Source organism: Moryella indoligenes, assembly GCF_030812885.1.
GTDB classification, from domain to species: domain Bacteria; phylum Bacillota; class Clostridia; order Lachnospirales; family Lachnospiraceae; genus Moryella; species Moryella indoligenes.
The window spans coordinates 1-51,930 of record NZ_JAUSTO010000015.1; the positions used below are offsets into that span (position 1 = coordinate 1).

At 54.2% G+C, this 51,930-nt stretch carries 47 protein-coding genes and 3 tRNA genes; 18 read left to right on the plus strand and 32 right to left on the minus strand.

The window, feature by feature from the left end:
* Positions 1-152 precede the first annotated feature (152 nt).
* A complete protein-coding gene (locus J2S20_RS09715; protein WP_307255225.1) occupies positions 153-1,463 on the plus strand; it encodes a Na+/H+ antiporter NhaC family protein in 1,311 nt (436 codons plus the stop codon).
* 72 nt (positions 1,464-1,535) lie between these two features.
* On the opposite strand, the gene J2S20_RS09720 is transcribed toward J2S20_RS09715, so the two are convergent.
* Positions 1,536-2,903 (minus strand): MATE family efflux transporter, encoded by a 1,368-nt coding sequence (locus J2S20_RS09720; RefSeq protein ID WP_307255226.1) that lies wholly within the window; start codon positions 2,901-2,903, stop codon positions 1,536-1,538.
* Positions 2,904-2,922: 19 nt separating this feature from the next.
* Entirely contained in the window at positions 2,923-4,299 is a 1,377-nt protein-coding gene (locus J2S20_RS09725) for an NAD(P)/FAD-dependent oxidoreductase (protein WP_307255227.1), read from the minus strand.
* Positions 4,300-4,497: 198 nt separating this feature from the next.
* On the opposite strand from J2S20_RS09725, the gene J2S20_RS09730 reads away from it, so the two are divergent.
* Positions 4,498-5,337 carry a DegV family protein gene (locus tag J2S20_RS09730; RefSeq protein WP_307255228.1) on the plus strand — a complete coding sequence of 280 codons (840 nt, stop codon included), beginning with the start codon at positions 4,498-4,500 and terminating at the stop codon, positions 5,335-5,337.
* A gap of 192 nt (positions 5,338-5,529) precedes the next feature.
* On the opposite strand, the gene J2S20_RS09735 is transcribed toward J2S20_RS09730, so the two are convergent.
* The 5 genes from J2S20_RS09735 to J2S20_RS09755 all read right to left on the minus strand — a co-directional run bounded on the left by J2S20_RS09735 (position 5,530) and on the right by J2S20_RS09755 (position 10,999).
* Positions 5,530-6,534 carry a molybdopterin-binding protein gene (locus tag J2S20_RS09735; RefSeq protein ID WP_106611499.1) on the minus strand — a complete coding sequence of 335 codons (1,005 nt, stop codon included), beginning with the start codon at positions 6,532-6,534 and terminating at the stop codon, positions 5,530-5,532.
* 81 nt (positions 6,535-6,615) lie between these two features.
* The gene (locus J2S20_RS09740) at positions 6,616-7,275 is read right to left on the minus strand and encodes a metallophosphoesterase family protein (protein ID WP_106611498.1); all 660 of its coding nucleotides are present in this window, start codon (positions 7,273-7,275) and stop codon (positions 6,616-6,618) included.
* Positions 7,276-7,438: 163 nt separating this feature from the next.
* Positions 7,439-8,233, minus strand: coding sequence for a hypothetical protein (locus tag J2S20_RS09745; protein WP_307255229.1), 795 nt, complete (start codon positions 8,231-8,233; stop codon positions 7,439-7,441).
* The gene (locus tag J2S20_RS09750; RefSeq protein WP_307255230.1) at positions 8,230-8,802 is read right to left on the minus strand and encodes a 50S ribosomal protein L25; all 573 of its coding nucleotides are present in this window, start codon (positions 8,800-8,802) and stop codon (positions 8,230-8,232) included. The genes J2S20_RS09745 and J2S20_RS09750 overlap by 4 nt, the downstream gene beginning before the upstream one ends.
* Positions 8,803-9,118: 316 nt before the next feature.
* Positions 9,119-10,999, minus strand: coding sequence for an ABC-F family ATP-binding cassette domain-containing protein (locus J2S20_RS09755; protein ID WP_307255231.1), 1,881 nt, complete (start codon positions 10,997-10,999; stop codon positions 9,119-9,121).
* 277 nt (positions 11,000-11,276) lie between these two features.
* On the opposite strand from J2S20_RS09755, the gene J2S20_RS09760 reads away from it, so the two are divergent.
* On the plus strand, positions 11,277-11,864 hold the full coding sequence (locus J2S20_RS09760; RefSeq protein WP_106611494.1) for a manganese efflux pump MntP: 588 nt from the start codon (positions 11,277-11,279) through the stop codon (positions 11,862-11,864).
* Here the strand turns inward: J2S20_RS09760 and J2S20_RS09765 are convergent.
* The 3 genes from J2S20_RS09765 to J2S20_RS09775 all read right to left on the minus strand — a co-directional run bounded on the left by J2S20_RS09765 (position 11,861) and on the right by J2S20_RS09775 (position 14,076).
* Positions 11,861-12,406 carry a glutathione peroxidase gene (locus J2S20_RS09765; protein ID WP_106611493.1) on the minus strand — a complete coding sequence of 182 codons (546 nt, stop codon included), beginning with the start codon at positions 12,404-12,406 and terminating at the stop codon, positions 11,861-11,863. The two genes, J2S20_RS09760 and J2S20_RS09765, sit on opposite strands and share 4 nt — an antisense overlap.
* A 222-nt stretch (positions 12,407-12,628) precedes the next feature.
* On the minus strand, positions 12,629-13,222 hold the full coding sequence (locus J2S20_RS09770) for a GNAT family N-acetyltransferase (RefSeq protein WP_106611491.1): 594 nt from the start codon (positions 13,220-13,222) through the stop codon (positions 12,629-12,631).
* Positions 13,219-14,076: a DNA-3-methyladenine glycosylase family protein gene (locus J2S20_RS09775; RefSeq protein WP_106611490.1), complete on the minus strand. Its 858-nt coding sequence runs from the start codon at positions 14,074-14,076 to the stop codon at positions 13,219-13,221. The genes J2S20_RS09770 and J2S20_RS09775 overlap by 4 nt, the downstream gene beginning before the upstream one ends.
* 101 nt (positions 14,077-14,177) lie before the next feature.
* Here J2S20_RS09775 and J2S20_RS09780 point away from each other — a divergent pair, with 101 nt between their 5' ends.
* Complete coding sequence (locus J2S20_RS09780; protein ID WP_307255232.1) at positions 14,178-14,540, plus strand: sensor histidine kinase; 363 nt, start codon at positions 14,178-14,180, stop codon at positions 14,538-14,540.
* Positions 14,541-14,561: 21 nt separating this feature from the next.
* Here the strand turns inward: J2S20_RS09780 and hemW are convergent, their stop codons facing one another.
* Together hemW and lepA are read right to left on the minus strand one after the other, a co-directional pair.
* On the minus strand, positions 14,562-15,755 hold the full coding sequence (gene hemW, locus J2S20_RS09785; RefSeq protein WP_307255233.1) for a radical SAM family heme chaperone HemW: 1,194 nt from the start codon (positions 15,753-15,755) through the stop codon (positions 14,562-14,564).
* The gene (lepA, locus tag J2S20_RS09790; RefSeq protein WP_106611487.1) at positions 15,748-17,562 is read right to left on the minus strand and encodes a translation elongation factor 4; all 1,815 of its coding nucleotides are present in this window, start codon (positions 17,560-17,562) and stop codon (positions 15,748-15,750) included. Before lepA ends, hemW begins: the two co-directional genes overlap by 8 nt.
* Before the next feature lie 241 nt (positions 17,563-17,803).
* Here lepA and rpsT point away from each other — a divergent pair, with 241 nt between their 5' ends.
* The 5 genes from rpsT (at position 17,804) to J2S20_RS09815 (ending at position 23,607) form a co-directional block, all read left to right on the plus strand.
* Complete coding sequence (gene rpsT / locus J2S20_RS09795) at positions 17,804-18,067, plus strand: 30S ribosomal protein S20 (protein WP_106611486.1); 264 nt, start codon at positions 17,804-17,806, stop codon at positions 18,065-18,067.
* A gap of 403 nt (positions 18,068-18,470) precedes the next feature.
* Positions 18,471-19,643, plus strand: coding sequence for an alanine dehydrogenase (locus J2S20_RS09800; RefSeq protein WP_307255234.1), 1,173 nt, complete (start codon positions 18,471-18,473; stop codon positions 19,641-19,643).
* A 176-nt stretch (positions 19,644-19,819) separates the two neighbouring features.
* Positions 19,820-21,190: a sodium/glutamate symporter gene (locus J2S20_RS09805; protein WP_307255235.1), complete on the plus strand. Its 1,371-nt coding sequence runs from the start codon at positions 19,820-19,822 to the stop codon at positions 21,188-21,190.
* A gap of 102 nt (positions 21,191-21,292) precedes the next feature.
* Complete coding sequence (locus tag J2S20_RS09810) at positions 21,293-22,717, plus strand: sigma-54 interaction domain-containing protein (protein ID WP_307255236.1); 1,425 nt, start codon at positions 21,293-21,295, stop codon at positions 22,715-22,717.
* Between the two features lie 17 nt (positions 22,718-22,734).
* Positions 22,735-23,607: a YitT family protein gene (locus tag J2S20_RS09815; RefSeq protein WP_307255237.1), complete on the plus strand. Its 873-nt coding sequence runs from the start codon at positions 22,735-22,737 to the stop codon at positions 23,605-23,607.
* Positions 23,608-23,636: 29 nt separating this feature from the next.
* Here J2S20_RS09815 and holA read toward each other — a convergent pair whose 3' ends face one another.
* Together holA and J2S20_RS09825 are read right to left on the minus strand one after the other, a co-directional pair.
* A complete protein-coding gene (holA, locus tag J2S20_RS09820; protein WP_307255253.1) occupies positions 23,637-24,614 on the minus strand; it encodes a DNA polymerase III subunit delta in 978 nt (325 codons plus the stop codon).
* Between the two features lie 42 nt (positions 24,615-24,656).
* Positions 24,657-25,907 (minus strand): polysaccharide deacetylase family protein, encoded by a 1,251-nt coding sequence (locus tag J2S20_RS09825; protein WP_106611744.1) that lies wholly within the window; start codon positions 25,905-25,907, stop codon positions 24,657-24,659.
* A 287-nt stretch (positions 25,908-26,194) separates the two neighbouring features.
* On the opposite strand from J2S20_RS09825, the gene J2S20_RS09830 reads away from it, so the two are divergent.
* Positions 26,195-27,406, plus strand: coding sequence for a hypothetical protein (locus J2S20_RS09830; protein WP_106611484.1), 1,212 nt, complete (start codon positions 26,195-26,197; stop codon positions 27,404-27,406).
* A gap of 121 nt (positions 27,407-27,527) precedes the next feature.
* On the opposite strand, the gene malQ is transcribed toward J2S20_RS09830, so the two are convergent.
* Positions 27,528-29,087: a 4-alpha-glucanotransferase gene (gene malQ / locus J2S20_RS09835; protein ID WP_307255238.1), complete on the minus strand. Its 1,560-nt coding sequence runs from the start codon at positions 29,085-29,087 to the stop codon at positions 27,528-27,530.
* Entirely contained in the window at positions 29,084-31,603 is a 2,520-nt protein-coding gene (gene glgB, locus J2S20_RS09840) for a 1,4-alpha-glucan branching enzyme (protein ID WP_307255239.1), read from the minus strand. Before glgB ends, malQ begins: the two co-directional genes overlap by 4 nt.
* A 229-nt stretch (positions 31,604-31,832) precedes the next feature.
* Here glgB and lepB point away from each other — a divergent pair, with 229 nt between their 5' ends.
* Both lepB and J2S20_RS09850 read left to right on the plus strand, forming a co-directional pair.
* Positions 31,833-32,402, plus strand: a complete 570-nt coding sequence (gene lepB / locus J2S20_RS09845) for a signal peptidase I (protein ID WP_307255240.1) — start codon at positions 31,833-31,835, stop codon at positions 32,400-32,402.
* Between the two features lie 4 nt (positions 32,403-32,406).
* Positions 32,407-33,237: a CorA family divalent cation transporter gene (locus J2S20_RS09850; RefSeq protein ID WP_307255241.1), complete on the plus strand. Its 831-nt coding sequence runs from the start codon at positions 32,407-32,409 to the stop codon at positions 33,235-33,237.
* A 29-nt stretch (positions 33,238-33,266) separates the two neighbouring features.
* Here J2S20_RS09850 and aroC read toward each other — a convergent pair whose 3' ends face one another.
* Together aroC and J2S20_RS09860 are read right to left on the minus strand one after the other, a co-directional pair.
* Positions 33,267-34,442 carry a chorismate synthase gene (aroC, locus tag J2S20_RS09855; protein WP_106611479.1) on the minus strand — a complete coding sequence of 392 codons (1,176 nt, stop codon included), beginning with the start codon at positions 34,440-34,442 and terminating at the stop codon, positions 33,267-33,269.
* Between the two features lie 10 nt (positions 34,443-34,452).
* The gene (locus J2S20_RS09860; RefSeq protein WP_106611478.1) at positions 34,453-35,514 is read right to left on the minus strand and encodes a lactonase family protein; all 1,062 of its coding nucleotides are present in this window, start codon (positions 35,512-35,514) and stop codon (positions 34,453-34,455) included.
* Between the two features lie 170 nt (positions 35,515-35,684).
* Between J2S20_RS09860 and J2S20_RS09865 the strand changes: the two genes are divergently transcribed.
* From J2S20_RS09865 to J2S20_RS09885, 5 genes are all read left to right on the plus strand, one after another.
* Positions 35,685-36,218 (plus strand): helix-turn-helix domain-containing protein, encoded by a 534-nt coding sequence (locus J2S20_RS09865; RefSeq protein WP_106611477.1) that lies wholly within the window; start codon positions 35,685-35,687, stop codon positions 36,216-36,218.
* A gap of 12 nt (positions 36,219-36,230) precedes the next feature.
* Complete coding sequence (locus J2S20_RS09870) at positions 36,231-37,301, plus strand: ABC transporter ATP-binding protein (protein ID WP_106611476.1); 1,071 nt, start codon at positions 36,231-36,233, stop codon at positions 37,299-37,301.
* Entirely contained in the window at positions 37,294-38,121 is an 828-nt protein-coding gene (locus tag J2S20_RS09875) for an ABC transporter permease (RefSeq protein ID WP_106611475.1), read from the plus strand. The genes J2S20_RS09870 and J2S20_RS09875 overlap by 8 nt, the downstream gene beginning before the upstream one ends.
* Before the next feature lie 92 nt (positions 38,122-38,213).
* Complete coding sequence (locus J2S20_RS09880) at positions 38,214-38,948, plus strand: ABC transporter permease (RefSeq protein ID WP_416389007.1); 735 nt, start codon at positions 38,214-38,216, stop codon at positions 38,946-38,948.
* 105 nt (positions 38,949-39,053) lie between these two features.
* Positions 39,054-40,163: an ABC transporter substrate-binding protein gene (locus J2S20_RS09885; RefSeq protein ID WP_307255242.1), complete on the plus strand. Its 1,110-nt coding sequence runs from the start codon at positions 39,054-39,056 to the stop codon at positions 40,161-40,163.
* On the opposite strand, the gene J2S20_RS09890 is transcribed toward J2S20_RS09885, so the two are convergent.
* The 3 genes from J2S20_RS09890 to J2S20_RS09900 all read right to left on the minus strand — a co-directional run bounded on the left by J2S20_RS09890 (position 40,164) and on the right by J2S20_RS09900 (position 43,828).
* Positions 40,164-41,120: a LysR family transcriptional regulator gene (locus J2S20_RS09890; protein WP_307255243.1), complete on the minus strand. Its 957-nt coding sequence runs from the start codon at positions 41,118-41,120 to the stop codon at positions 40,164-40,166.
* 115 nt (positions 41,121-41,235) lie between these two features.
* Positions 41,236-42,408: a M20 family metallopeptidase gene (locus tag J2S20_RS09895; protein ID WP_307255244.1), complete on the minus strand. Its 1,173-nt coding sequence runs from the start codon at positions 42,406-42,408 to the stop codon at positions 41,236-41,238.
* 19 nt (positions 42,409-42,427) lie between these two features.
* Positions 42,428-43,828, minus strand: a complete 1,401-nt coding sequence (locus J2S20_RS09900; RefSeq protein WP_106611473.1) for a YfcC family protein — start codon at positions 43,826-43,828, stop codon at positions 42,428-42,430.
* 199 nt (positions 43,829-44,027) lie between these two features.
* Here J2S20_RS09900 and J2S20_RS09905 point away from each other — a divergent pair, with 199 nt between their 5' ends.
* On the plus strand, positions 44,028-44,264 hold the full coding sequence (locus J2S20_RS09905) for a hypothetical protein (RefSeq protein ID WP_307255246.1): 237 nt from the start codon (positions 44,028-44,030) through the stop codon (positions 44,262-44,264).
* A 165-nt stretch (positions 44,265-44,429) separates the two neighbouring features.
* Here J2S20_RS09905 and J2S20_RS09910 read toward each other — a convergent pair.
* From J2S20_RS09910 to rfbF, 11 genes are all read right to left on the minus strand, one after another.
* Positions 44,430-44,503: transfer RNA gene (locus tag J2S20_RS09910), tRNA-His, on the minus strand.
* Between the two features lie 71 nt (positions 44,504-44,574).
* Positions 44,575-44,648: transfer RNA gene (locus J2S20_RS09915), tRNA-Arg, on the minus strand.
* Positions 44,649-44,671: 23 nt separating this feature from the next.
* A tRNA-Gly gene (locus tag J2S20_RS09920) sits at positions 44,672-44,742 on the minus strand.
* A gap of 68 nt (positions 44,743-44,810) precedes the next feature.
* Entirely contained in the window at positions 44,811-45,335 is a 525-nt protein-coding gene (locus J2S20_RS09925; RefSeq protein WP_465223532.1) for a dehydroquinate synthase/iron-containing alcohol dehydrogenase family protein, read from the minus strand.
* Positions 45,336-45,365: 30 nt separating this feature from the next.
* Positions 45,366-46,358: a GHMP family kinase ATP-binding protein gene (locus J2S20_RS09930; protein ID WP_307255247.1), complete on the minus strand. Its 993-nt coding sequence runs from the start codon at positions 46,356-46,358 to the stop codon at positions 45,366-45,368.
* Complete coding sequence (gene glf, locus J2S20_RS09935) at positions 46,355-47,452, minus strand: UDP-galactopyranose mutase (protein ID WP_307255248.1); 1,098 nt, start codon at positions 47,450-47,452, stop codon at positions 46,355-46,357. The genes J2S20_RS09930 and glf overlap by 4 nt, the downstream gene beginning before the upstream one ends.
* Before the next feature lie 14 nt (positions 47,453-47,466).
* Entirely contained in the window at positions 47,467-47,817 is a 351-nt protein-coding gene (locus J2S20_RS09940; RefSeq protein WP_307255249.1) for a multidrug ABC transporter, read from the minus strand.
* On the minus strand, positions 47,814-48,170 hold the full coding sequence (locus tag J2S20_RS09945; protein WP_106611467.1) for a DMT family transporter: 357 nt from the start codon (positions 48,168-48,170) through the stop codon (positions 47,814-47,816). The genes J2S20_RS09940 and J2S20_RS09945 overlap by 4 nt, the downstream gene beginning before the upstream one ends.
* Positions 48,167-49,507: a lipopolysaccharide biosynthesis protein RfbH gene (gene rfbH, locus J2S20_RS09950; RefSeq protein WP_307255250.1), complete on the minus strand. Its 1,341-nt coding sequence runs from the start codon at positions 49,505-49,507 to the stop codon at positions 48,167-48,169. The genes J2S20_RS09945 and rfbH overlap by 4 nt, the downstream gene beginning before the upstream one ends.
* A gap of 93 nt (positions 49,508-49,600) precedes the next feature.
* Complete coding sequence (gene rfbG, locus J2S20_RS09955; RefSeq protein WP_330692810.1) at positions 49,601-50,647, minus strand: CDP-glucose 4,6-dehydratase; 1,047 nt, start codon at positions 50,645-50,647, stop codon at positions 49,601-49,603.
* Positions 50,640-51,428, minus strand: coding sequence for a glucose-1-phosphate cytidylyltransferase (gene rfbF, locus J2S20_RS09960; protein ID WP_307255252.1), 789 nt, complete (start codon positions 51,426-51,428; stop codon positions 50,640-50,642). Before rfbF ends, rfbG begins: the two co-directional genes overlap by 8 nt.
* Between the last annotated feature and the right edge of the window lie 502 nt (positions 51,429-51,930).

The window sequence follows — 51,930 nt, forward strand, 5'->3', positions numbered from 1 at the left end:
GCTTCGCGTCCCTTCGTGCTCCATGCGGGGCGGGTCATAAAGCCTCTGGCTCTCTGGCGGGCAAGCCCGCCGCGCGCCCGGGCTTTTGACCCTGATATCATTTTCATATATAATAAGCGGCGTGTCAAACTTTTTTCTGTACAGGAGTTCCTATGGAGATCATCACACTCACTCTGTTCTGCCTGCTTCTGCTGCTCAGCGTTATATTGAAATTTTCCGTCATTCTGGCACTGCTCGGCGGGCTCTGTATCTTCTCCGCTTACGCGCTCCGTTCCGGACACCGTCCCCGCGCCGTGCTGAGTATGTGGCTCTCCGGCATACTGACAATCCGGAACATTATCCTTGCCATGTTCCTCATCGGCGCCATGACAGCACTCTGGCGCGCCTCGGGAACCATCGCAGAGATCATCTGTCTCGCCTCCCCCTTTCTGAAGCCCGGCGTATTTCTCCTGATGTGCTTTGTCCTGAACTGCGTCGTCTCTTTCCTCACCGGAACCTCCTTTGGGACTGCGGCCACCATGGGGGTGATCTGTGCCGCCATGGGCAATACGCTCCAGCTCCCCATCCTGCTCACCGGCGGCGCGGTACTCTCCGGCGTCTTCTTCGGCGATCGCTGTTCTCCGGTCTCAACAAGTCTGCTGCTGGTCTCGGAGCTCACAGACTGCTCCCCCTACGACATCATTCCAAAAATTGTGCGTCCTTCTCTTCTGCCCTTCTTTCTGAGCTGCTGCTTTTATCTGTTGCTCGGAAGAAATGTTTCCGCTTCAGGCACATTGACCGACCTCACTGCGCTCTTTGAACGGGAATTTCAGCTGCATCTCCTGCTCCTTCTGCCCGCAGCCATCATCCTTGCACTCTCTCTGCTCCGCCTCAATGTGTGTCTCGCCATGACTGCCAGTATTCTATCCGCCGCGCCGCTCTGCCTGCTGTTTCAGGGATTTACGCCCGCCCGCCTGCTGCACACTGCCGTCTTCGGCTTTCACGCGGGTGATGCACAGATCGCCACACTGATGAACGGCGGCGGTGTACTCTCCATGCTGCGCGTTGTCGTCATTATCTGCATCTCCTCGGCCTTTGCGGGGATCTTTGAGCGCACGGAGCTCCTCACCGGCATCCGCAGCTCCATACTGGCGCTCAGCAAAAAAACGACGCCCTTCTGCGCCGTTTTTCTGAGCTCTGTATTCACCTCGATGATCGCCTGCAACCAGACGCTCGCCACCATGCTCACGGATCAGCTCTGCGGAACGCTGGAACCCCGTGAGCGCTTCGCAATCGATATGGAGAACAGCGTCATCCTGATCGCGGGACTGGTTCCCTGGTCCATCGCAGGCGGCGTTCCTCTCTCCACCATCGGCGCTCCTTCCGAAAGCATACTGTTTGCGGCCTATCTCTATCTGGTGCCGCTCTGCTCGCTGCTTTTTTCCTTTATCCGACAACAAGAACCTAGACTGCAGCAGCCCTGAAAGGCTCCGACAATATCCACGGTATTCCCCCTTTTTTTTCAGAATAGTATTTCCACAGGCAGCTTATTTGACTTATAAGCTATAAACTCTGGCTTCCCTTCCGCTATGCCACACACCCCGAAATACTTTTCTGAAATAGGCCGCCTCTGCCACTCCTGTGATTGCCCAGGAGAAGATATAGAGCAGATAGAGCGAGGTCACAGTCTTAAAATAGGCAAAGACCGTAAAGATCCACGCCACGCGGAACACACAGGAGCCCAGAATCACAATGACTGTCGGCACCGCGCCGCGCCCCAGTCCGCGCGATGCAGAGATACTCGTGTCCATCAGAGAAGAAAAACCATAGCAGCAGCCCATAATCGTGAGGCGATAGAGGCCCTCCTCCAGAACAGCCGGATCCTTCGTAAAAAGTGCAAGGAAACTGCGTCCGCTGAACACCAGCGCACCGCCGATTCCTATTCCCGCAAGAAAAGCATAGCTCATACTGATGAGATAAGTTTTCCACACACGGTCCATACGTCCTGCGCCATAGTTCTGCCCGATATAGCTTCCACAGGCTGTATAAAATGCGGCCATCACATCGTATACCAGTGCGTCCGCATTCTGCGCGGCGGCATTGCCCGCAACTACAGTGGCGCTGAAGCTGTTCACCCCAAACTGCACAAAGAGATTGGCAAACTGAAAGATAGCATTCTGAAGCCCCGCCGGTACACTGATTGCCAGTATCATCACAGCCTTCTGCCGGTTCAGCCGGAGCTTATCCCGTCGAAGCGCATGAGGCCCCTCCGTCCTCATGAGAGCCCACAGAATACAGATAGCGGACAAATACTGAGAACTCACACTCGCAATCGCTACTCCGGCTACATCCATACCCAGGACAAGCACAAAAAAGAAATTCAGGAGCACATTCAGTATCCCGGCTGCCGTGAGGTACAGGAGCGGCTTTCTCGTGTCACCGCCCGCACTGAAGACTGCATTGCCAAAATTATACAGGGCAAGCGCCGGCATCCCCAGAAAATAAATGTGCAAATAGAGCGTTGCTCCCGGAAGCAGCTCCTCCTTCGTGTTCAGAAGCTTTAAGATCGCGACTGTACCAAGTTCCCCTGCCGCTGCCGCAAATAAGCCGATGCCGAGACAGAGCAGCAACGCCGTGTGTACGCTCTCTCCCAGCTCCTCCGGATGCTTCTGACCAAAGTAGCGCGCCGTCACCACATTCACGCCGCTCCCGATTCCGATGAGAAAAGTTGTAAACAGTGTGACCAGCGTTGTCGTGGAGCCCACGGCCCCCAGTGCAGCGGAGCCCGCAAAGCGTCCGATGACGGCAATATCCGACATATTAAAGAGTATCTGAAGCAGATTTGAAAAAATCAGGGGCAGACTGAAAAAAAAGATTCCACGTCCCAGCGAATCTCGTGTCAGATCTCTGACCTCAGCTTTCATCGCAATGCCTCTCCCCGGTTCAGTTCTTTTCCATGCGCTCTGCGATGCAGCGCGCCACAAAAACACCGCTTGCGGAGGCGTGCGAGAGCGAGTGTGTCACACCGCTGCCGTCTCCGATGACAAAGAGTCCCGGATGTCGGGTCTCAAGCTTCTCATCCAGAGCGACCTCCATATTATAGAACTTCACTTCCACGCCGTAGAGGAGAGTATCGTCATTTGCCGTGCCCGGCGCAATTTTGTCCAGCGCGTAGAGCATCTCAATGATGCCGTCCAAAATGCGCTTCGGCAGCACCAGAGAGAGGTCTCCCGGCGTCGCTGCGAGCGTCGGATGCACCGTGCTCTCCTCGATGCGCTTCTTTGTGCTTCTCCTGCCGCGCTCCAGATCCCCAAAGCGCTGCACAATCACACCGCCTCCCAGCATGTTGGAGAGGCGGGCTATGCTCTCACCGTAGCCATTGGAATCCTTAAAGGGCTCGGAGAAATGCTTCGCGACAAGCAGCGCAAAGTTTGTGTTGTCCGTCTTCTTTGCCTCGTCCTCAAAACTGTGCCCATTCACCGTGATAATGCCATTGGTATTCTCATTTACCACAATCCCACGCGGATTCATGCAGAAAGTGCGCACATTGTCCTCGAACTTCTTCGTTCTGTACACAATCTTACTTTCATAGAGCTCATCCGTAATATGGGCAAAGATAGCTGCAGGAAGCTCCACACGGACGCCGAGATCCACACGATTCGACTTTGTGGCAATGTCAAGAGTCTCACAGACGCTCTCCATCCACTTGCTTCCGCTCCGGCCGACAGAGATAATGCACTCTCTTCCCTCTGCAGCGCCGCCTGCGTATTCCGCGCGATAGCCGTGCGCAAGCTTCTCAAGCCGCTCCACCTTTGTATCAAAGAAGAAATCCACCTTCTCCTTCAACGCATCGTAGAGATTTTGGAGCACGATATAGTTGATATCCGTCCCGAGATGGCGCACCGACGCCTCGAGCAGCTGAAGGCTGTTCTGCATGCAGAGTGTCTTCAGCGCTGTGCCCGCAGTAGAATACATCTTCGTTCCCTCGCCGCCATAGCGCACATTGATTTCATCGACATAACGCATGAGCTCCAGAGCCTTCTCCCTGCCGATATACTCGTAGAGCGTACCACCAAAATCGTTTGTAATATTATATTTTCCGTCGGAAAAAGCACCTGCACCGCCAAATCCGTTCATAATAGAGCAGGGCTTGCATCCGATACAGGATTTCACACGCACACCATCAATGGGACAGTGCCGCTTCTCCAGCGAATGTCCGGCATCAAATACCGCAATTTTCAAATCAGGACGCTGCTCTGAGAGCTCATAGGCAGAGAATATTCCTCCCGGCCCCGCGCCGATAATAATCACATCATACATTTCTTTTTACCTCCGTAGCAGTCTCGTTACTTTATATCATATTCTGTTTAAGGGCTCAAGACCAGCCTGCATACCGCCGTCAGGCCCCGCAAAGCAAGCCTAAAACGCCGAAAGTCTCTCTTTGCTGCAAAAGCGGTTTGAGAAATGCCAGCGGCGTAGTATAATAAGAAAGATTATAAGCTGGAAGGAGAAAGCCCTATGTGGAATATTGTTACGGATTCAAGCTGTGACGATATCAACTTTTCGCACAGCAGTCCGGACATTCGCTACGACAGCGTACCCTTCTTTCTTCATACGGACGCACACGAGTTTGTTGATGACAGAAGCATCAATATCGAGGAGATGATCTCCGTCATGGAGCACAGCCGGGTGTGTAAGACCGCCTGTCCCTCCCCCGCGGCGTGGCATGAGTTCTTCAGCCTCCCCGGCGACACCCTTGCCTTTACCATTTCCTCCGGACTCTCCGGCAGTTATGCCAGCGCCTGCACTGCGCGCAGCATGGTACTTGAGGAAGAGCCCGGAAAGCACATCGCCATCATCGATTCAAAACAGGCGGGACCATCCATGATGCTGCTGATCCGCGCTGCGACGCAGATGATAGAGGCAGGAATGGAATTCTCAGGTATCGTAGAGGCTTTGAATCAGCTGGTACAGAAAATTCACATCATCTTCACCCTGTCCTCCTTTGACAATCTTGTAAAGAACGGACGCATGAGCCGCCTGACCGGTTTTGTAGCGAATACCCTCGGCTTCTGGGGTGTCGGAATTGCAGTCGACGGAAAAATCCATATCAAATCCAAGCTTCGTGGAAGCCGCCGCGTACTGAATGCAATTCTCCAGGATATTGAAGAACAGAGCGGACAGGTGAAGGAGGTTATCATCTCCCACTGTCTGAACCCCAATATGGCCAGTGCGCTGAAGCAGCAGATTCTCAATCGCTTCGGCAGCATTCCGGTGGATGTCTTCCCGACAGGTGGTCTGGACAGCTTCTACGCGGAGAAAAACGGACTGATCGTGAGCTACCGCTGCGAGGAGTAAGCACACGCCGGAGGATCGTCGCGAAAACAAATATCGCCCGCCTCTTTTGTCGCAGCTGCAGCGCAGGAATATTCTTCCGTCTTGATTCATAAACCTCATATCAAAAAACGAAAAGGCATCATCTGTCGCAAGCGCTTCTGCTCAGGAGTTCACGCTTCAGATGATGCCTCTTTTTCAATTTTGGTTGAGGTGTCAAAACTTGCTCGCGGCTCGGCCCCTCGCCTGGAGCAGTCCCTCCTCACCGAGCAGTGCGATATCCCGCTTCGTGAGCTCCACACCTGCGGCAATCCGCGGAAGCAGCAGGTCAAACACAGTCTCCATCGCAAACATCACGCAGCCCGGAAGCCCGAGCACCGGACGCCCGTCCGGATAGTAACCCATCAGGAACATCGCCCCCGGAAGCACCGGCGTGCCATAGGAGACCACGCGCGCACCGCTTTTCCGGATTGCGCCCGGCGTATTGTCGTCCGGATCCACACTCATGCCGCCTGTGCAGAGAATAATATCCGCCCCGCTGTCCTTCATTCTCTGAATGGACGCAGTGACCTCCTCCGTATCGTCTCCCGGCAGCTCTCCGGCTATGGTCTCTATCCCAAAAGATGCGAGCTTCTCCTTCACCACCGGTGTAAATCGATCCTGAATAAGACCTTTTTTCACCTCGCTCCCTGTTGTCACGATCGCTGCTGTCTTTAATTTATAGGGCAGCACACGCATCAGCGGCGCCTTTCCTGCCGCCTCCTCCGCTTCCTGAAGACGCCGCTCGTCTATAATCAGCGGAATCACCCGGGTTCCGGCAAGCTTATCGCCCGCCTTCACCGCCGTGCCGCCTCTCCGCGTCGCAATCATGACCTCATCCACCATATTCACACGGAGCAGGCGCTCACTGTCCAGCAGAAAACAGCCGTCAATCGCAGCGCTGAGCTCAATCTTGCCCTCCTTCGCCTCGCTGAGCTTCATCCCCTCACTGCCGCAGAGCTCCGCGAGGCGCACTGCCGCTTCATTTTCGTGAAGCTTTCCCTCCGTGAGCTCCCAGACATAGAGATGCTCCTTTCCCATAGAGAGCAGCACCGGGATATCCTCCGCTGTGACAATATGCCCCTTCCGAAAACGGGCTCCCTTGTACTCTCCCGGAATAATTTGTGTCATATCATGGCAGAGAACATGCCCCACCGCCTCTTCTGTCCTGATCAATTTCATATGCTTTCCCTCCATCCGTTCATTTTTACTGTCAACGCCAATGCTCAAAAGGCTGCATCTGCCGTCCACTTCCGGCAGCTGTCAGAAACTCTGCGCGACATCCTTCAACTCCAGCTCTGCGCGCCGTTTGGCATCAAGAACAATCCATTCATCCAGTGTGAGCGGCACATAGTTCGAGAACATACAGAAGCAGTTGATCATATTACAGGGAATGCTTCTCTCCTCTATCTCGCCGCTCTCCCGGTTTCTGACGCTCCGCCGTGTCTCCCGTGTCATGCGGATGAAGCGGTTCACCAGCAGTTCATCCAAAGTATTGTGCACATGGCCATAGAGCATATAGCTTCTCGCATTTCCCGACGCAGTCAGACGATTCTGCCCGTTGTAGCAAAAGACCGGATAGTGTGAGAGTATAACCTTCCGCTGGTTATCGTGGATCTCCGCATAGCTCTTCACCCACTGAAAGCGTGAAAGATCCGTCTTCTTATCCCTGAGAAAATAGTCGTGATTGCCCTCTATCATATAGAGCCTTCCATTCAGAGCTCTTAAGAGCTCGTTTACCGGCTCCCCCTTCCCGAGTGCCAGATCGCCGAGTATATAGACCTCGTCCCGCTTCTGTACCCGGCTGTTCCAGCGCTCCAGCATGTGGCGGGTCATCTCCTCCACACCTGCAAAGCCGCGGCAATCCATATTTTGATTCAGTGCCTCATGAAAAAAGTGCAGATCCGATATATAGCGCTTCACTGTGCTCTCCTTCCGTCCTCACTGCTCCGGTTTACCACAAATCTGTGATTTTTGGAAGCACAAAGAGTAGCCTGAAGGAGAGCCTGACAGAATTATATGACAAAAAGCAATCGGGTGGGAACGCCTCCTCACCCGATTGCACAGATATCATCTTCTCACGGTTCTACACCGTCTCCTCTTTCTCCGCCACAGGCTCCGGATAGCGGTTAATACGCAGGAAGTAGCGGCAGAGCTCTTTGATCTCCGCCTCCTTTCTGCTCCCGGCGAGCCGCTCACAGAGCTCCAGCAGAAGCTCCCTCACCGCATCGGGGGAACAGGTCTTAAAAGGAATGCGCCCCCAGCGCCCACAGAACTCTGAGAACTCCTCAAAGTCCCGAAGCAGGGGTGCCGTGCTCTCCGGCAGCAGTACTGCATGGCTCTCGTGCAGGGGAATACGCCCATCCTCACAGTCTCCGCCCCAGAAATACGCATCCGCCATGGCGACGCCATGCACCCTTCTCTCACCGCTCTTCGCATCCTTTTCCGTAAAAATCAGGACCGAATTTGGCTGGAGCGTCGAGGGAATTCTGGGTTTTCCCTTCAGCTTGCCATTCAGATAAATTCCCGTCTCTGCAGCACCGGAGCGAAATATTTCCTCTGCCTCTTCCCGGGTACAGTTAAAAATGGCCTGTGACTTTTTGCCGATCTTCATGGCGAGCAGCCGCACATGGTGCTGCTCCTTCTCCCGCTGCTTCTCCCGTCTCTTCTCCTCCTCACGCAGATGCGCGCGGTTTACAACATCAATCTCACTCTGCATGCTGTGGTTTTCAAAGAGAAGATATCTGTAGAAGGCGTCCGGATAGACGAACTTCTTCCGCTCCTCCTCAAATGCAACGACAATTCTGTCCCGGGATAAGTCCGTCACTGTACCTCTGCCAAATCTCTTGTGCCTGACCTTCTGCCCGATCACATCTCTCATTCCTCAGCTTCCTCCTGCTGAGCCTTCTGCTGTTTTCTCTCGCTGATACGCAGCACAATGCTCTCCGGATCCACCTTCAGCTCGATCTTGTCACTCATCAGCTCCGGGATATCCTGCACGGTAATAATGGTCCCGGCCTTTATGCCGTCCAGATCCACGGTGATGGTGTCAATCATATCCCGCGGAAGAGAGGCGTAGGGGATCTCAAGCAGCATGCGCTCCAGCGTGCCGGAGATCTTGTCATCGTTTGCGAGGATGATGTGAATCACACTGTTCACCTTCTCCCCTCTGGTGAGTGTCTGAAAGCTCATATGCTCTATCTCATGATTCAGGAGGTTCAGTCTCTTCTCCTTGATCTGCACCGGGATACGCTCTCCCTCGATGTCCAGCTCAAGCTTGCTGCCCTCCCGCTTGGTACGAATCAGCCGGCGCGCGGTCTTCTCGTCCAGTTGGATAGAAATGGATTCCGGAACTGCCTTTCCGAACACGACAGCGGGTATCACTCCGGCCCGTCTCAGCTTCTTCGGCTTCACAGCTACATCTCTTCTCTGAACACTAATGCACTCCATCTTTTTTCCTCCTTCATTGCGGTTTGCCGCAAAATTAAAAAGGACCTTTCATATCATGCACAGCGTGCTAATATAAAAAGCCCTTCTTTTTTAGACGGTTCTTTTTATTATCTGTCAAAACTTAAATCAAGTATATCATAATATCATGAAAAGTCAATTTTGCGCGATAATTTTTATTTATTTTTTGCTTAGAATCCAATTATTTTTTTCTATTTTTTCTTCACTCAAATAATATCTGTTTTTTTATTTTTCTCTCCGCTTATCACAGATAGTTATGCGGCAAATGTTGACCTCCCGCCGGTCCTCTCCCGCCACCTCAACTGCTCTGCATCGCCTCCAGCTTCTCCTGCAGGAAGATATAGCGCTCTATCTTCTCCTCCAGCGACTGTTCCACAGCCTCCCGCTCCTCCGTGAGCGCCTGCAGCTTCAGAAAATCCGTCGCGGCCTCTGTGATCGCAGCGGAGAGCAGCTCCGAGCGCTCCGTGAGACTGTCGATCTCCGCCTCCAGTCCCTCATATTCCCGCTGTTCCTTATAGGAAAGCCTCCGCTTCGGCCTGTGCTCCCTGCCGCTCTGTGTCACAGCTGTCTCCTGCTTCTCCCCTGTGCGCTGCGGCACCGCGCAGGAAGCAGCCTGCCCTGCACCGGCATGAACCGCGTTCTCCTGCTCCGCTGCAGCGAGAAGCTTCCGCTCCCGGTACTCCTCATAGGCCCCCTCACTCTGCACGAGGCTTCCATCCTCCTCAAACGAGAATATCCGCGTCACGACGCGATCCAGAAAATAGCGATCGTGGGACACAACAATTACGATCCCCGCGAAGTGATCCAGATAGTCCTCAAGTATCTGAAGGGTCTGAATATCCAGATCATTCGTCGGTTCATCAAGAATCAGGACATTCGGAGCCTCCATCAGCACCCGCAGCAGATAGAGACGGCGCTTCTCCCCTCCGGAGAGCTTTGCAATCGGTGTGTACTGCATCGTTCCATCAAAAAGAAAGCGCTCACACATCGAGGAGGCGGAAACCAGTCCCTCCTCTGTGCGTATAAACTCCGCCGCCTCCTTCACATAATCCAGCACGCGCGCCTGCTCATCAAGCCGCTCGTTCTCCTGACTGAAGTAGCCGAAGCGCACAGTCTGCCCCAGCTCTACCCTGCCGCCGTCCGGAGGCGTGATGCCGAGAAGAACCTTTAAGAGCGTCGACTTGCCGCAGCCATTCCGCCCTATGATACCAATACGGTCTGTCTTCAAAAAAATATAGGAAAAATCCCGGAACAGACAGTGCTCCCCATAGCTCTTTGAGATACGTTCGAGCTCCACAGTCTTTCCGCCAAGCCTCGAAGAAAGAGAGGACATCAGGACCTGCCGCTCCTCTGCGATCTTCTCCCTGTCCCGCAGTGCCTCGAAGCGCTGAATATGCGCCTTCTGCTTTGTGGAGCGTGCCCTGGCCCCTCGCTGCATCCACGCAAGATCCTTCTTATAGAGCGCCGCCATCTTCCGCTCCGCAGCAAGTGCAAAATTCATTCGCTCCTGCTTCTTCTCAAGGTAGCCGCTGTAATTTGCGCGGTAGCTGTAGAGCGAGCTTCGGTCGAGCTCCCAGATCTGCTCCGTCACTTCGTCGAGGAAATAGCGGTCGTGGGTCACCATGAGCAATGCCCCGGAGAAGCTCCGGAGCCAGTCCTCCAGCCACTCCACCATCTCGTAATCCAGATGGTTTGTCGGTTCGTCCAGAATGAGGAGCTCACAGGGCGTGAGCAGTGCTGCCGCAAGCGCCGCCCGCTTCTTCTGTCCGCCGGAGAGCATCGCCGGCGAGATATCCGGATCCGGAATGCCGAGGCCAAGCAGCGTGGCCCGTGCCTCTCCCTCCGTATCCCAGTGTGCCTCCTGTCCCTGAATTCCGGCGATCACATTCTGAAGCACGCTGCGCCTCTCATCAAAACGGGGATTCTGCGGGAGGAAGGAGATTCTCAGCCGGCGCCGTGTCACAACCTGCCCCTCATCCGGCTCTGTCTCCCCTGCGACGATCGAGAGCAGGGTAGATTTCCCTGCACCATTGATCCCGATCACGCCGATCCTGTCTCCCTCGTTGATTCCGACTGTCACATCTTTCAGAATCGTGCGCGCGCCGATGGCTCTGCCCACCTGCTCCAGATTCAGTATATTCAAGCCTGTGTTCTCCTTCTCTCTTGATTTTTCTATCATAGCACAGCCGGTCTTTCCCGTGCAGATGTTATTCTTGACTAATCCACGAGGCTGATGCTACCTTAGGAAAACATGAACTGCACAAAGAGATGAGGGAGTAGCAAGCGCCCCTTGGGGCGTTCCAAGTCAACATACTGGTCCAAAAGGATCTGGCTTGTATTAAATTGCGAGACTCATGTAGGCGCTGCCATACATGAAGTCTGTCCAAAAAAAGACCCGGTAGGCATACGCCATCGGGTCTTTTTTTATAAAAAATTTTAATATCGGGAGGATTCATATGAATCTCAGTCTGAGCTTTCTTTTAAACAGCGTGCTGCTTGGCGCAGGACTCGCGATGGACGCGCTGTCCGTCTCCATCGCCAACGGTCTGAATGAACCGAATATGCGGAGGCGAAAGGGCCTCGCCATCGCTGCGACCTTTGCCTTCTTTCAGTGGCTTATGCCCATGCTGGGCTGGTTCTGCGTTCATTTTCTGGTGGAAGCATTTTCCGTGCTGCGTCCCTTCATCCCCCGGATCTCTCTCCTCCTGCTCCTCTATATCGGCGGGGAGATGCTTCTGGACGGCATACGAAATGGCAGTGCCTGTGAGACTGGACTGATAGGACTTAGTGTCACAATGCTCCTGCTTCAGGGCATTGCGACCTCCATTGACGCACTCTCCGTGGGCTTTACCATCGCTTCATACAGTGCCGCAGAAGCTCTGCTCGCCGCCGTCATTATCGCTGTCGTGACCTTTCTGATCTGCCTCGGGGGCCTCAGCGCCGGGAAACGTATCGGCATGTTCCTGTGCAGCCGGGCCAAAATCATAGGCGGATGTATCCTGATCCTGATTGGCCTTGAGATCTTCGTGACCGGAATATTTTAAAGAATCTGCTCAATTGCCTTCCTGATCTCCGCGAAGTCCGCCGTCGGCTCATAGCGGCGCAGGACCTTTCCGTTGCGATCCACAAGGAACTTTGTGAAGTTCCACTTGATATCTGCCTTTTTCGCGTAGTCCGGATCTGCCTTCGCAAGCATCTCCTCCATGGCTGCACTCATCGGATTGCCCTTGTCGAATCCCTGAAAGCCCTGCTCCTCCTTGAGATAAGCATAGAGCGGGATCTGCTGCTCTCCGTTTACATCTATCTTATGAAACTGCGGGAAGGTTACGCCGAAGCGGCCGGAGCAAAACTGCGCGATCTCTCCGTCCGTGCCGGGTGCCTGGTGACCGAACTGGTTGCAGGGAAAATCAAGAATCTCCAGCCCGCGCTCCTGATACTCTGCGTAGAGCTTCTGCAGCTCCGCATACTGTGGCGTGAAGCCGCACTCCGTCGCCGTATTGACGATAAGCAGCACCTTGCCCTCATACTCCTTCAAGGAGATCTTCTCTCCGCTGCTCTTCTCTATCTCAAATTCATAGATACTCATGTAATACCTCCATTGTTTTGCGCCTGTTTCAGCGCTGAGCCGGTACAGCTCGTCTCTGCCTCCTGTTACGCGTCGCCATAGCAATTGACAGCAATCCTATAGGCGTATGCTGTACAAATTTATCCTGCGACTTACGTTCACTGTAGAACAAAGCCGCACAGAGCGCAAGCGCTTTCGTACACCAATTCATCCGAATCGTGGAATCTTCTTTGTCCTGCAGCCTCAACGAATCAGCACCTCCTGCTGATAGAGGCTGTCCGGGAAGAAGAGGTGATAGAACGCCTCCAGCAGCTCACGTACTTCGCTCTGCGTGTGTTGCCTCTCTCCTCCCGCCTCAACGATGCGGTACTCCATACCCATTACTCTTGCGGTAATGCCTGTCTCCCGCACATGATTTCTGCGATAGAAGCAAAGGCGCCGCTCCCGGAGCTTCTCTGTCGCGGTATTCTCCGCATAATCCGGATTTTCCACCTCTCCGATGACACTCGCTGCATCCTTCATATACAGCGGCAGCTGTGCCAGCAGCTCTGTCCCGATACCGCTGCCGCGCAGTCCGTCCTTTACCGCAAAATAATCAAAAAGATAATGCCTCTGCTCCCGTATACGGAGACGTGAGAAGAGCGCATAAGCAAGAATCTGTTTCTCGTCCTCCTCCGTGCAGGCACCGTAGCCGACATAATGCCCGCTCTCATACATCTCCTGAATCTTCCGGAAAGGTTTCAGTTCCTCCGGCGGAAAATCCCGCCTCATTCGATTATCATAAATCTCCCTCAGCTCCTCCAGTGTTAGCGTGCGAAGCCGGATTTTAGCTTTCATTTTCTCTCTCCCTTCTCCTGCCCTCTGAGTTCCTCCTTGTGCTCCAGAGCATAATAAAACACATACTGCTGCAAAAGCCCTGCGTGTCCCCAGTGTTCAAAGGGCTCTTCTCCTGCATATTTCTGCTCCACTATGCGCTGCATCCAGACATCCGAAGGCACACGTTTACTCCTTCCATAGCCAAAGAGCATCACGCAGTTTGCGACCTTTTTTCCGACACCACGCACGCTGCACAGCGCCTCAAAGAGCGCGTCGTCCGGAAGCTTTTCAAGCCTCTCAGGCAGGAGCTCCCCCGCACAGGTCTTCTCCGCACAGTCCCTCACGTAGGCTGCGCGGTAGCCCAGCCCGCACTCCCCGAGCTCTTCTGCTGAACACTGCGCAAGTACCTCCGGTGCAGGGAAAAGTGCTACAGCCTCGCCCTCATATGCTGTATGCTTCCGCTCCCCGTAGCGTTCACAGAGAAGGCGCACCGCAGTACGAATTGCCGGAATGGATTTTCTCTGTGACAGGGTGAAGGAGACCAGCATCTCCCACGGATCCTGCCGCAGCACCCGCATTCCTTCCCCGCAGCAGATTGCTTCCCGAAGGAAGGGGTCCCCGCCCGGCTCCAGAAGCGGCGCGCAGAGCGCCGCATAGCTTCGATCCAGATCAAAGTATTGTCTCCACCTCTGTTCCCACTCCTCCTCGTCACAGGAGACAGAGAGCTCACAGAGACTGTCTTGCCGGCAATACAGAATATGCTCCCCACAGACGAAACGATACAGCCCGCTGCCGAGCTCCACCGGACGGAAGCACTGTCCGCTGTCCGTGATCTTCCGGAGACTCAGCGGATCCTCCAATATAATCTTTCTCAAAGCAGGGCCTCCTGTTCTGAAAACCGAGATGCGGCTTCCAGAGTTTTCCATCATTAACCGCCCCCAGTATAGCACAAAAAGAAAAAAGCCGGGCCGGCGAGGTGGAACCTGCCCTTCACCTGATCGGCAGTAAGCGGCATCTGAAACAGCTCATCACCATTCTGCTGGATAATGCTGTCAAATATGCCGGAGAAAACGGTCGCGCGCTGCTCCTTGCGAGGCAGGAACAGGACCGCGCGCTGATCACAATAAACAACACAGGCGAGGCAATCAACCCGGAGGAACTCCAGCATATCTTCGAGCGCTTCTATCGCGTCGACAAATCCCGCGCCCGGAGAATCGGCGGCTACGGGCTGTGGCTCTCCATTGCCCTGAATATCGTTCATATGCACCGCGGCAGCATACGCTGCGAGAGCAGCCGCGCGGAGGGAACTACCTTTATCGTCGAGCTGCCGATGAAATAAAAGACTATAAAAATTTCCTCTTCATCTCCGCGGAATCGCGTGATAAAAATCTGCAAACACCCGGTTGCTGACATCAATGCCCCGCTCCGTGAGGCGTATCTGTGAGCCCCTCTGTTCAATGAGCTTCAGCACCAGATTCTTCCGTATCGCCGCCTCAAAAACCGTAAACATATTCTGCCCGAAGCGCTCGTAGAATTCTGCCCCTGAGACTCCCTCCATCATGCGAAGCCCCAGATACATAAACTCCTCCATCCTGTCCTCCGGAGAGAGCGCCTCCAGATCCTGATAGAGCGGCGTCAGATCCTCATGCATGCGGACATGCAGATAGCTTTGAAGCTCCGTCTCCGAGTGGTAGCGATGGTTCAGGATGAGGCTGGAGGCCCCCAGCCCTACGCCGAGATACTCCGCCCCGGTCCAGTAGCCGATATTGTGGCGGCAGGCACAGCCCGGACGTGCATAGTTCGATATCTCGTAGCGCTGATAGCCCTGCGCTGCAAGCATACGCTGCGTGTCGGCATACATTTCCCGCTCCGCATCCTCGTCCGGCAGCATAGCCTGTCCCTCACCAAGCGCGTAGCGCTGATAAAAAGGCGTGCCCTCCTCCAGAATCAGAGAATAGGCGGAGATGTGCTCCGGTCGCAGCATGAGCACCTTTTTCAGGCCTGCCCGCCAGCTCTCCGGTGTCTGTCCCGGGAGGGCACTCATCAGATCAATATTCACATTCCTAAAGCCCGCTGCACGGACCAGCTCATAGCTGTGCAGAAAGTCCTCGTAGCTGTGGATGCGTCCGAGGAGACGCAGCTCCTCATTATCCGTGGACTGAAGACCCAGGCTCACGCGGTTGATGCCGGCCTCCCGGTAGTAGCTGAGCTTCGTCTCGTTCAGTGTGCCCGGATTGCACTCGATTGAGATCTCCGCACCGGAATCCACTGCAAAGCTCTCGTACACCGCACTCAGCATATTGAAGATCTGCAGCCCGGAGAGCGCGGACGGCGTCCCGCCCCCGATAAAAATACTGGTCAGGCGGCAATCCGGCAGCACCTGACCCTCTGCGCGTATCTCCTCGATCAGCTGTGCGACGTAGGCGCGCCGCACAGCTTCGCCCGCCGGGGCAGAGAGGAAATCGCAGTAATCACATTTTTTCTCACAGAAGGGAATATGGATATAAAGCTCCAGCGGCCGCTTCTCTCCCGCATGTTCTATCTCCTTATTCATCTCCAAGCTTCAGCACACTCATGAACGCCTTCTGCGGTACTTCCACACTTCCGATCTGACGCATGCGCTTCTTTCCTTCCTTCTGCTTCTCAAGCAGCTTTCTCTTGCGCGAGATATCTCCGCCGTAGCACTTCGCAAGAACATCCTTACGCAATGCCTTCACGGTCTCACGCGCTATGATCTTTGATCCGACAGCTGCCTGAATCGGAATGTCGAAGAGGTGACGCGGAATTTCCTTTGTCAGGCGCTCACACATCTGACGCCCGCGCTCATAGGCCCCATCCGCAAAAACGATGAAGGAGAGCGCATCCACTGTCTCACGGTTAATCAGAATATCAAGCTTCACGAGTCTGGAATTCATATAGCCCTTCAGCTCATAGTCAAGCGAGGCGTAGCCGCGGGAGCGGGACTTCAGCGCATCAAAGAAATCGTAAATAATCTCATTCAGCGGGAGCTCATACTTCAGAACCGCGCGCTCCTGCTCCATATATTCTGTTCCCAGATAGATGCCGCGCCGCTCCTGGCAAAGCTGCATGATAGGCCCGATAAATTCCTTCGTCAGCATGATCTCTGCCGAAACCACCGGTTCCTCCATGTGCTCGATCTCCGAGGGATCCGGCATATTGGAGGGGTTTGTGAGCTCCAGCATGGTTCCATCTGTCTTATAGATGCGATACACGACGCCGGGAGCTGTCGTCACGAGATCCAGATCGTACTCTCGCTCCAGCCGCTCCTGAACGATCTCCAGATGGAGAAGGCCCAGAAAACCACAGCGAAAGCCAAAGCCCAGAGCGAGGCTCGTCTCCGGCTCGTAGTAGAGCGAGGCGTCGTTCAGCTGCAGCTTCTCCAGCGCATCGCGAAGATCCTGATAGCGCGCCGCATCTGCCGGATAGACGCCGCAGTAGACCATGGGAGTGACCTTCTTGTAACCCGGCAGAGGCGCTGCACAGGGGCGCTCCGCGTGAGTCACCGTATCACCGACCCGGGTGTCGCGCACATTTTTGATGCTCGCCGTGAGGTAGCCGACGGAACCAGCAGTCAGCGCATCGCAGGGAATAAAGCGCCCCGGTGCGAAGTAACCGGTCTCCACAACCTCCATCTCCGCCCCTGTCGCCATCATCCGGACAATGTCTCCCTTTTTCACCGTGCCGTTCTTCACGCGCATAAACACGATAACGCCGCGGTAGCTGTCATAAAGAGAATCAAAGATCAAGGCCTGCAGCGGCGCTGTCTCATCCCCCTCCGGTGCGGGAAGCTTCTGCACGATGGCCTCCAGCACCTCCTCGACATTCAGCCCCGTCTTTGCAGAGACACGGGGCGCATCCTGCGCCTCAATGCCTATGATATCCTCAATCTCCTCCACAACCCCGTCGGGATTGGCACTTGGCAGATCAATCTTGTTGATCACAGGAATCACCTCAAGATCATGGTCCAGCGCCATGTAGACGTTGGCCAGAGTCTGCGCCTCTATGCCCTGTGTGGCGTCCACCACAAGAACTGCCCCGTCGCAGGCCGCGAGGGAGCGGGATACTTCATAATTAAAGTCCACATGTCCGGGGGTGTCGATCAGGTTGAAGATATACTCCTCCCCGTCCTTCGCCCGATAAACGGTGCGAATCGCCTGACTCTTAATCGTAATGCCGCGCTCCCTCTCCAGCTCCATATTGTCCAGAATCTGGTTCTGCATCTCCCGGCTGGTGAGCAGACCGGTCTTCTCAATAATGCGGTCCGCGAGCGTCGATTTTCCGTGATCGATATGTGCGATAATACAAAAATTCCGAATGCGTTTCCGATCGAATGTTGACATAGTACCTCCAGGATAAGAATACTGAAAGAATAACATTTTTGCCCTTTTCTTTCAAGTCAGCTTGACATTCCCTGCGGAATATCATAGAATGACCGAGTATGTTTACATTGAACTGTCCGTGTCCAGACTTCGATGCTAACTGAACGCACAGTGCGCTGACATTTGCGCGGCTGCCCGTAGCTTCTACGGTTGTCAGAACCCTGTGAAACTATCATTGTATCCATGAATGGAGGAAAGAAAGTTGGCAAATATCAAATCTGCGAAAAAGAGAATCCTTACATCCGCAAAGAGAACCGAGAGGAATAAGTCTGTCAAGTCCGCTGTGAAGACCGCTGTCAAGAAGGTCGTCGTAGCTGTGGAGGCGGGAGACAAGGCCGCTGCCGAGACCAGCTTCAGAGCTGCAGAGGCGGCACTGACCGCTGCTGCTTCCAAGGGCGTGCTCCACAAGAACACCTCCTCCCGTAAGGTTTCCCGTCTCGCAAAGTCTGTCAATGCGATGAATTGAATTTGAGTTGAATCTCAAAAAATTCAGACACGAATCGAAAGATTCGTGTCTTTTTCTGTATCTTGAACCCGTTCTCCGCGCATTCCATTTTTTAACCAGTTTTTTTATGCCTCTATTCCGCATATCATGCAGCTGCTTTTTTCTTTCACTTCCATTCCTGCTCATAATCCGCTCATTTACGGGCATATCATGCCCAAAATCGGTCATGCTCATTTTCACCCGTCTCACTCGGCCCCGCTTTCTTCCTGCTTCCGGGCACTTTCTGTCTGTCTTTAAAAGTTGGCATAAATTTTGCTATAATATCTGAGAGTAAAAGTCGCAGGCGCGCACGACTTTTCTCAATGTTATCAATGCTGTATCTCATACGGATACGAACAATCAAAATCAGATGGAGAACTGCAAAATGAAATTTGGTGTATTGAAGGATATTAAAGTTGGAGAATACCGTGTGATTGCCACCCCGGCCGAAGTCAGCACGATCATCCGTGATGGCCACAGTGTATATGTGCAGCGTGGTGCCGGAGCAGGCTCCGGCTTCTGTGATGATGCCTATGCCTCCGAAGGAGCCATTCTGGCAGATACCATGGAGGAAATCTATGGGAACTGCGATTTTGTGGCTAAGGTAAAAGAAATTGAACCCAGTGAATACAGTCTGCTTCGCAAGGATCAGATTATCTTCACCTGCATCCATCCCGCCGCTCACCCGGAGGAGGTACAGGCTCTTCTGGACAGCAAGTGTATCGCCTTCACCGCTGAGGACTGCCATCGCTACGGATCCCCCAACTGCGAGGCTGCCGGCAAACAGGGTGCGCTGATGGGACTGGAGTCTCTGCTGGCCATTCATGGCGGCAAAGGTAAATTTGTCAACGGCCTGGGCGGAGCCCCCGGCATCAAAGCTCTTGTGCTGGGCGGCGGTATCGTGGGAAAAGCAGCCGCCTCCATCCTCCACAGTCTGGGAGCATGGGTCACTGTCATGGATATCAATATCGGAACCCTGCGCGAGATTGGCAGGCAGTTCAACGAAGAGGTCAACACGCAGATTTCCAACCGCTACAATATCAAAAAGCTTCTCCCTGAAATTGATGTGGTCTACAACTGCGTCAAATGGCCCAAAAATGCGACGGAATTTCTGATCGACCGGGAGATGGTTCGCTCCATGGAGCCCGGCTCCGTAATTGTGGATATCAGCAATGATGTGGGAGCGATCGAGACATTTCATGAGACCACCCACGCCGATCCCCGCTACATTGAGGAGGGCGTCGTACACTACTGCGTCAGCAATATCCCCGGCGCAATTTCTCAGTCCACCTCCATCGCCTACGCCGCCTCTGTACTGCCTCATTTCAGAAGCATTATGAACAACGGAATCGCTGTCGCCTGTACCAGAGACGGTTTTCTGAGACGCAGCCTCACAGCCTACAGGGGATATCTGACGCATGAGGAAACCAGCGGCATTCAGAACAGGCCATGGATAAGACCTGAGGACATTCTGGACATTGCAGATCAAACTCTGGATCCGGCTCCGCCTGCGACCAGAACGAAATCCAATCATTTTATCAAGCTAAGCGGCTTTTAAATACGATTTTCTGTTTCAAGCGAAAAGCATATGAATTTTGCTATTTCAGATGATGATTTTTGCCATTCTTTTCGGCGACATACAGCGGGTATCCACCCTGTACTGAAACAAAAACAGAAAGAAACAGAAAGTATCTCAGGGCCAGCTGTGACAGGCCTAAGAGACGGGAGGTTTATATGAGTGTAAATGATTTTCTGCTGGATTTTGCAATTGCATCTCTGTTCATCATGATAGGCCAGCTGATTCGTGCCAAGGTAACTCTGATTCAGAAATTTTTTGTGCCGGCGAGCATGATTGCAGGCTTTCTCGCTCTGCTCCTGGGGCGACAGGGCATGAATGTTCTCCCCTTCTCCGACTCCATCGGTTCCTACTCAGGGGTCCTGATTATTGTGATCTTTGCCGCCGTCGGCATCAACGGCTTCTCCTTCTCCAAAAAAGATTTTAAGGCGGAAGTTGATCGAATCGGATCTTATTTTTCCTACAAGGTTCTCGCACAGGTCATTCAATTCAGTCTGGCGCCGTTGTTTTCTATTCTGGTTATTTCCAGACTCTTCCCGCAAATCAACTACGGCTTCGGTCTCTGCCTGGCAGCAGGCTTCTCAGGCGGTCACGGCACTGCCGCCGCAGTCGGCTCTGCCTTTGAGCGTCTGGGCGATCCGGAGGCAATGGATATTGCCATGACCTGCGCCACAGTGGGAATTCTGGCCGGAATCTTCGGCGGCCTTTTCTTCATCAAGCTGGGAACCCGGCTGGGATGGACAAAATACATCCGAGGCTTCCAGTCTATTTCCGGAGATTTACAGACCGGGCTGCTCCCAAAGGAGCATCGGCATTCGATGGGACAGGAGACTATCTCCTCCATGGTTCTGGATCCTCTGGCCTGGCATCTGGCTGTCCTTTTGCTTGCCTCCGGCGCAGGAATGCTCCTGAACAAATGGATCTTCGCAAAAACGGGTCTGGATCTCCCCACCTATCTGGTCGCATTTTTAATCGCGATCGCCATGTTCCTTGTATTCCGCAAAGTGGGCATCAGCGAATATATTGATGAAAATGTTATCAGCCGGATCTCCGGCACCGCCACAGACTATTTGGTATTTTTCGGAATTGCATCCATCAAGATTTCTGTCATCGTAAAATATGCAGTTCCCCTTGTGCTTCTGCTGCTGTGCGGAATCGTCATTGTTGTAATCACGCTCATGTTCTTCGGGCCTGCGATGAACCGGGGCAGCTGGTTTGAGCGCTCCATCTTTGTATTCGGCTATTCCACCGGAGTCTTCGCAATCGGCTTTATTCTTCTGCGCATTGTCGATCCGGACAATCTGTCAAAGACGCTGAATGATACGGCCTTTGCAGCTCCCTTTACCACGCCGATCGAAATGTTCGCATGGTCCATGGGATCCATGATGCTGATGAACGGAAATCACTGGAAATTTATCGGTCTCTACCTGGCAATTCTGGCTGCCTGCATCATCTTCAATATTGTATTTAAGTGGTGGTGGCTGAAGGAGCCTCTGGATCGTCCCGCAGAAGGCGCAGCCGAACGATAATATCGTATCCGCACAGAAACGTCCCTCTGTGCGGATTTCCTTGCTCCGCTCCCGGATTCCTGATACTATTTATGCTGTTTCAGGCAGAAAGGAGCTGGAAAAATGGAACTGTTAAAGCAGCTGTTTCACGGAAAAGGGTATATTGACGGCATTACGATCATCAATCTTGACGGAGAGATTCTGTTCTCAGCCAAGCTGAACAGCAAGCTCTCCGCGCAGGAGGAGAGCCGGGATCTGGTCGGGAAAAACTTCTTTGAGGTCTATGAAAATCTGGATCCCGAAACCAGCACCACCATCAAAGCAATGGAGCTGGGAGTTCCGATTTATGTGGAAAACCAGTCGCTGAAAGCAAAGGGACAGGAGACGATCCGCATCACCTCCCTCTCCATCCCCATTAAGAGCGGAAGCCAAATAGTCGGAGCCATTGATCTGTCCATGTCTGAGGCAGGGACGACTGAATCCCGGGACAGCCAGGAAAGAGTAGATCTCTCCTCTGTCCATTTTCCCATCTGCGGAGTCCAGAAGCTCAAAAAAAACAACAGAGCCTTCTTTACTTCCGGTGATATTATTGCGGTGGACCCCAAGATGCAGAAGGCCAAGGATTATATTCCCATTGTAGCAGCCTGTGATCTTCCCGTCATGATTTACGGCGAAACCGGAACGGGAAAGGAGGTCTTTGCGCAGGCAATCCACAATGCGGGCGAGAGAAGAAATAAGCCCTTCATCGCCCAGAACTGTGCAGCCCTGCCGGATACTCTGCTGGAGAGCATCCTGTTCGGCACTTCAAAGGGCGCATTTACCGGAGCTGCGGAGAATAAAGGACTTTTTGAGCTGGCGGATGGCGGCACGCTTTTTCTGGATGAGATCAATTCCATGCCGCTGCATCTCCAATCCAAGCTGCTCCGGGTTCTTCAGGACGGATCCTTCCGCAACCTGGGGGCACAGGAGGAAATCCGCGTAAACGTAAAGATCATCGCGGCAATCAACCGGGATCCTCTCCAGGCGATTGAAGAAGGGCAGCTGCGCCAAGACATCTATTACCGCCTCAGCATGATGTCTATCACCATCCCACCTCTGCGCGAGCGCCGAAGCGATATCGGCTACTTCATCAAATTTTATGTAAACAAACACAATGCAACCTTCGGAAAAAAGGTGCGGTATGTCTCCAAAGAGCTGATTGAACGGCTGGAGCAATACAACTGGCCCGGAAATGTGCGGGAACTGGAGCACATCATTGTCTATGGCATGAGCATGGTGGATGAGGACAGCAATATGCTGAAATTTGAAGATCTCGCGGACAAATTCCGCGAGATCACAAAGCAGGTTCAGAGCGGTAAGAGTACGAAGGAAGAAAGCGCTCTTTTCCCTTCGCTGAAAGCATCCGTAGAACAGTATGAAATGGAGCGTATCCGTCAGACCCTTCATCTCACGGAGGGCAATCTCTCTGCTGCCGCCCGAATGCTCGATATTCCAAGACAGACCCTCCAGAGGAAAGTCAGACAGTATGACATTCCGAGAGAGGACTGACAGGAAGGTATAAAAACATGAACAGATCATTCCAAAAAGCTTCCATCAAAGATATGCTGCTTCTTCTGGCCGGTGCATTTGTATACAGCATCGGCACGCAAAGTTTCATTGTTCCCGCCAATATTGCGCCGGGCGGTGCGGTCGGCATCGCTCTGATGCTCAATTTTGTGACAGGCCTTCCGGTCGGCGCCCTTACTCTGACGGTAAATATGCCCCTGCTGATTCTCGCATGGTTATATCTGGGGCGGCGCTTTGCTCTCAGGACAGCGCTGACCTGCGGAATCTGCTCTCTGGTGCTGGACTTCATAATTGCCCCCTGCTTTCCTGTATACCAGGGCGATCGCCTCATCTGTAGTCTGTACGGAGGTGTTCTGGTGGGCGTTGGCATGGCTCTGATCTTTCTGAGCGGATCCACCACGGGCGGCAGCGATATTGCCGGCTACCTGCTGCAAAAAAAGAGCCCCCATGTTCCCATCGGACGGGCTCTTCTGATGATCGACGGACTGATACTCTCCACCTCTGTCTTGGTATTTAAAAACGTGGATGCCGCTCTGTTCGGTCTGATCTCTCTCTATGCACAGACCACCATTATCGACATGATGATTTATGGCAATGACGCCGGAAGTCAGGTTTCAATCATCACCAAATGCCCGGAAACCATTTCCAGGCGTATCATCGAGGAGCTCGAACGCAGCGCCACAATCATTCCCGGAAGAGGCGCCTACAGCGGCAGAGAAACCACACTCCTTCTCTGCACTGTGAGAAAGTCCGAATTCAGCCGCCTGAAGCGCATTATCAGCGAGAGCGACGTGGATGCCTTCGTTATGGTGACTGAAACCACGGAAGTCTTTGGACTGGGCTTCAAGCCTTTTTTTGATCCTGTCCGATAAATCTGACTGCCGCCCGTTCCCATTCCGATCTATCCCTGCCCATACCCACAGATCAAAAGCTCCACCGCAAGCCTGTCCTGCATATCGCCTGTCTTCACTCTCTCCTCCAGCTCCACGCAGCGCCGCACCATGCCGGAGAGCGCCGCCTCCGGATGCGGCCGCACCTGCGCCATCATTTTGGAAGCCACAAAAGCCGGGAGCTTTAAGAGCTTTGCGATCTCATTCTTATTTTTGCCGGAGAGCGCCAGCTCCTTTACCGCGCGCAGCTGGTGATACTGACGCGCAATCAGAAAAAGGATGCGCATAGGCGGCTCCTTCAGCGCCAAAAGATCCTCATAGAGGCGCATCGCCTCCGCCGTCCTGTGCGCGGTGATGGCATTTACCATCTCAAAAATACGATTTGTCAGCGTGATTGAGGTGATGGTATCCACGTCACGCAGCTCAACAACCTCACGCTCTCCGAGATAGGATATGAGCTTCTCCAACTCATTCTTCACGTTCTCCATGTCGTCTCCGACATATCCGAGGAAGCGCTCCATCGTACTTGCCGTGATCTTTTTTCCCGCGCGGGCCAGATAGCGCGCTGCCCAGAGGGAGAGCCCCCGCTCATCCGGATGCGTGAGCTCACAGAGACATCCTCGTTTCTGTACCGCCTTGTACAGGCGGTTCCGCTTGTCCACGGCGCTCTCCAGAAAGAGCAGCACCGTGGTCTCCGGCATAACAGCAAGGTAGTCCGGGAGACGCTCCAGAGAGCTCTTAAACCAGCCGCTCTCCTCCACAATGATCAGTCTTCTCTCCGCAAAAAAGGGAAGCGTATCCGCAGAGTCAATGACCGCATCCTCTGAGATTTCCTTCCCCTCAAAGACGCTCAGATTCATGCCGTCCTCCCCGGCAAGCAGCTTCTCAAAGCGCCCTCTGTAGTGGCGCTTCAGGTAGCTCTCGTCGCCGTAGAGAAGATAAACCGGCTTCAGCGTCCCGGACTCAAGATCCGCATTCAGTTCCTTCATCATCTGATTCCTTCAAAATATAGTTCCCCTTGAGCGCTGCCCTCAGCGAAAGGAGCCATAGCTCTTTCCCGCAGACATACCGCCCCGCGCATTCGCGAGCTCACTGACTGTCACCAGCTGATAGCCGCGGCGCTTCAGCTCCGGGATGATGCGCTCTGCCGCCTCGGCACTGGCGCCGTAGATACTGTGCATCAGGATAATATCGCCATCCTTCACAGAATTCAACACCGCATTCACAGAGCTGTCTGCATTCTTCGTCTTCCAGTCGAGCGTGTCAATGTTCCAGAGTATCGACGCATAGCCCATGGCGCCGATCGTGCTCTTCGCGTGACCTCCGGTTGCGCCGTAGGGCGGGCGCACCACGGTTGCCGGAGCTCCGGCGATGGCCGCAATCGCATCATTGGTCTTCTGTATGGATTCCCGCACTCCGGCTTCCGAGAGCTTCGAGAGATTTTCATGCTTCCAGCTGTGGTTTCCGAGCTCACACCCGTCCGCAATCATGCGCTGCACCACCGGCTTATACTGCGGAACCAGATATCCGACCATGAAGAAGGTCGCCCGTCCTCCGTTGGCCTCCAGTGCATCCAGTATGCGATTGTCAAAGCGGCTCGGTCCGTCGTCAAAGGTCAGTGCAACCATAGGCTTGGAGGGATCCACTGCGCCACCGCTGTACACCGGCGCCGCCGGAAGCTCCGCCGGCTTTTCGCCCTTCTTCACCACGGCGATGCGCACGCCGTCGATATGCGTCCCCACGCCGACCTGTCCGGCATCCTGTCCGTTCATCACCCAGTCTGTCCACTGCCCCTTGACCATGGCCATGGTGTAGACATCATAATTGGCCTCGAGATCGCCGTTCAGCCAGACACGAATGCCCTCGAGCGCTGCCTCTCCCCCCTCATTTCCCGCAACCTTTCCATTCTCACAGACCTCTGTCCAGCCGTAACCACTCACATTGACCTGATACTGAAGCGTACCTGTCAGGGAAGAAGACTGATTCTGAAGCCCCGCCTTGAACGCAGTCGGGTAGTTCTTGCTGTCTGCAAGGTTCCGGTTGTCTGCGGACCAGTCAGTCCAGCCGGTGCTGTGGAATTCCATCGCATAGACAGAGCCCATCACAGCTGCAGGCTGAGCCTCCGCCGCACGTATCGGCTGTGAGAGATCCGAAGCCTGATTCGACATCATAAGTGTCAGCAGCAATACGATCCCCAGGCTCAGGAAGCCGCGAAAATTGCCTCTCCGTCTCTGATGTTTTCTGTGATGCTGTACCTGTGCTGATCTGTTCGTTCTCTCCATTTCTCTCATTTTCCCCTTTGCTCTGCAGAAACTCACCTGCAAGCAGGCTTGCGCGAGTTCCGTGCTTTCCTCCTCAATTACTATTTATGATTACGCGTTGGTTCGCGCTCCGTGCTTTCAACACTGTAATCATAACATAAAACTTCAAGTTATGGCGCAAAAAAACTTACGCCTCACGAAATCCTTCCTTAATTTTATCTGCTCTGCTTGCCGCACAGACACAACTCTGCTAAACTCTATCCGTATTATGTGTATCTGAACAGCAAAAACAAAGCTAAGGAGCAGCTATGGCCGGTCTTGAACAATACAAATACGCAGAAGAAAAAATGCGCCCCCGCAGGCGAAGCGACAGAAAGAAAAAAAAGAGCGGAAGCTTCCTGCTTCACTATCTCCTTCCCTTTGTACTGATCAATTTTCTGATCTTCTACCTCGTAACAGTACAGCCGGGCTTCGATCTGAAGATTGATGACCCCGGCGACTATAAGAGTGCCAAAATCAGCATTCAGCTGGAGCGCCGTCTTCCCCTCGGAAATTTCACGGTAAAGCTGGACGACGTTCCCGTGGAGATGGAACGACAGTCCAAAAAACTCTACACCGCATCCGTTGAGCGAAACGGAACGCTGGAGGTCACCGTCAGCTATAAAAACGGAATGTCCCGAACAAAATACGAGCACATCAGCACCATTGACGACGCTCCACCCGTAATTGTCGGCGAGGAGCTGGATCAGACAATGCTCACCGTCTCCTTCGAGGACGCGCAGTCCGGCGTAAACTTTGCCTCTGTCTACGCGGTCGATGCCGACGGCACGCAGATAGCTCCCCTGAATCTCGACGAGAAGGAGCAGACCGCAAGCTTTCAGGTTCTCACCAGCAGCCTGGAAGTTCACGCTGCCGATCACTGCGGCAACGAGGCGATCTCCAACTACGACAATCTGGATCTCCTCGGTAACAGCGGCGCAGACCGCTCCGGCGACTACAACACCTACGGCAGAGAGAACAGCAGCTCAAGGAGCAGCACGACCGCAAGCTCCTCTGAAAAAAGTGAGTCTAGGGCTGAGACGAAAGCAAGCTCTTCTACAAAGAGCGAGACCAAGGCTGAGACTAAGGCAAGCTCCTCTACAAAAAACGAGACCAGGGCTGAGACGAAAGCAAGCTCCTCTACAAAGAGCGAGACCAAGGCTGAGACGAAAGCAAGCTCCTCCACAAAGAGCGAGACCAAGGCCGAGACGAAGGCCAGCTCCTCTACAAAGAGCGAGACCAAGGCTGAGACGAAGGCCAGCTCCTCCACAAAGAGCGAGACCAAGACTGAGTCCACGGCTGAAAGCAGGCCCGAAACAAAGGCCCAGATTCCGGAGACAGAAGCAAAGCCGGGCCCGGCTCCGGCAGCTCCGATTCCGGAAGAGCACACCGCTCCGACAATCGCACCGAGGAGCGGCAGCCCGGAAGGCTCCGCCCATGCCGGAGGCAGTGCAACAGTCGAGGCGCTCCCCGTCAATTGAACTTTCTATTTTCTCTCATTCGATATCTCTCCTTCCCAACGCGCAAAAAACAGCTGTCAGAATTCATTCCTTCTGACAGCTGTTTTTATTTTACTCTGTAAAAATTTTCGACAGCGAGAGCTTATTTTGATCCCTCAGCTCCGCCTGTCTGTCTCCCGTATATTTCGCTCAGCATATTGCAGTGCCAGATCAGCTGCTCATCAAATTCGTGCGATAGCATGCGCCAGCGCCAGTTTCCACCGGCCGCAGAGGGCGTATTGATTCTCGCCTCCTCTCCTGCCCCGAGATAGTCCCACATGGGAATGATCACCGTATCTGCCACACTGGCCAGCACCGTGCGAATACAGTCCCAGTAGAGCTCATGCTCCGGCGTGTGCTCACTGCCCTGATAGCGTATCATCCGAAGCCGCAGTTCCCCACTCTGGCTGCGTATCCAGGCCATCAGCGGCTCATTGTCGTGTGTGCCCGTATAAGCCACGCAGCTCCGCCCATAGTTGTGCGGAAGATACAGGTTCTGATGATCCGAATTGTAGGCAAATTCCAGCACCTTCATCGATGGGAAGCCCGTATCCCTGACAAGCTGGATTACACTGTCTGTGAGAAGCCCAAGATCCTCCGCAATGATCGGAAGCTTCGGAAAATGTTTTCTCAGCGCACGGAAAAAGTCTATTCCCGGCCCCGGCTCCCACACTCCGCTCCTTGCATCAGACTCCTTTGCGGAAATCGCGTAGTACTCATCAAAGGCACGGAAGTGATCCACACGGACAACGTCGTACACAGAAAACGCGTACTCCATGCGGCGTATCCACCAGGCATAGCCGCTTTTTCTGTGATGATTCCAGTCGTAGAGCGGATTGCCCCAGAGCTGACCGTCCGGAGAGAAGTAGTCCGGAGGACAGCCTGCAAGCTTCAGAGGCTTTGCATCCGTATCCATCTGAAACAGCTCCGGGTGCGCCCAGGCATCCGCAGAATCCTGCGATACATAGATCGGCATATCTCCTATTATCTGCACGCCGTTCCGGTTCGCATAGCCCTTCAGCTTCCTCCACTGAAAGTGAAAGACAACCTGTACCCACTCATAAAATGCGAGCTCCTGTGCGTGCTGCTCCCGGAACTGTTCCAAAGCTGCCCTTTCTCTGAGCCGCAGCGCATCCTCCCACTCACTGAAGCAGCTGCCGCCCTGCGCCGTCTTGATCGTCTGATAGAGACAGTAGTTCCGCGTCTCCTCATTCAGGGCACTCAACTCCGCCTCATAGCGTGCCTTCGTCAGCTGTCCTGCTGACGCCTCGCTCTCCTGATCCTGTGTCAGTCCCTCTTGAATTACCTGAAAGTTATGAAAGGCCTCCCGGAGCGCCCGCTCCCGGTTCTCCCAGAGCTTCCCATAGTCAACATAGCGGGGATCTGCACCCCAATCCATGTTTTCCAGCATCTCACGCCGCAGGAGCCCCTGCTCAGCCAGCTCATCCAGATCTATAAAGTAAGGGTTCCCCGCAAAGGAGGAGAAGGACTGATACGGTGAATCTCCGTACCCAGTCGGCCCCAGCGGCAAGATCTGCCAGTAACTCTGTCCCGCCCGCTTCAGTCTGTCTACAAATTCATATGCCTTCGCCGAAAAGCAGCCTGTTCCGTAGTTGCCGGGCAAACTGAATATCGGCATCAGTATTCCGCACGCTCTCTTCATTCTGATTTTTCCATTCCCCGCAGAGTATCCAGTGTCCGCATTGCGCTGTCTCTTGCAGCTGCCGCCGTTTTTACCGCATTTTTCTTTGCGGCTGATGCTGTCTTTGCGGCACTTTTCTTTGCGGCTGATGCTGTCTTTACTGCTGTGTCCCTTGCGGCCGCCGCCGTCTTCACCGCGGTATCCGCTGCGGCTGATGCTGTCTTTACCGCCGTGTCCTTTGCAGTGGAAGCTTTCTTTACAAGACTCTCCACCGCTTTGCCTGCGCCCTGCTTTCCGCTTTTCTGTCTCTTTGCCGCAGAAAGTGCTGTCTTTTCACTGCCAGCCGCATTTCCTCCTGTATTCTTCACCGCTCTCCGCTTACAGGAGAAGATCACCACCGAGTGCGCCGGAAGCTTGATCGTAATCCCCTCATCTCTCTCATCCACCTCGAGATTCTTTGCAGGCAGTGCGCGCATATTCAGAAGACCGCTTCCACCGTACTCCTCACGATCGGAGTTGAAAAGCTCACGGAAGCTGCCATGAAAGGGCACGCCGACATTAAACTTCGGATATTCCTTCCCGGTGAAATTCACCACCACCAGAAGTTCCTCCGCCTCATCCTTTGTCTTCCTGAGGAAGGCGACAACATTTTCCTCCCAGGAATGGCAGTTCAGCCACTCAAAGCCCGCAGGATCGTCGTCCTGACGCCACAGCGCTGCATGCTCCAGATAAAAGCGGTTCAGGTCCCGCGCATAGTCCTGCATATGGCGGTGCAACGGGTAGTCCAGAAGCTCCCACTCCACACCTCTCTCTGCGCTCCACTCATCTATCATGCCAAATTCCTGACCGCTGAAAATGAGCTTTTTCCCGGGATGAGCCATAAAAAAGCCGAGCGCTGCGCGAAGATTTGCAAAGCGCTCCTCAAAATTCTCTCCGGGCAATCTGTGAATCAATGAAGGGGCCCCCTCTGCTGTCACCGCATGGGAGAGCGGCAGTATAAAATTCTCACTGTACTGATACAGCAGAGAATAGGTCAGCTCTCCGTAGTGTTCGCTGCGCTCATACTCCGACCTCTGCATGTAGTTCAGGAAACCGTGTGCCCAGCCCGTATTCCAGCGATAATCAAAGCCCAGCCCATTCTCTTTCACTGGCTTCGTGGTGAGCGCATACTCCGCAGAGCCATCTGCAATGAGCAGTACTCCCGGACAGAGACGGTGCATCACCGTGCTCAGCTGGCGGATGAAGGAGAGTCCGTCCAGATTCTCTCCTCCGCCGTAAATATTGGAGCGCACGCCGTCCGCTCCGTTGAAGTACAGGATTGAGGACATATCCATAACCCGGATTCCATCCACATGGTACTGCTTTGCCCAGAACAGCGCATTCGCGACGAGAAAATTCCGCACCTCCGGCCTGGCAAAATGAAAGACCTCTGTCTCTGCCTGACCTCCCGGAAGCTCATAGAGCGCTGTCCCGTCAAAATGTGCCAGTGCAAAATCATCCTTCGGGAAGCGCGCGGCGTTCCAGTCCAGAATGACACCGATCCCCTCCTTATGGAGATGGTTCACAAAATACATGAAGTCCTCGGGCGATCCTAGGCGCGCGGTCAGTGCATAGTATCCCGTCGTCTGATAGCCAAGCGAAGCGTCCAGTGGATACTCCATCACGGGCATCAGCTCCACGTGCGTGTAATGCATATCCTTCATATAAGCTGCAAGCTTCTCTGCGAGCGCGCGGCCGGAAAGCGCCGGATCCCAGCTGCACAGATTCAGCTCATAGATCGAGAGTGGACAGCCGTGCTTTTTCTTCACATTCTCGCTCCGCTTCCTCAGCCACTCTGCATCCTCCCAGCCAAAATCCCACTTTGCTGTCACAATGGAGGCTGTCTTTGGACGAAGCTCCGCGGCAAAGGCATAGGGATCCGCCTTTAAGAAGATCTCGCGTGTCTTCGTCTTGATCTCATACTTATAGATCTCTCCTGCCTCTATGCCCGGAATAAAGAGCTGAAAGATGCCGGAGTCTCCGAGACGGCGCATCTGGTGGCGCCGTCCGTCCCAGTCATTAAAATCTCCCACCACGGACACACGCATCGCGTTCGGAGCCCACACGGAGAAGCCAATGCCCTCCACACTGCCGCGTTTTTCCGGATGCGCACCCATCTTTTTGTATATCTCCACATGATTTCCCGCAGCAAATTTCTTCAAATCCGAGCTCTCATAGAGAGGCGCAAAGGCGTAGGGATCGTCGATCTCCTCCTCCCGTCCGTCCTCATAAATAATGTGCAGACGATAGCTCACCTGCTTTCGTCCCCGGATGAGACAGGCAAAAAAACCGTTCTCATCCTCTCTCTCCATCTCCACGCTGCCGCCCGCACCGGAGAGCAGGGCCTCTATCCGCTGTGCCGTCGGAACAAAGACCTGTATCAGCACACCCTCCTCCACCGGATGTGCGCCGAGTATCGCGTGCGGATTCTCAGATTCTGAGTAAACCAGCTCCTCCACCGCACTCCAGTCCATCAAATCATACAAAAGCTTATCCATTTTGACTCCTCCGATACCGCGTTTGAATTTTCTATCAGCAGTTTACCATTCCTCGCCCGCTTTTTCCATGGAATCCGCCGCTTTTCCTTGCGCATCCGGGCAGAAAGTTCTAAACTACTGATGTGCCAGAATCCTGGCACTCATGTCCGCGCAGCCTCGGACATTTATTATTATTGTACAGAAGAGTTCTCGCCTGCACCGCAGTGCCGGGACGGAATAAGAGGAAACCATGACAGAACAGAACAGACAGACACATGCGCACCCTGACCGGACTGCAGAGCTGAAAAAAGAACTGCTCAGCTGGATTCAGATCATCGTCTGTGCCGCGGTGATTGCCTTCCTGCTGAACAGCTTTATCATAGCCAACTCCCGCGTCCCCTCCGCCTCCATGGAAAATACCATCATGACGGGTGACCGCGTGATCGGCTCGAGACTCAGCTATAAATTCTTTGGAGATCCGAAGCGCGGAGATATCATCATCTTCCGCTGGCCGGACAATGAGAAGATTCTCTTTGTGAAGCGCATCATCGGTCTTCCCGGCGACACGGTAGAGATCAGAGACGGCGCGGTCTACCTGAACGGCTCAGAGACTGCCCTCGAAGAGCCCTATCTCAGGGAGCCCATGATCGCAGAGCCGGATATGAGCTTCACCGTGCCGGAAAATGCTTACTTCTGCATGGGCGACAACAGAAATGAGTCCATGGACGCCCGCTACTGGAAGAACACCTTCGTGTACCGCGACAAAATACTTGCCAAGGTTCTGTTCCGCTACTGGCCGGGCATCCGCGCAATCCACTGACGCCATGCAAAAAGTCATCTATTCATCAGAAATTCCGGCTTATGGGGAATATATCGAGTCCTCCGTGATACACTATCTCTCAGAGGGGCAGTTCGCCCCCTGTGAGAGCTTCGATTACTACACGATACTCTGCTTCGACTGGTACGATCTTCAGGACCCCAGCGCAGAGCCGTCACAGATCCTCATCTACTTTGACCGGGATGATCTCTTCTTTCTCTGCGAGAACAAAAACTCCTACGATGTCGCCTGTCAGTACTTTGCAGCAGCAGAGCAAAATGAGCGTGCCCTCTATCTGTTCTTCAGAAATCTGTTCCGCGGGCATATTGAGAACCTGGAGCGCATCGAAGATCAGCTCGAGGCGCTGGACCTGGCGGTGCTCTCCGGGCAGACAGACGGTGAATTGAAGGAGCAGATCGTCAGGATACGGCATGAGCTGTACCGACTGAAGCGCTACTATGACCGCTTCGACTCAGCCTTTGAGACCTTCTATGAGAACGACAATGCGCTCGTGAGCGAAGCCGGACTGAGCTACTTCAATACGCTTCACAACAGAGTGCTCGAGCTCTGCTCCGATGTGCAGAGCATGCGGGAATACAACAATCAGATCAAGGACTCCTACCAGTCTCAGATTGAGAGTGAAAAGAACGATATCATAAAGACCTTCACCATGGTCACCTCCATCTTCATGCCCCTGACCCTGCTCGTCGGCTGGTACGGTATGAATCTTCAGATGCCGGAGTTTCAGTGGAAATACGGCTATCCCATCATTATTGTCGTATGTCTTCTGATCTGCCTCATCTGGTACTGGATCTTCAAGAAAAAGCGCTGGCTCTGAGCCGGCGCTTTCTGTATACCATCTCGCTATTATTCCACTCCATATACTCTCTTCAGACTGTCGAGACGTGAGAGCGCATTTCGCATCAGCATATCCAGAAGAACCATGTTGGCCATGCACTCCACAACGACAACGGCCCGGGGGACGATCACCGGATCATGCCGCCCGCGGATCTCTATCTCCGTCTCTTCTCCGGCCCGGGTGACTGTCCGCTGCCGTTTCGCAATGGACGGCGTCGGCTTCACCGCTGCCGTAAAGAAGATCTCGCTCCCGTCCGAAATACCGCCGAGCACTCCGCCTGCATGATTGCTGCGCTTTGCAACGCCGGACTGTGTTCCCGCGCCCCGGAGCTCTGCTCCCTTGCAGTCTTCGTCCGCAACTGTACCGCCTGACTTTTCTCTCCCCGCGGCGCAAAAGCTGTCATTATTCTCACTCCCAGAGAGCGCAGCCGCAGCAAATCCACTTCCGAACTGAATCCCCTTCACTGCTCCTATACTCATGACAGCTTTTGCAAGCTCTGCATCCAGCTTATCGAACACAGGCTCCCCGAGTCCCGCCGGTACGCCGCGTATGCTGCATGCGATCTCTCCGCCGGCAGAATCCCCTCTGCCCATGAGCTCCTCCAGGTACTTCTCTGCGCGCTCCGCTGCCGCTGTATCCGGCATCCACAGCGAATTCAGGCTGCACGCAGAGAGTGTCCGCTGTCCCGGCGTCACCCTGACCGGACCGATGCGCTCCGTCCAAGCCTGCGTCTCTACCCCAAAGCTCTTCAGCACTGCCGCCGCCACGGCTCCCCCGATGACGCGCCCCAGCGTCTCTCTGCCGGAGCTTCTCCCACCGCCGCGGTAATCCCGGAAGCCATATTTCTGATCGTAGCAAAAATCTGCGTGACCCGGCCGGTAGCAGTCCCGGACAGTGCTGTAATCCCCTGAATGCTGATCCGTATTCTGCACCAGCACGGCGATGGGAGTACCCGTAGTCCTCCCCTCAAAGACACCGGACAAAATCCGGCAGCGGTCTGCCTCCTGCCGTGCAGTCACAAAGCGCGAGCGCCCCGGTCTCCTCCGGTCCAGATAGCACTGCAGCAGCTCCTCGGAGAGCAGAACTCCGGCCGGACAGCCGTCAATCACCGCACCGAGTGCCGCGCCGTGCGATTCACCGAAGGTCGTGACCCGGAACAGTGTTCCGTATGTATTTCCTGCCATCCTTTCTCCCTCAGTTCCCGACCGGAACGATGACACAGCAGTTTGGCTGATCCACCGGAATCTCATTTGTATTCATGATGAGCAGCTTCTTCTCATAATCCACCCGGAAGAAGGAGAGCGCACCGCTCTCATGGTTCACACTCACGATGTGCTTCCCGTCCGGAAATACCGCAATATCCTTCGGATACTCTCCGCTGATTGGAAGATTGAACTCCGCATACAATAGCCCCGTCTCCGCATCGCGACGGAACATCGTCACCGTGTTATCTCCGGCATTTCCCACAAAGATATGCGCATCGTCCGCAGTAAATGCCATGCAGGTTGCCGCATTCAGAAGCCCGGGCCTGTTGTCCCCAGTCGTCAGAACACTCTGTATCTTCTCAAACTCCGGCATGCCCCTGTCCTCAGAAACAGTGTAGCGAAACACATCGATCATATTCGTCATATCGTACATGAGATAGAGGAAGCGGTTATCCTTTGAGAAGGTGAATGCATAGGGGGAGCGGCCGCGCTCCACACGGATCGCATCGAGGAGACGCAGCTCCCCTTCCTTTCCTGTGAAACGGTAAATGCTGACCTGATCGATGCCGGGATCCGCGGCCATAACAAACTTACAGTCCTGCGTGGGCTTCGAGCAGGTGATATGCGCCCGGGAGCCGCGCTCCGCGATAGAACCGAGCCCCTTGTGATAGACCTCATCCACAATGGGGCCGATGGAGCCATCCTCTCTCAGTTTCAGGATTGTGAGCTTCCCGTCGTGATATCCTGAGACATAGAGAAAGCGGTCGTAGCGATCGATTGCGAGGTGATGCGGACGCATCCCATTGACCTTCCGCGTGCTGATTCTGGTGATCGCGCCATTGTCCAGTATCCGAAAAGCCACGACGCCGTAGTCCTCCACGGAGTAGAGCGTCTTCCCGCTGAAGGAGGTGATGATATCAGAGGAATTATCAACCTCTATCTCCACCCGCTTTTTAAAGCTGCCCCTGGCCACATCAACGTCAAAGAGCGTGATGCCCTTCGCCTTTCCCGTATATGAATAGGAGCCCACATAGGCGACGTACTTTTTCATGAATATCCCCCTGTCCGGCGCAGCGAAGCGCCCTGAAACCTGCTGTCTCTGATTGCTCCATATTTTAACACAGGATGGGTAAAAATGCTATTGACAGCCCCCCGATTTCAGGTATAATCAAACGCGACTGAGTTTATTCTTACTAAACTAAAAGTTTAAGGAGGCCTTTCTTGGAGATCGGTGCGAAGATCAGGCAATTACGGATTTTAAACAATCTCACACAGGAGGAGCTGGCGGACCGCACGGAGCTGTCCAAGGGCTTCATCTCCCAGCTGGAGCGCGATCTCACCTCCCCCTCCATTGAGACGCTGATGGATATCCTGCAGTGCCTCGGTACCACCCCCGCCGACTTTTTCAGCGAGACAGAGAGCGATCAGATCGTCTTCGGGCGCGCCGACTATGCAGAGAAGCGGGACGCCGAGCTGAAAAATCTGATACGCTGGCTCATCCCCAACGCACAGAAGAACATGATGGAGCCCATACTCCTGACACTGGAGGCAGGCGGCTCCACCTACCCGGACAATCCCCACGAGGGGGAGGAATTCGGCTATATTCTCTCCGGGAGCGCAGACATACATCTCGGAAAAGAGCTGCGCCACATCCGGAAGGGCGAGAGCTTTTACTTCCGCTCAGACCGGACGCATCACATCAGTACAAAAAACGGCTGCACCCTGATCTGGGTCAGCACACCCCCGTCCTTTTAAAGGAGATACGCCATGGCAAGCTTAGTTGATCTTCAGCATCTCTCAAAATCCTTTGACGGCGAGATGGTTCTGGACGACCTGAACCTCGCCGTTCCGGAAAATTCCTTCGTCACTCTGCTCGGTCCCTCCGGCTGCGGCAAGACCACAACGCTCCGCATTCTTGGCGGCTTCACCAAGCCCGACAGCGGCACAGTGCTCTTTGACGGACAGGACATCACGAACCTTCCCCCGAACAAGCGCCCGCTGAACACCGTATTTCAGAAATATGCGCTCTTTCCGCACATGAGCATCTCTGAAAATATTGCTTTCGGACTCCGCATCAAGGGAAAGAGCGATCAGTATATCAGGGACAAAATCAAGTATGCGCTGAAGCTCGTAAACCTGAAAGGATTTGAGAACCGCGACGTAAATTCTCTCTCCGGAGGACAGCAGCAGCGCATTGCCATCGCCCGCGCCATCGTGAACGAGCCGCGGCTGCTTCTGCTCGATGAGCCGCTGGGCGCGCTGGATCTGAAGCTGCGCCAGGACATGCAGTACGAGCTGATCCGACTGAAAAAAGAACTCGGCATCACCTTCATCTACGTCACACACGACCAGGAGGAGGCGCTCACCATGAGTGACACCATAGTCGTGATGAATCAGGGCTACATCCAGCAGATGGGCACGCCGGAGCAAATCTATAACGAGCCGGAAAATGCCTTCGTCGCGGATTTCATTGGAGATTCCAATATCATCGCCGCGACTATGGTGCACGATGAGCTGGTCAATATTTTCGGTGCAAATTTCCGCTGCGTGGACAAGGGCTTCGGACAGAACAAGCCCGTCGACGTCGTGATCCGTCCTGAGGATGTGGAGCTCGTCTCTCCGGAGAACGGAACGCTTGTGGGACATGTGACCCACAGCATCTTCAAGGGCGTACACTATGAGATGGAAATCACCACAAAAACAGGCTACGAGTGGCTGGTTCACTCCACCCGCTGCTTTGCGCTCGGACAGGAGGTTGGAATCCAGGTGGATCCCTTCAATATTCAGATCATGAACAAGCCCGCTTCCGAGGATGAGGAGGCGATCGTCAATGAATGAGAGCTCTGTCGGGAGAAAGGCCCTATCCCTCCCCTACATCGTCTGGATGATCGGCTTCACTGTGATCCCGCTGCTTCTGATCTTTATCTTTGGTCTGACAGACCGCAGCGGCGCCTTCACGCTGAAGAACGTCCTCTCCATACTGGAGAAGAATCACATGAAGGCACTGCTCCTCTCACTCCGGCTGTCTCTCATCAGCACAGCCATATGTCTGCTCCTCGCCTTTCCGCTCTCCATGGTGCTGCGCGGAAAGAAGCTCGGCAGCGCAAGCTTTGTGGTCTTCATCTTCATCCTCCCCATGTGGATGAACTTTCTGCTCCGCACGCTCGCGTGGCAGACCCTGCTTGAAAAAAATGGTGTGATCAATGGCATCCTGACGGCGCTGCATTTAAAAAACATCAGCATCATCAACACACCGACCGCAATCGTGCTGGGCATGGTATATAATTTTCTTCCCTTCATGGTACTGCCGGTCTACAACACCATGTGCAAGATCGACGACAGTATCATCGAGGCCGCGAGAGATCTCGGTGCGAGCTTTCTGCAGACACTGCTCCGCATCTGGATTCCGCTCTCGGTACCGGGCATTGTGAGCGGCATCACCATGGTCTTTGTTCCGGCGCTCACGACCTTCGTCATTTCCAACATTCTCGGCGGCAGCAAGATCCTGCTGATCGGCAATGTCATAGAGTCGGAATTTACGAAGGCCAGCAACTGGAATCTCGGCAGCGGGCTCTCCATCGTCATGCTGATCTTTATTCTGCTCAGCATGACCATACTGGCGCGCTATGATAAAAACGGAGAGGGGACAACATTCTGATGACAAATGAGACAAAGACCCGGCCTCCCGCCGGGAGTTACTATCCCTGGCCGAAGCTCCGCGCCGTGCTCGGAGACTTTTACCTCGTGATCATGCTGCTCTTTTTGTACCTGCCCATACTCACCATGATCGCGCTCTCCTTCAATGAGAGCAAGTCCCGCAGCCGCTGGGGCGGCTTCACACTGAAATGGTATGCAGAGCTCTTCTCCAGCGAGACGATACTCCGGGCACTGTACAACACCCTGCTCATCGCCCTGCTCTCTGCCCTGATCGCAACCATCATGGGCACAGCGGCAGCGATCGGAATCAATGCACTGCGCAAGGTTCCGAAAAACATCTGCATGTCCATCACGAATATTCCCATGCTGGACGCAGATATCGTGACCGGCATCTCCCTGATGCTCGCCTTCATCGCGTTTCGCTTCTCGCTGGGCTTCAACACGATACTCATCAGCCATATCACCTTCAATATCCCCTATGTGATACTGAGCGTGATGCCAAAGCTGAAGCAGACGAGCCGCTACAGCTATGAGGCGGCGCAGGATCTCGGCGCGACGCCGCAGCAGGCCTTCTTCCGGGTCATACTTCCGGATCTCATGCCAGGCATCGTGTCCGGCTTTCTTCTCGCCTTCACGATGTCACTGGACGATTTCATCATCACCCACTTCACGAAGGGCGCAGGTATCGATACCCTCTCAACGCTGATCTACTCTCAGGTGCGGCGGGGCATCGTTCCGAGCATGTACGCGCTCTCCGCAATGATCTTCACCTTTGTTCTGATCCTGCTACTTATCACAAACTTCCTGCCGCGCAGAAAGACGGCGTGACACAGCCCGGTCAGAAAAAGCTGCCGTCATTTCAGGCAGTACACAGACAACCCTAAGCTTCACCGGCTCTGCCGAAATATTTTATATATAAAAGGGAGAACTTACATGAAAAAAAGCTCTGATGCAACGCGTTTCCTCGCTGCTCTGCTCGTGATCTCTGCCGGTGCAGCTCTGACTCTGACCGGCTGCGGCGGCAGCAGCGAAAAGGCCTCCGATGATCAGAATACCCTCTATGTCTATAACTGGGGCGAATATATCGGAGAGGATGTCGTTGACAAGTTTGAGGAGGAGACCGGAATCAAGGTGATTTATGACACCTTTGAGACCAACGAGGAGATGCTTCCCATCATCAAAGCAGGCGCAGTGAAGTACGATGTCGTCTGTCCCTCCGACTACATCATCCAGAAGATGATAGAGAAGGACCTGATCCAGCCCATCGACTTTGAAAAGGTTCCGAATCTCAAAAACATTGATCCCAAGTATCTTGAGAAGTCCCGCGGCTTCGATCCGGAAAATAAATATTCTGTCCCCTACTGCTGGGGCACAGTCGGCATCATCTACAATACCTCCATGGTGGATCCGGGCGACGAGCCGAAGAGCTGGGGCGATCTCTGGAACCCGAAATATGCCAATAATATCCTGATGCAGGACTCCGTGCGCGACGCCTTTATGGTCGGTGAGAAGCTGCTGGGCTATGACATCAACACCACAAATCCCACCGAGCTCAATGCGGTAAAGGACAAGCTCATCGAGCAGAAACCGCTGGTTCAGGCCTACGTCGTGGATCAGGTGCGCGACAAGATGATAGGCGGTGAGGCTGCCATGGCAGTCATTTACTCCGGCGAAATGCTCTACATCCAGAGCGAAGTCGCTGCGGCAAATGCTGACTATGAGCTGAAGTATGTGATTCCTGAAGAGGGAACAAATGTCTGGATCGACAGCTGGGTCATCCCAAAAAATGCAGCACACAAGGAGAATGCCGAGAAGTGGATCGATTTCCTCTGCCGCGCAGAGATCGCAAAGGAAAATTTCGAGTACATCACCTATCCCACCCCGAACAAAGCCGCCTATGAGCTTCTGGAAGCTGAGCTGCAGAACAACGAAGCGCTCTTCCCCTCCGACGAGGCACTCGCAAAATCCGAGGTCTTCACCTACCTCGGCGAGGACGGGGACGCGCTCTACGATGAGCTCTGGAAAGAGATCAAGGCCGAGTGATCAAAACGGGCTTTCTCCCCTCCGTCTCTCACAGTAATGCGCAGCGTGCTCCTTCAGCAGATAAATAAAATCCCTCATGTATTTCGGCAGGGCGCTGTTCTTCGTATAAGCTGCCACCACCGTCTTTTTATGATCCGGAATGTCCGGAATATAGTAGCAGAGCGGCTTGTCATAATGCAGATTTACTGCAAAGCCCTCCCGCACAAAAGAGATCCCCATTCCCTCCGCCGCCATCTGCACAGCTGTCTCCACGCTGCGAAACTCCCGTATCTTCGCGGGACAGAGCTTATAGCTTTGGATGATCTGATCCTCTATCTTTCTGGTGCTCTGCATTTTCGTACAGAGCAGAAGACATTCGCCGTTCATATCCTCGGGGTGTACCCTGCGGTAGTACTCTCCCGGCTTCTGAAAGCTCTTCGCATTGATTGGATGCTCCGGAGACACTGCGACCAGAAACTCTTCCTCAAACAATACAATCTTCTCCATCCGATCCGTTGCGTCATAGTCGTTCAGCACCACCAGATCCAGCTCCGTGTTCCGCAGCATCTCGTAGAGCACGGAGAGATTGCCCTCCCGCAGCCGAATCTCTATATCCGGCCACAGCCCATCATACTCTGCAAGCACCGGCGGCAGCAGCCAGCTCCCTCTGCGCTGTGCGATCCCGAGGCGTATCAGACCGCGCTGCTCCCGTGCGATCTCCTCTATCTCCTCATTGAATTCCCGCTGCAGTGCCAGCATTTTCCGCGCCTTTTCCACATAGCACCTGCCTGTGTAGGTGAGCTTGAATTTCTTTCCGCGGCGCTCAAACAGCGGCAGTCCCAGCGTCTTTTCCAAATTGGTGATATAGAGACTCAGCGCGGGCTGGGTGATGAAGAGCTTCTCCGCAGCCTGCACGAGTGTCCCGCACTCCGCCAGCGTACACACATATTTCTGCTCCTTCAGATCCATACCGCTCATAGCTCCTCCTTCGCACTGCCATCTCTGCAGCCGGAAATGCAACCAAGCCCACCGGAACTACTCCGATGAGCTTTCAGTCGCGTCTACTTCATTCTAATCCATCATTCTGCCGGGGTCACGCAAAGTTTTTGCGATTCTCCCGGAACTCCGCCTGAATTTCCTGCAGCAGCTCCGGTCTGCTGATCATATCATAGCAGGAAGCCGCAATGATCTTCGCACCGTAGAGAATGCAGTCGTGTGCCTCCTGCGTCTTTCCGGCATCCACATACTCCTGTGAGTGTGCAACCGCCCCTCTGGGAACAAAGGCAACGCGGATGCAGGAGCCCGGGACCTCATACATCACATTTCCGAAATCCGTGGAACCCGTCTTCTCTCTCGGCGGCGCGAGCCGCGGCGCATTCACAAGCTCTGCATTTTTCATCAGCAGCTCATTCAGCTTCAGCACCGGAATCTTATTGAAGAGATACTTGTCCCTGTGGATCTCATATTCTACCCCTGCAATCAGCGCCGCCCCTTTGATAATATCATAGAAGCGCGGAATCACCTGACTGTCCAGCCGCTCTCTGGAATAGGAGCGCAGCGAAAACTGTCCGCTCGCCTCCGCCGGAACCACATTCGCCGGGCCCGGAAGCGTGGTCACGGTGTAGTGCATGCGGATATCCTCCGGCACATGCTCCCGCAGGAACTCAATGCCATGAAAGGCGACGAGCAGTGCATCAAAGGCGCTTCTTCCCTTCTCCGGCGCCATTGCCGCATGCGCGCTCTTTCCTCTGAACTTTACGTCGAAATGAATGTCCGCCATGGATTTCACATCGGTACAGGTCGTGGGCGAGCCGTGCATCATCAGCGCCACATCGATATCCTTAAAACAGCCCCGCTCCAGCATAAGGCTCTTGGAGCCCAGCGTCTCCTCTGCCGGAGTCCCATAAATCACAAGCTTATAGGGACGTTCCTGATAAACCTCCTTCAGGGCAAGCGCCGCACCAATACAGCTGGGGCCCTGCATATGATGCCCACAGCCGTGACCGATCTTCTCCAGCGCGTCGTACTCACAGAGTATACCGATCGACGGACCGCCGCTGCCGTTTTCATACACCGCGCGGAAGGCTGTCGGAAAGTCTGCAATCCCACGCTCTACCAGAAAGCCATTCTCTTCCAGATAATCCGTGAGAAGCGCAGAGGCCTGAACCTCATTTCCCCTGCACTCCGGGTGGTCATAAATAAAATCTGCCATGGAGATGAGCTTCTCTCTCTGTTTCTCCAGCGCTGCAAAGATTTGTTCTTTCATAATTCTCCTCTGAAATATATTACAGCACCGGTCCGTAGTGCATCATCTGTGCGATAAAGGTCATGACACAGGCCACGCCTGCCCAGATGAAGAAGAGCTTCCACATGAACTTCATCCAGCGATCATAGGGAATATTGACCGCAGAGATAATGCCCATCAGCGCTGTGGAGTGCGGCAGTATATAGTTGCAGAAGCCATCTCCGAAATTGTACGCCAGAACTGTGGTCTGCCTGGTGATGCCGAGCAGATCGCCGAGCGGCGTCATGATGGGCATGACTGCGGCTGCCTGTCCGCTGCCGGATACCAGCACAAAGTTGATCAGTGTATTCGCGATGTACATGGCCGGAGCCAGGAACGCAGACGGCACATGACGCAGCACGCTCGCCAGTCCGTAGACCGTCGTATCGACGATATTTCCGTCCTTCATAATATTGGCAATTGCAGTTGCGAGGCCGATGATCAGCGCCGCTGTGAGCATCTTCTTGCAGCCCTCGATGAAGATCTTTGCAATACCGGACGGGTTCTGCCCTGAGGCAAAGCCTGCGACAACCGCGAGCCAGATAAATACAGCTGCCAGCTCCTCCATGCCCCACTCCAGCTTAATGCTGCCGTAGACCATGGCGCCGAGCGCAGCGACAAGCGCGGCGATAATCATGCACTTGCCGGCATTCATCGGACCGAAGGAATCCAGCTCTACCGCCTTGAGCTCGCTCTCCTTATCCAGCTCATACATCGGGCTGAGCTCCGGATTTTTGCTGATGCGCATAGCGTAGCGTACAAGGTAAATGTTGGTGATAATCAGGAACACCACAAAACACACCATGCGGTAGCTGATACCGGAATAGATCGGCAGTTCCGCGATCTCCTGCGCAACCACAGTTGTATTCGGATTCAGCGTTCCGGTGGAAAAACCAACTGCGCCGCCAAGCAGAATGATCGCCGCACCGGTGATGGAATCCAGACCCATGCCGAGCGTAATCATCACGATGACCGGGGCGAAGGCGATGAACTGGTTCACGCCCTGTGTGGTGCAGATCAGAGCAAAGATCGTAGTCATCAGCGGAATAAAAATGTAGAGCTGATTTTTGAACATCTTCGCGATTCTGGCGACGACCGAATGGAGCGCACCGGAGCGGGCAATCAGCTCAAAGGCGCCGCCGGAAAAGAGGATGACCTGCATCAGGGCGATGCGGCTCTTGATGGCATTGACAATGTACAGCGGAATCTTGAAAGGATTCACCGGTGTACGTCCGAGATAAGTAAACTGATTCGGATCAATGACCTTGATTCCTGCGGCGTTCTCGAAGCGCTCGAACTTTCCGGCCGGAATGATCCAGGTCAGCACGGTTGCCAGCAGTATCATAAAGATAATGATGACAAAGGTATGCGGCATTTTAAAGCTTTTCTTTTTTTCGCTCATGGCTACCCCCTGTAAAAAATGTTATTTTAACTATAACACCCGGAGATTTCCATGTGAATTTTATAAAACTTAACGATACATTTGCTTTTACTATAGGCTAGACTTGACTATTATCCCACTCTGGCGTATGTATGGGGGGATTGAGAACGATTGAAATGAAAGAGATCCAAACCCGGGATACTCCGATGTCAATGAGAAAATGCTGATCCTTGAGCTGACGGAGCCGAGGGAAATCGCTTTCATGACCTACGATGACAGGCGCTCGACCCATACCGTTCGTATGATTCGCATCTGGGGATCACAGGAGCTCTCTGCGTACTATGACAGGGAAGTGGTAATGAGCTTTGATCCGAGCGACACCTATTGGCCCAGTGATACATCCGTGCCGCTGGGACAGCCATCCGGAGAGGGGCATTTACTCGGAGAAGTTAAATAAGTATCTCGGTGGTCTTTTCGGAGATCGGGCTTTCGTTTTGTCCTATAAGCCCCGTTTTATAAAAGAAATCCGGTCGAGCGGCTGGATTGTCCTATAAGCCTGGATTTCTACATGGTAAAAAGGCTGTCGCATAAATTTACTTCATGCGACAGCCTAATTTCTTCGGGTGGGTACAGGGGCTCGAACCCTGGATCTCCAGATCCACAATCTGGCGCGCTAACCAACTGCGCCATACCCACCATATTACGGATTGTTTGGAACAACGTGCATCGGTGATTGAAAATCCCGGTGATCGCGCATCTGCTCCGCGCGAGCCTGAAGGGATTCGAACCCCCGACCCACGGCTTAGAAGGCCGTTGCTCTATCCAGCTGAGCTACAGACTCACTGTCTTTTTAGAAAAGACAAGAGCAGGTGATGGGAATCGAACCCACGTATCCAGCTTGGAAGGCTGGTGTTCTACCATTGAACCACACCTGCGTTTCGCGTGCTCTCTTGCACGTGCTTTAATTTTATATCATACATTTGCAGGAATGGCAAGCACTTTTTCACATACATGCCAAAAGTATCCGGTATATCTCCTCCGCCGAAAAATGATGCACGCAGCCCGGCATGAGCCTGACACTCTCTGCGATCTCCCGGAACTTTGTGCTGTCCTTGATGCTCAGTGCACGGAAACTCGTCGGGAGTCCCATCTCCCGTATGAAGTCCGCGAGTGCCCCCACACCTTTTTCTGCGGCACGTTTCTCTCCGTCCTCTCCCGCAGCTTCTGTGCCTATACCGAACAGCTCTCTCGCAAAACGGGCAAACTGCTGCGGAGCCTCCTTACAGATGTGGCGGTATACCACGGGATGCAGCACCGCCAGCCCCGCTCCGTGACCACAGTTGGTATAGGCTCCCAGCTGATGCTCTATCATATGATTCTGAAAATCTGTGCGCCTCCCGAGCTTCAGTATCCCCAGCTCTGCGACAGAGGAGGCCCATGCGAGCTCTCCCCGCGCGGTGATATCCTGCGGATCGGCTTTCATCCTCCGCATATTCTGAATGACCGTCCGCATGACCGCCTCATTCATGGCGTCTGAGAGTATGTGCTCAGAGCATTCTCACAGCTCGTAGCTCTCCGCCTCATAAAAAATAACTCTTGTTCCGGCATCTTCAAAGCTGAAGGGCACATAGAGAAGATCTGAGAGCGCCTCACGCACCGCCGCCCGCCGCTCCGGCTCCACAAAAAAGAGAAGAAAACCGCCGCCGCCCGCACCGAGCAGCTTTCCGCCGAGCGCCCCCGCCTTCATCGCCTTATCGTAGAGAGCGTCAATGGAATCTGTGGAAATCTTCGCGCTGATGCCCCGCTTCAGCCTCCAGCTGTGATCCAGCATGCGTCCAAATTCCGAGAGCTCTGTCTTTGAGGTCAGCACGCGCTCCGCCTCATCCACCAGAGAGAGCATCTCCTTCAGCTCCGCTGTCTTGTCCCGAATGGCCCGCCCGGTCTCTGTCTGAATATCCGCAGAGAAGCGGGAGAAGCCGGTAAAGAAGAGCATCAGGCTGTCGTTCAGCTGCTTCTTCCGCTCCGGTGCTATGATGACGGGGCTCACGGTGTAGCCCTCGGAGTGGAAACGAATCAGGTTCAGACCGCCGAAGGAAGCCGCGATCTGATCCTGCAGGCCACCCGCCTCATTGCAGAGCACGCGCTCCAGATAGATGGCATCGTCCGCCAGCTTCTTCTTGTCCGCATATTTCCCCTTCAGCGCGTAGAAGGCATTCAGCATTCCGACGGCAAAGGAGGAGCTGGTTCCAAGCCCGGAGCGCGCCGGAAGATCGGCCTCATAGGTCAGGCGTATCTCCCGCATATCGAGGTATTTCATCGCCTCGCGCACTGCCGGATGCTGTATCTCATCCACGGTGCGCACTCTCTCAATCTTTGAGTAGGAGAGCTCTGAGCTGTAGTCAAAAAAGGGCGGCAGATGCCGGACATTCACATAGCAGTACTTATCAAAGCTTGTGGAGAGCACCGCGCCGCCGTGCTCCCGATAGAAAGACGGCAGATCTGTCCCGCCGCCGAAAAAAGACATCCGAAACGGTGTTCGCGTAATAATCATAGGAGCTCCTCCGCCTTCCTCATGGCACTCTCGATCACCTTGTCCATATCGTAGTAGCGATATTCCCCGAGTCTCCCGCCGAATACGACGCGCTCTTTTTCTCCCAGTGCGCGGTAAGCCGCATAGAGTGCCTGATTCTTCTCATCATTTACCGGATAGTAGGGCTCCATGCCCGGTTTCCAGTCCTCCGGATACTCCCGCGTGATCACAGTTTTCTCCTGCGTTCCGAACTCAAAGTGCTTGTGCTCGATGATGCGGGTCCACGGCACCTCGCGCTCCGTGTAGTTCACGACAGCATTTCCCTGCCAGTTCTCCTGATCCAGAAGCTCTGTCTCAAAGCGCAGGGAGCGGTAGGCAAGCTTTCCGAGGCTGTAATCAAAGTACGCGTCAATCGGTCCTGTATAGATCACCTGATCTGCCATTGCATCGTACTTCTCTCTCTGCTCCAGATAATCCACACCGAGCTCTATGTCGCAGCCGTCAAACAGCGCCTCGATCAGCACATTGTAGCCGCCCTCCGGAATTCCCTGATAGCGGTCGTTGAAGTAATTGTTGTCGTAGGTGAAGCGCACGGGAAGACGCCGGATAATAAAGGCCGGAAGCTCCCTGCAGTCTCTGCCCCACTGCTTCTCTGTGTAGCCCTTGATGAGCTTCGTATAGATATCCGTTCCCACGAGGCTGATTGCCTGCTCCTCCAGATTCCGCGGCTCGCCCTGAATCACCGCCCGCTGCCGCTCGATGATCTCCCGGGCCTCCTCCGGCGTCCGTATATTCCACATTCGCGCGAAGGTATTCATGTTGAAGGGAAGGTTATACATCTCCCCCCTGAAATTCGCGACCGGCGCATTTGTAAAGCGGTTGAATTCCACAAAGGAATTTACAAAGTCCCAGACCTTTCTGTTCGAGGTGTGAAAGATGTGTGCGCCGTATTTGTGGACGTGTATTCCCTCCACATCCTCACAGTAGATATTGCCGCCGATGTGATTCCGCCGCTCAATGACAAGGCAGCTTCTGCCCTGCTTCCCTGCATAGTGCGCAAAGACCGCGTTGTAGAGCCCCGCGCCGACCAAAAGATAATCATAGTGCTGACTCATAACCCTCTCCTCTCTCATCCAAACACCGCAAATACTGCGATTCCCAGCAGAATCAAAAAGAGCGCCCTGAGCTTATTCGCCGTGATTTTTTCATGAAAGCACAGAGCGCCAAAGATTGTGACATAGATATAGCTTGTCGCCTCAAGGATGGGCCCAAGACTCAACGGTACTTCTCGGTAAGCGATCACATCCACCGCTGTCGCGAGAAAGAAACAGCCATAGGCCACGATCACCAACGGATTCAGATACTCCTGCCACGGCGTCCTGTACTGACGCAGCGTCGCCTTCTTCAAAAGAAGCTGAGAGAGCGCCGCGACAAAGACTGCAAGCAGAAAGAGGAGTATGTAAGCTGTTCGTCTGCTCATGCCGCCTCCTCTCTCGATGCGCGCGCATACAGCACGATGCCCAGCACAATGAGCACCGCACCCGCAAGCTTTCCTGCTGTGATGCGCTCACGGAACAGCAGCAGTCCCCAGAGCTGTCCCCAGATCACCGTCGCGGCCTTATTTGCATAGGCCGTGGAGAGCGGCATGCGCTTGATGATCTGCTGCCAGAATATCGCGTAGACGGCGAGTATCACGAGCACCATCCCGTAGAACAGGAACCACAGCGCCGTAAAGATCTCCTGCCGTGCGGCGAGCTTGCTGCACACGGAGGACAGACTGAAGACAAGGATCAGGATATGCAGAGAAAGCCACAGTTTTCCCTGTTCTCTCACAGCAGGAGTCCCTCACGTATTGTCTGTGCCATGTAGTCGATCATCTCGTCGGTCATGCCGGGATAGACCCCGACCCAGAAGGTATCCCGCATGATGCGGTTTGTGACCGGAAGCTCCCCTACAACACGGTAGCCCTCGCCGCTTCTCCGCATCTCGTCAAAGCAGGGGTGCTTTGTCAGATTTCCGGCGAAGAGCATGCGCGTCTGCACTCCCCGCGCCTCAATGTGACGCACAAGCTTGGCCCTGTCAATCCCCGCCTCACAGCTTATCAGAAAGCCAAACCAGCTCGGATCGGAATTCGGGCAGGCCTCCGGAAGAATGAGCCGCCCCTCCGTTCCGGCAAGTCCCGCCTTAAGCCGCACAAAGTTCTCCCTGCGCCTCCGGGCAAAGTCCGGAAATTTCAGAAGCTGTGCGCAGCCGATGCTCGCCTGCAGATCTGTCACCTTGAGGTTGTAGCCAAAGTGTGAATACACATACTTGTGATCGTAGCCGCGCGGCAGCTCCCCGTACTGCCCGTCAAAGCGATGCTGACAGAGATTGTCCACGCCGGAGGGGCAGCGGCAGTCGCGGCCCCAGTCGCGCATGGAGCGGATGATCCGGTGCAGCAGCGGGTTCTTCGTATAGACCGCTCCGCCCTCTCCCATCGTCATGTGATGCGGCGGGTAAAAGCTGGAGGTCCCAATATCTCCCACTGTTCCTGTGAAATACGTCTCCCCGCTCATGGTATACCGGCTGCCCAGCGCGTCGCAATTGTCCTCGATGAGCCAGAGCCCGTGCTTATCGCAGAAGGACTTCACTGTCGCGAGATCAAAGGGATTGCCCAGCGTGTGCGCGAGCATCACCGCCTTTGTCTTCGTAGAGAGCGCCGCTTCAAGCATCGCTGTGTCTATATTGTACTGCGGTATCGTGACATCCACAAAGACGGGAACCGCGCCGTACTGGATTATGGGCGTAACCGTCGTCGGAAAGCCGCAGGCCACTGTGATCACCTCATCTCCCGGCTTCACCTGTCTCTCCCGAAGGAGCGGCGAGGTCAGTGCCATAAAGGCGCAGAGATTTGCGCTGGAGCCGGAATTCACCAGTGACACAAAGGGGATGCCGAGATACTCCCCCAGCTTTTTTTCAAATTCATCCGTGTAACGTCCGCTGGTCAGCCAGAATTCCAGCGCGCTGTCCACCAGATTCACCATCTCCCTGTAGTCATAGACGCGCGACGCATAGGAAATGCGGTCTCCGGGCCGAAATTCTTTTTTCTTATTATGAAAGCGCTCGCAGTAGGCCTGCACCGCAGCGAGAATCTCCTCTCTGGCCTCTGTCTCCGTGCTGTGTTCAAACATTCCTCATCCTCTATTTTCTTTTTCTGTGAGGACAGCCACACTGCCCTCGTTATGTAAAGGTCTTTACGCGGATAATGCTGCCGTCCCGCAAAATCATCCGAGAAAAAAGCTGACAATCTGCTGATCCGTGACCTCTCTGATATCCGCAGCTAAGAGCCAGGCCTTCGACCAGCGAACCGTCTCCTGAATGGCTCTGTCGATGTTCCAGCGCGCCTCCCAGCCGAAGGTCCGCTTCAGCTTTCCGCAGTCCAGCTTGAGAAATCCCGCCTCATGGGGGCCGCCGTCCGGCCGTACCTCCCAGCAAAAGCCCTCGCCCCAGTGCGCGGCAAAGAGCCGGGTCAGCTCCCCGGTCCTCACGCAGTCCTCGAGATCCGGTCCCACATTGTATGCGCCCGCGAGCGCCGGATTCTGATACTGCCGCTCCAGTATCATGAGATATACGGACAGGGGCTCCAGCACATGCTGGAATGGGCGTATAGAATCGGGATTCCGCAGCACCACTGCCTCTCCCAGCTCCGCCGCGCGCACGCAGTCGGGAATGATGCGGTCTCTCGCGAAATCTCCGCCTCCGATCACATTTCCCGCTCTCGCCGTACTCACAGCCACACCCCTCGCGTTCAGAAAGGACTTTGCGTAGCTGTGTGTCACAAGCTCCGAGCAGGACTTGGAATTGGAATAAGGATCGTAGCCGTCCAGAAAATCTGTCTCCACAAAGCCCTTCCCCAGCTCGCTGTTCTCATAGACCTTGTCTGTCGTCACGTTCAGAAAGGAGCGCACGCTGTCGCTCTGCCGCACACACTCGCAGATGTTCACAGTCCCCATCACATTGGTCTCATAGGTATACACCGGCTGTTCATAGGAAGTCCGGACGATGGGCTGGGCCGCCATATGCAGCACAAACTCCGGCTGTGCTTCCCTGAAGACCTGCTGCATGTGTTGAAGGTCACGGATATCCCCCTCCACAGAGCGCATCCGTTCCGGGAGCTTCAGCAAAGAAAAGAGCGAGGGCTCCGTCGGCGGCTGAAGCGCGTAGCCTGTGAGCTCTGCTCCTGCAAGCAATAAGAGCTCGGAGAGCCAGGCTCCCTTGAAGCCGCTGTGTCCGGTCACCAGAATCCTCTTGTTTTTCCAGAAATCAAGCATTGACATCCTCTTTCCAGATTTTCCACGGAGCTCTGCCGCTCTGCCACAGCTCCTCCAGCTTCTTCTTCTCCCGCTGCGTATCCATGCACTGCCAGAAGCCACGGTGATAGTAGCCCATCATCTCCCCGTCCGCAGAGAGACGGCGGAAGGGCTCCTGCTCCAGCACGGTGCCATCTCCCTCAAGATAATCAAAGATTCCGGGGCGAAACACCATGAATCCGCCGTTGATCATCGCACCGTCGCTGTCATCCTTCTCCCGGAAGGAGCGGATCTGTCCGTCTCCATTGACATCCAGCACGCCCTTCGCCTGCCCGATATTTACCATCGTAATGGTGGCCGTCTTATCATGACTTTCGTGGAAGCGCAGCAGTGCATGCAGATCCACATTGGCAACCCCGTCTCCGTAAGTCAGCATAAAGGGCTCATCGCCGATATATTCCCGTATCCTCCGCACTCTTCCGCCTGTCATCGTGTTCAGGCCGGTATCCACCAGCGTGACCCGCCAGGGCTCCGCGTGCTTTCTGTGTACCTCCATCTGATTATTGGCGAGATCGAAGGTGACATCCGAGGTGTGCAGAAAATAGTCTGCAAAATATTCCTTCACCACATACTGCTTATAGCCGAGGCAGATGATGAAATCGTGAAAGCCAAACGCGGAATAATATTTCATGATGTGCCAGAGTATGGGCTGTTCGCCGATCTCTATCATCGGCTTGGGCTTTAAGTAGCTCTCTTCCGTAATTCTGGTTCCGAAGCCGCCTGCAAGAATCACAACCTTCATGGCAGTTCCTCCATCCTGTGCGGGAAATCGTCGCTCTGCCCGCCTTTTTCTGCAACAGCAAAGTGAGTGTCAAAGCTCTCTCTGACACTCAGCTGTTGTTATAGATACTGTTATTTTAGTACAGGAGCGCGCTTCGTGCAAGCACGGGGTCTGCGCCTGACTCCCTCACCTGCACGGAGCTCCCTGACTCCCCTCTCTTTCTGCATAAGCTTCGTGCCGCTTCGTGCTCCGCACTCCCGCTGCACCTACAGCGATTCGCAAATCGCGCCCTCATTCCTTCGGGCGCTTTTTTGCTCATCCCTGTTGCCCTGCGAGATAGGCTTGCAGTCCTCCGTGCAAGCACGGGGTCTGCGCCTGCCTCCCTCGTCTGTCTGCATAAGCTTCGTGCCGCTTCGTGCTTCGCACTTCCGCTGCACCTACAGCGATTCGCAAATCGCGCCCTCATTCCTTCGGGCGCTTTTTTGCTCATCCCTGTTGCCCTGCGAGATAGGCTTGCAGTCCT

What these genes read in the sequence shown, in the direction of transcription:
- J2S20_RS09715 (WP_307255225.1), top strand. Translation starts at nt 153, where the DNA reads ATGGAGATCATCACACTCACTCTGTTCTGCCTGCTTCTGCTGCTCAGC.
- J2S20_RS09720 (WP_307255226.1), bottom strand. Translation starts at nt 2,903, where the DNA reads ATGAAAGCTGAGGTCAGAGATCTGACACGAGATTCGCTGGGACGTGGA.
- J2S20_RS09725 (WP_307255227.1), bottom strand. Translation starts at nt 4,299, where the DNA reads ATGTATGATGTGATTATTATCGGCGCGGGGCCGGGAGGAATATTCTCT.
- J2S20_RS09730 (WP_307255228.1), top strand. Translation starts at nt 4,498, where the DNA reads ATGTGGAATATTGTTACGGATTCAAGCTGTGACGATATCAACTTTTCG.
- J2S20_RS09735 (WP_106611499.1), bottom strand. Translation starts at nt 6,534, where the DNA reads ATGAAATTGATCAGGACAGAAGAGGCGGTGGGGCATGTTCTCTGCCAT.
- J2S20_RS09745 (WP_307255229.1), bottom strand. Translation starts at nt 8,233, where the DNA reads ATGAGAGATGTGATCGGGCAGAAGGTCAGGCACAAGAGATTTGGCAGA.
- J2S20_RS09750 (WP_307255230.1), bottom strand. Translation starts at nt 8,802, where the DNA reads ATGGAGTGCATTAGTGTTCAGAGAAGAGATGTAGCTGTGAAGCCGAAG.
- J2S20_RS09755 (WP_307255231.1), bottom strand. Translation starts at nt 10,999, where the DNA reads ATGATAGAAAAATCAAGAGAGAAGGAGAACACAGGCTTGAATATACTG.
- J2S20_RS09760 (WP_106611494.1), top strand. Translation starts at nt 11,277, where the DNA reads ATGAATCTCAGTCTGAGCTTTCTTTTAAACAGCGTGCTGCTTGGCGCA.
- J2S20_RS09765 (WP_106611493.1), bottom strand. Translation starts at nt 12,406, where the DNA reads ATGAGTATCTATGAATTTGAGATAGAGAAGAGCAGCGGAGAGAAGATC.
- J2S20_RS09770 (WP_106611491.1), bottom strand. Translation starts at nt 13,222, where the DNA reads ATGAAAGCTAAAATCCGGCTTCGCACGCTAACACTGGAGGAGCTGAGG.
- hemW (WP_307255233.1), bottom strand. Translation starts at nt 15,755, where the DNA reads ATGAATAAGGAGATAGAACATGCGGGAGAGAAGCGGCCGCTGGAGCTT.
- lepA (WP_106611487.1), bottom strand. Translation starts at nt 17,562, where the DNA reads ATGTCAACATTCGATCGGAAACGCATTCGGAATTTTTGTATTATCGCA.
- J2S20_RS09800 (WP_307255234.1), top strand. Translation starts at nt 18,471, where the DNA reads ATGAAATTTGGTGTATTGAAGGATATTAAAGTTGGAGAATACCGTGTG.
- J2S20_RS09805 (WP_307255235.1), top strand. Translation starts at nt 19,820, where the DNA reads ATGAGTGTAAATGATTTTCTGCTGGATTTTGCAATTGCATCTCTGTTC.
- J2S20_RS09810 (WP_307255236.1), top strand. Translation starts at nt 21,293, where the DNA reads ATGGAACTGTTAAAGCAGCTGTTTCACGGAAAAGGGTATATTGACGGC.
- J2S20_RS09815 (WP_307255237.1), top strand. Translation starts at nt 22,735, where the DNA reads ATGAACAGATCATTCCAAAAAGCTTCCATCAAAGATATGCTGCTTCTT.
- holA (WP_307255253.1), bottom strand. Translation starts at nt 24,614, where the DNA reads ATGAAGGAACTGAATGCGGATCTTGAGTCCGGGACGCTGAAGCCGGTT.
- J2S20_RS09825 (WP_106611744.1), bottom strand. Translation starts at nt 25,907, where the DNA reads ATGGAGAGAACGAACAGATCAGCACAGGTACAGCATCACAGAAAACAT.
- J2S20_RS09830 (WP_106611484.1), top strand. Translation starts at nt 26,195, where the DNA reads ATGGCCGGTCTTGAACAATACAAATACGCAGAAGAAAAAATGCGCCCC.
- malQ (WP_307255238.1), bottom strand. Translation starts at nt 29,087, where the DNA reads ATGAAGAGAGCGTGCGGAATACTGATGCCGATATTCAGTTTGCCCGGC.
- glgB (WP_307255239.1), bottom strand. Translation starts at nt 31,603, where the DNA reads ATGGATAAGCTTTTGTATGATTTGATGGACTGGAGTGCGGTGGAGGAG.
- lepB (WP_307255240.1), top strand. Translation starts at nt 31,833, where the DNA reads ATGACAGAACAGAACAGACAGACACATGCGCACCCTGACCGGACTGCA.
- J2S20_RS09850 (WP_307255241.1), top strand. Translation starts at nt 32,407, where the DNA reads ATGCAAAAAGTCATCTATTCATCAGAAATTCCGGCTTATGGGGAATAT.
- aroC (WP_106611479.1), bottom strand. Translation starts at nt 34,442, where the DNA reads ATGGCAGGAAATACATACGGAACACTGTTCCGGGTCACGACCTTCGGT.
- J2S20_RS09860 (WP_106611478.1), bottom strand. Translation starts at nt 35,514, where the DNA reads ATGAAAAAGTACGTCGCCTATGTGGGCTCCTATTCATATACGGGAAAG.
- J2S20_RS09870 (WP_106611476.1), top strand. Translation starts at nt 36,231, where the DNA reads ATGGCAAGCTTAGTTGATCTTCAGCATCTCTCAAAATCCTTTGACGGC.
- J2S20_RS09875 (WP_106611475.1), top strand. Translation starts at nt 37,294, where the DNA reads ATGAATGAGAGCTCTGTCGGGAGAAAGGCCCTATCCCTCCCCTACATC.
- J2S20_RS09880 (WP_416389007.1), top strand. Translation starts at nt 38,214, where the DNA reads ATGCTGCTCTTTTTGTACCTGCCCATACTCACCATGATCGCGCTCTCC.
- J2S20_RS09885 (WP_307255242.1), top strand. Translation starts at nt 39,054, where the DNA reads ATGAAAAAAAGCTCTGATGCAACGCGTTTCCTCGCTGCTCTGCTCGTG.
- J2S20_RS09890 (WP_307255243.1), bottom strand. Translation starts at nt 41,120, where the DNA reads ATGAGCGGTATGGATCTGAAGGAGCAGAAATATGTGTGTACGCTGGCG.
- J2S20_RS09895 (WP_307255244.1), bottom strand. Translation starts at nt 42,408, where the DNA reads ATGAAAGAACAAATCTTTGCAGCGCTGGAGAAACAGAGAGAGAAGCTC.
- J2S20_RS09900 (WP_106611473.1), bottom strand. Translation starts at nt 43,828, where the DNA reads ATGAGCGAAAAAAAGAAAAGCTTTAAAATGCCGCATACCTTTGTCATC.
- J2S20_RS09905 (WP_307255246.1), top strand. Translation starts at nt 44,028, where the DNA reads ATGCTGATCCTTGAGCTGACGGAGCCGAGGGAAATCGCTTTCATGACC.
- J2S20_RS09925 (WP_465223532.1), bottom strand. Translation starts at nt 45,335, where the DNA reads ATGAATGAGGCGGTCATGCGGACGGTCATTCAGAATATGCGGAGGATG.
- J2S20_RS09930 (WP_307255247.1), bottom strand. Translation starts at nt 46,358, where the DNA reads ATGATTATTACGCGAACACCGTTTCGGATGTCTTTTTTCGGCGGCGGG.
- glf (WP_307255248.1), bottom strand. Translation starts at nt 47,452, where the DNA reads ATGAGTCAGCACTATGATTATCTTTTGGTCGGCGCGGGGCTCTACAAC.
- J2S20_RS09940 (WP_307255249.1), bottom strand. Translation starts at nt 47,817, where the DNA reads ATGAGCAGACGAACAGCTTACATACTCCTCTTTCTGCTTGCAGTCTTT.
- rfbH (WP_307255250.1), bottom strand. Translation starts at nt 49,507, where the DNA reads ATGTTTGAACACAGCACGGAGACAGAGGCCAGAGAGGAGATTCTCGCT.
- rfbG (WP_330692810.1), bottom strand. Translation starts at nt 50,647, where the DNA reads ATGCTTGATTTCTGGAAAAACAAGAGGATTCTGGTGACCGGACACAGC.
- rfbF (WP_307255252.1), bottom strand. Translation starts at nt 51,428, where the DNA reads ATGAAGGTTGTGATTCTTGCAGGCGGCTTCGGAACCAGAATTACGGAA.